Annotated in this window: 51 protein-coding genes and 5 pseudogenes (1 of these 56 cut by a window edge); 20 read left to right on the top strand and 36 right to left on the bottom strand. The window is 66.4% G+C overall.

From position 1 onward, the window contains the following. The 12 genes from eccD to K9U37_RS04210 form a co-directional block, all read right to left on the bottom strand. Positions 1-867 carry the 5' portion of a type VII secretion integral membrane protein EccD gene (gene eccD, locus K9U37_RS04270; protein WP_243070656.1) on the bottom strand. The gene continues 615 nt to the left of window position 1, outside the view, so the window shows 867 of its 1,482 coding nt (coding positions 1-867); the start codon lies at positions 865-867; the stop codon falls past the left edge of the window. Continuing rightward, a complete protein-coding gene (locus K9U37_RS04265; RefSeq protein WP_243070655.1) occupies positions 867-1,895 on the bottom strand; it encodes a MinD/ParA family ATP-binding protein in 1,029 nt (342 codons plus the stop codon). Before K9U37_RS04265 ends, eccD begins: the two co-directional genes overlap by 1 nt. Beyond that, the gene (locus K9U37_RS04260; RefSeq protein ID WP_243070654.1) at positions 1,896-2,729 is read right to left on the bottom strand and encodes an ESX secretion-associated protein EspG; all 834 of its coding nucleotides are present in this window, start codon (positions 2,727-2,729) and stop codon (positions 1,896-1,898) included. Between the two features lie 65 nt (positions 2,730-2,794). Continuing rightward, on the bottom strand, positions 2,795-3,082 hold the full coding sequence (locus K9U37_RS04255) for a WXG100 family type VII secretion target (RefSeq protein WP_243070653.1): 288 nt from the start codon (positions 3,080-3,082) through the stop codon (positions 2,795-2,797). A gap of 30 nt (positions 3,083-3,112) precedes the next feature. Beyond that, positions 3,113-3,418 (bottom strand): WXG100 family type VII secretion target, encoded by a 306-nt coding sequence (locus K9U37_RS04250; RefSeq protein ID WP_163805926.1) that lies wholly within the window; start codon positions 3,416-3,418, stop codon positions 3,113-3,115. 79 nt (positions 3,419-3,497) lie between these two features. Next, complete coding sequence (locus K9U37_RS04245) at positions 3,498-4,778, bottom strand: PPE domain-containing protein (protein ID WP_272888014.1); 1,281 nt, start codon at positions 4,776-4,778, stop codon at positions 3,498-3,500. A gap of 3 nt (positions 4,779-4,781) precedes the next feature. Further along, positions 4,782-5,084: a PE domain-containing protein gene (locus tag K9U37_RS04240; RefSeq protein ID WP_243070651.1), complete on the bottom strand. Its 303-nt coding sequence runs from the start codon at positions 5,082-5,084 to the stop codon at positions 4,782-4,784. A 117-nt stretch (positions 5,085-5,201) separates the two neighbouring features. Further along, positions 5,202-9,281, bottom strand: coding sequence for a type VII secretion protein EccCa (eccCa, locus tag K9U37_RS04235; RefSeq protein ID WP_372489385.1), 4,080 nt, complete (start codon positions 9,279-9,281; stop codon positions 5,202-5,204). A gap of 2 nt (positions 9,282-9,283) precedes the next feature. Then, positions 9,284-10,780 carry a type VII secretion protein EccB gene (eccB, locus tag K9U37_RS04230; protein ID WP_243070650.1) on the bottom strand — a complete coding sequence of 499 codons (1,497 nt, stop codon included), beginning with the start codon at positions 10,778-10,780 and terminating at the stop codon, positions 9,284-9,286. A 58-nt stretch (positions 10,781-10,838) separates the two neighbouring features. Continuing rightward, the gene (locus K9U37_RS04225; protein ID WP_243070649.1) at positions 10,839-11,156 is read right to left on the bottom strand and encodes a DUF2710 family protein; all 318 of its coding nucleotides are present in this window, start codon (positions 11,154-11,156) and stop codon (positions 10,839-10,841) included. A 103-nt stretch (positions 11,157-11,259) separates the two neighbouring features. After that, positions 11,260-12,429, bottom strand: coding sequence for a DUF5631 domain-containing protein (locus tag K9U37_RS04220; protein ID WP_243070648.1), 1,170 nt, complete (start codon positions 12,427-12,429; stop codon positions 11,260-11,262). A gap of 235 nt (positions 12,430-12,664) precedes the next feature. Continuing rightward, positions 12,665-13,672, bottom strand: a complete 1,008-nt coding sequence (locus K9U37_RS04210) for a patatin-like phospholipase family protein (protein WP_243070647.1) — start codon at positions 13,670-13,672, stop codon at positions 12,665-12,667. 193 nt (positions 13,673-13,865) lie between these two features. Here K9U37_RS04210 and K9U37_RS04205 point away from each other — a divergent pair, with 193 nt between their 5' ends. Next, positions 13,866-14,033 carry a hypothetical protein gene (locus K9U37_RS04205; RefSeq protein WP_243070646.1) on the top strand — a complete coding sequence of 56 codons (168 nt, stop codon included), beginning with the start codon at positions 13,866-13,868 and terminating at the stop codon, positions 14,031-14,033. A 126-nt stretch (positions 14,034-14,159) separates the two neighbouring features. Here K9U37_RS04205 and hrpA read toward each other — a convergent pair whose 3' ends face one another. Beyond that, a complete protein-coding gene (gene hrpA / locus K9U37_RS04200) occupies positions 14,160-18,113 on the bottom strand; it encodes an ATP-dependent RNA helicase HrpA (protein WP_243070645.1) in 3,954 nt (1,317 codons plus the stop codon). On the opposite strand from hrpA, the gene K9U37_RS04195 reads away from it, so the two are divergent. Beyond that, complete coding sequence (locus K9U37_RS04195; RefSeq protein WP_243070644.1) at positions 18,106-18,243, top strand: hypothetical protein; 138 nt, start codon at positions 18,106-18,108, stop codon at positions 18,241-18,243. The two genes, hrpA and K9U37_RS04195, sit on opposite strands and share 8 nt — an antisense overlap. 218 nt (positions 18,244-18,461) lie before the next feature. Next, complete coding sequence (locus K9U37_RS04190) at positions 18,462-19,289, top strand: DUF4344 domain-containing metallopeptidase (RefSeq protein WP_252394212.1); 828 nt, start codon at positions 18,462-18,464, stop codon at positions 19,287-19,289. 21 nt (positions 19,290-19,310) lie between these two features. Here the strand turns inward: K9U37_RS04190 and K9U37_RS04185 are convergent, their stop codons facing one another. Next, a complete protein-coding gene (locus K9U37_RS04185) occupies positions 19,311-20,021 on the bottom strand; it encodes an Rv0518 family GDSL lipase (protein ID WP_252394211.1) in 711 nt (236 codons plus the stop codon). A gap of 136 nt (positions 20,022-20,157) precedes the next feature. Further along, entirely contained in the window at positions 20,158-21,402 is a 1,245-nt protein-coding gene (locus K9U37_RS04180; RefSeq protein WP_243073214.1) for an acyltransferase family protein, read from the bottom strand. Positions 21,403-21,740: 338 nt separating this feature from the next. Here K9U37_RS04180 and nagB point away from each other — a divergent pair, with 338 nt between their 5' ends. Both nagB and K9U37_RS04165 read left to right on the top strand, forming a co-directional pair. Continuing rightward, the gene (gene nagB, locus K9U37_RS04175) at positions 21,741-22,526 is read left to right on the top strand and encodes a glucosamine-6-phosphate deaminase (RefSeq protein WP_243070642.1); all 786 of its coding nucleotides are present in this window, start codon (positions 21,741-21,743) and stop codon (positions 22,524-22,526) included. Between the two features lie 409 nt (positions 22,527-22,935). Continuing rightward, entirely contained in the window at positions 22,936-23,418 is a 483-nt protein-coding gene (locus tag K9U37_RS04165; RefSeq protein WP_243070641.1) for a DUF4262 domain-containing protein, read from the top strand. Here K9U37_RS04165 and K9U37_RS04160 read toward each other — a convergent pair. The 6 genes from K9U37_RS04160 to K9U37_RS04135 all read right to left on the bottom strand — a co-directional run bounded on the left by K9U37_RS04160 (position 23,393) and on the right by K9U37_RS04135 (position 29,199). After that, positions 23,393-23,524 (bottom strand): VOC family protein, encoded by a 132-nt coding sequence (locus tag K9U37_RS04160; protein WP_243070640.1) that lies wholly within the window; start codon positions 23,522-23,524, stop codon positions 23,393-23,395. The genes K9U37_RS04165 and K9U37_RS04160 overlap by 26 nt on opposite strands. 106 nt (positions 23,525-23,630) lie before the next feature. Next, complete coding sequence (locus K9U37_RS04155) at positions 23,631-24,401, bottom strand: hypothetical protein (protein ID WP_243070639.1); 771 nt, start codon at positions 24,399-24,401, stop codon at positions 23,631-23,633. A gap of 269 nt (positions 24,402-24,670) precedes the next feature. Continuing rightward, the gene (locus tag K9U37_RS04150) at positions 24,671-25,495 is read right to left on the bottom strand and encodes an ISL3 family transposase (RefSeq protein ID WP_243070638.1); all 825 of its coding nucleotides are present in this window, start codon (positions 25,493-25,495) and stop codon (positions 24,671-24,673) included. After that, positions 25,437-25,907, bottom strand: coding sequence for a helix-turn-helix domain-containing protein (locus K9U37_RS04145; protein WP_243070637.1), 471 nt, complete (start codon positions 25,905-25,907; stop codon positions 25,437-25,439). Before K9U37_RS04145 ends, K9U37_RS04150 begins: the two co-directional genes overlap by 59 nt. Before the next feature lie 107 nt (positions 25,908-26,014). Then, a complete protein-coding gene (locus K9U37_RS04140) occupies positions 26,015-26,260 on the bottom strand; it encodes a hypothetical protein (RefSeq protein ID WP_243070636.1) in 246 nt (81 codons plus the stop codon). Between the two features lie 44 nt (positions 26,261-26,304). Then, the gene (locus tag K9U37_RS04135) at positions 26,305-29,199 is read right to left on the bottom strand and encodes a DUF4185 domain-containing protein (protein WP_243070635.1); all 2,895 of its coding nucleotides are present in this window, start codon (positions 29,197-29,199) and stop codon (positions 26,305-26,307) included. Positions 29,200-29,550: 351 nt separating this feature from the next. Here K9U37_RS04135 and K9U37_RS04130 point away from each other — a divergent pair, with 351 nt between their 5' ends. The 4 genes and pseudogenes from K9U37_RS04130 to K9U37_RS04115 all read left to right on the top strand — a co-directional run bounded on the left by K9U37_RS04130 (position 29,551) and on the right by K9U37_RS04115 (position 35,003). Continuing rightward, positions 29,551-30,312 carry a S1 family peptidase gene (locus K9U37_RS04130; protein WP_243070634.1) on the top strand — a complete coding sequence of 254 codons (762 nt, stop codon included), beginning with the start codon at positions 29,551-29,553 and terminating at the stop codon, positions 30,310-30,312. An 81-nt stretch (positions 30,313-30,393) separates the two neighbouring features. Continuing rightward, on the top strand, positions 30,394-34,026 hold the full coding sequence (locus K9U37_RS04125) for a DUF7379 domain-containing protein (protein WP_243070633.1): 3,633 nt from the start codon (positions 30,394-30,396) through the stop codon (positions 34,024-34,026). Positions 34,027-34,090: 64 nt separating this feature from the next. Beyond that, positions 34,091-34,297 (top strand): annotated as a pseudogene (locus K9U37_RS04120) (transposase); the annotation flags it as partial. Between the two features lie 385 nt (positions 34,298-34,682). Then, on the top strand, positions 34,683-35,003 hold the full coding sequence (locus tag K9U37_RS04115; protein WP_243070632.1) for a hypothetical protein: 321 nt from the start codon (positions 34,683-34,685) through the stop codon (positions 35,001-35,003). Positions 35,004-35,133: 130 nt separating this feature from the next. Here the strand turns inward: K9U37_RS04115 and K9U37_RS04110 are convergent, their stop codons facing one another. Continuing rightward, positions 35,134-35,916 carry a maleylpyruvate isomerase family mycothiol-dependent enzyme gene (locus tag K9U37_RS04110; protein ID WP_243070631.1) on the bottom strand — a complete coding sequence of 261 codons (783 nt, stop codon included), beginning with the start codon at positions 35,914-35,916 and terminating at the stop codon, positions 35,134-35,136. A gap of 250 nt (positions 35,917-36,166) precedes the next feature. Between K9U37_RS04110 and K9U37_RS04105 the strand changes: the two genes are divergently transcribed. Further along, positions 36,167-37,078: a lytic transglycosylase domain-containing protein gene (locus K9U37_RS04105; protein ID WP_243070630.1), complete on the top strand. Its 912-nt coding sequence runs from the start codon at positions 36,167-36,169 to the stop codon at positions 37,076-37,078. 7 nt (positions 37,079-37,085) lie between these two features. Here the strand turns inward: K9U37_RS04105 and K9U37_RS04100 are convergent, their stop codons facing one another. Further along, positions 37,086-37,421, bottom strand: coding sequence for a S24/S26 family peptidase (locus K9U37_RS04100; protein WP_372489383.1), 336 nt, complete (start codon positions 37,419-37,421; stop codon positions 37,086-37,088). Positions 37,422-37,443: 22 nt separating this feature from the next. Here K9U37_RS04100 and sodN point away from each other — a divergent pair, with 22 nt between their 5' ends. After that, a complete protein-coding gene (gene sodN / locus K9U37_RS04095) occupies positions 37,444-37,866 on the top strand; it encodes a superoxide dismutase, Ni (protein ID WP_243070629.1) in 423 nt (140 codons plus the stop codon). Positions 37,867-38,057: 191 nt separating this feature from the next. Here sodN and K9U37_RS04090 read toward each other — a convergent pair whose 3' ends face one another. From K9U37_RS04090 to K9U37_RS04080, 3 genes are all read right to left on the bottom strand, one after another. Beyond that, on the bottom strand, positions 38,058-40,430 hold the full coding sequence (locus K9U37_RS04090; protein WP_243070628.1) for a putative transposase: 2,373 nt from the start codon (positions 40,428-40,430) through the stop codon (positions 38,058-38,060). Positions 40,431-40,632: 202 nt separating this feature from the next. Further along, positions 40,633-41,454, bottom strand: a complete 822-nt coding sequence (locus tag K9U37_RS04085; RefSeq protein ID WP_243070627.1) for a cutinase family protein — start codon at positions 41,452-41,454, stop codon at positions 40,633-40,635. A gap of 543 nt (positions 41,455-41,997) precedes the next feature. Continuing rightward, entirely contained in the window at positions 41,998-42,675 is a 678-nt protein-coding gene (locus tag K9U37_RS04080) for a L,D-transpeptidase family protein (protein WP_243070626.1), read from the bottom strand. 80 nt (positions 42,676-42,755) lie between these two features. Here K9U37_RS04080 and K9U37_RS04075 point away from each other — a divergent pair, with 80 nt between their 5' ends. After that, positions 42,756-42,983, top strand: coding sequence for a hypothetical protein (locus tag K9U37_RS04075; RefSeq protein ID WP_243070625.1), 228 nt, complete (start codon positions 42,756-42,758; stop codon positions 42,981-42,983). A 3-nt stretch (positions 42,984-42,986) separates the two neighbouring features. Here the strand turns inward: K9U37_RS04075 and K9U37_RS04070 are convergent, their stop codons facing one another. Both K9U37_RS04070 and K9U37_RS04065 read right to left on the bottom strand, forming a co-directional pair. Continuing rightward, positions 42,987-43,658 carry a cutinase family protein gene (locus tag K9U37_RS04070; RefSeq protein WP_372489382.1) on the bottom strand — a complete coding sequence of 224 codons (672 nt, stop codon included), beginning with the start codon at positions 43,656-43,658 and terminating at the stop codon, positions 42,987-42,989. Positions 43,659-43,685: 27 nt separating this feature from the next. Next, entirely contained in the window at positions 43,686-44,699 is a 1,014-nt protein-coding gene (locus tag K9U37_RS04065) for a glycoside hydrolase family 6 protein (RefSeq protein ID WP_243070623.1), read from the bottom strand. Positions 44,700-44,836: 137 nt separating this feature from the next. Between K9U37_RS04065 and K9U37_RS04060 the strand changes: the two genes are divergently transcribed. Beyond that, positions 44,837-45,259 (top strand): nitroreductase family deazaflavin-dependent oxidoreductase, encoded by a 423-nt coding sequence (locus K9U37_RS04060; RefSeq protein ID WP_243070622.1) that lies wholly within the window; start codon positions 44,837-44,839, stop codon positions 45,257-45,259. Between the two features lie 299 nt (positions 45,260-45,558). Further along, positions 45,559-46,587: a fused (3R)-hydroxyacyl-ACP dehydratase subunits HadA/HadB gene (locus K9U37_RS04055; RefSeq protein ID WP_243070621.1), complete on the top strand. Its 1,029-nt coding sequence runs from the start codon at positions 45,559-45,561 to the stop codon at positions 46,585-46,587. Between the two features lie 95 nt (positions 46,588-46,682). Here K9U37_RS04055 and K9U37_RS04050 read toward each other — a convergent pair whose 3' ends face one another. Beyond that, the gene (locus K9U37_RS04050; protein WP_243070620.1) at positions 46,683-47,627 is read right to left on the bottom strand and encodes a coiled-coil domain-containing protein; all 945 of its coding nucleotides are present in this window, start codon (positions 47,625-47,627) and stop codon (positions 46,683-46,685) included. A gap of 174 nt (positions 47,628-47,801) precedes the next feature. Between K9U37_RS04050 and K9U37_RS04045 the strand changes: the two are divergent. Beyond that, positions 47,802-47,912, top strand: a pseudogene (locus K9U37_RS04045) (homocysteine S-methyltransferase); the annotation flags it as partial. Positions 47,913-47,980: 68 nt separating this feature from the next. On the opposite strand, the gene K9U37_RS04040 reads toward K9U37_RS04045, so the two are convergent. The 3 genes from K9U37_RS04040 to K9U37_RS04030 all read right to left on the bottom strand — a co-directional run bounded on the left by K9U37_RS04040 (position 47,981) and on the right by K9U37_RS04030 (position 49,671). Then, the gene (locus K9U37_RS04040; protein WP_243070619.1) at positions 47,981-48,316 is read right to left on the bottom strand and encodes a hypothetical protein; all 336 of its coding nucleotides are present in this window, start codon (positions 48,314-48,316) and stop codon (positions 47,981-47,983) included. Positions 48,317-48,751: 435 nt separating this feature from the next. Then, the gene (locus tag K9U37_RS20150) at positions 48,752-49,015 is read right to left on the bottom strand and encodes an aquaporin (protein ID WP_243070618.1); all 264 of its coding nucleotides are present in this window, start codon (positions 49,013-49,015) and stop codon (positions 48,752-48,754) included. Positions 49,016-49,158: 143 nt separating this feature from the next. Next, complete coding sequence (locus K9U37_RS04030) at positions 49,159-49,671, bottom strand: DUF6448 family protein (protein ID WP_243070617.1); 513 nt, start codon at positions 49,669-49,671, stop codon at positions 49,159-49,161. 177 nt (positions 49,672-49,848) lie between these two features. On the opposite strand from K9U37_RS04030, the pseudogene K9U37_RS04025 reads away from it, so the two are divergent. Both K9U37_RS04025 and K9U37_RS04020 read left to right on the top strand, forming a co-directional pair. Further along, positions 49,849-50,873 (top strand): annotated as a pseudogene (locus K9U37_RS04025) (fused (3R)-hydroxyacyl-ACP dehydratase subunits HadA/HadB). A gap of 683 nt (positions 50,874-51,556) precedes the next feature. Next, positions 51,557-51,916 (top strand): hypothetical protein, encoded by a 360-nt coding sequence (locus K9U37_RS04020; RefSeq protein WP_243070616.1) that lies wholly within the window; start codon positions 51,557-51,559, stop codon positions 51,914-51,916. A gap of 151 nt (positions 51,917-52,067) precedes the next feature. On the opposite strand, the pseudogene K9U37_RS04015 reads toward K9U37_RS04020, so the two are convergent. The 4 genes and pseudogenes from K9U37_RS04015 to K9U37_RS04000 all read right to left on the bottom strand — a co-directional run bounded on the left by K9U37_RS04015 (position 52,068) and on the right by K9U37_RS04000 (position 55,767). Then, positions 52,068-52,870 (bottom strand): annotated as a pseudogene (locus K9U37_RS04015) (ribosome hibernation promotion factor). 57 nt (positions 52,871-52,927) lie between these two features. After that, a complete protein-coding gene (locus K9U37_RS04010) occupies positions 52,928-55,018 on the bottom strand; it encodes an adenosylcobalamin-dependent ribonucleoside-diphosphate reductase (RefSeq protein WP_243070615.1) in 2,091 nt (696 codons plus the stop codon). 20 nt (positions 55,019-55,038) lie between these two features. After that, the gene (locus K9U37_RS04005; protein WP_243070614.1) at positions 55,039-55,305 is read right to left on the bottom strand and encodes a DUF1918 domain-containing protein; all 267 of its coding nucleotides are present in this window, start codon (positions 55,303-55,305) and stop codon (positions 55,039-55,041) included. A gap of 75 nt (positions 55,306-55,380) precedes the next feature. Then, positions 55,381-55,767 (bottom strand): MBL fold metallo-hydrolase, encoded by a 387-nt coding sequence (locus K9U37_RS04000; RefSeq protein ID WP_372489557.1) that lies wholly within the window; start codon positions 55,765-55,767, stop codon positions 55,381-55,383. Between the two features lie 295 nt (positions 55,768-56,062). On the opposite strand from K9U37_RS04000, the gene K9U37_RS03995 reads away from it, so the two are divergent. From K9U37_RS03995 to K9U37_RS03985, 3 genes and pseudogenes are all read left to right on the top strand, one after another. Continuing rightward, positions 56,063-56,326 (top strand): DUF1918 domain-containing protein, encoded by a 264-nt coding sequence (locus K9U37_RS03995; RefSeq protein WP_243070613.1) that lies wholly within the window; start codon positions 56,063-56,065, stop codon positions 56,324-56,326. A 25-nt stretch (positions 56,327-56,351) separates the two neighbouring features. Then, positions 56,352-56,965, top strand: a pseudogene (locus K9U37_RS03990) (SPFH domain-containing protein); the annotation flags it as partial. Between the two features lie 190 nt (positions 56,966-57,155). Next, positions 57,156-57,467 carry a hypothetical protein gene (locus K9U37_RS03985; protein ID WP_243070612.1) on the top strand — a complete coding sequence of 104 codons (312 nt, stop codon included), beginning with the start codon at positions 57,156-57,158 and terminating at the stop codon, positions 57,465-57,467. The last annotated feature ends 10 nt before the right edge of the window (positions 57,468-57,477 follow it).

The following is a 57,477-nucleotide window of genomic DNA, read 5'->3' as shown; positions in this document are numbered from 1 at the left end:
TCGTGCCGCCCGCAGCGCGAAGGTGGGACCGAGAGTCAGCAGCAGCAACAGGCCGATCAAGGTGAGCATGCCCAGCCACTGAGCCGGCACGGGCCGCCACATGCGCGCGGCCGCCACCAGGCCCCCGATCACGCACAGCGTGACCACTGTCGCGGCGACAGCGACATGGCGTTGGGTGATCGCGACCACCCCGCAGGTGAGAACGGCGGTCGCCAATGCGGCAATGAACAGGTGTGCCGCGCCGACGCCGCCGGGCGCAGCCGCTGCGAAGGCCACTGCCAGAAGAGGGACTGTAAGCCAACCCAATCCGTTCAGCAGATCGGTCCGGCCGGGCCACCAGCGCCAGACCGCGATCGTGCCGAGCCCGAGCAGCAGCCCCCCGACACCGGTGACCACAACAGGTGCCGGTGAATCGCTGTGGAGGCGGGCGTGGACTGCGAGCCCGAGGATCGTCAGCGCCACCATCGTGAGCACGGCCATCGCGGTGTGCACGGCGGTCTGCGCGGTCACCGGCGCGAAGAGCCGCTTGCCGATCCGGGCCAGGCCGGTCGACAGGGATTCGTACTGCGGCTCGAAGGATTCACCCTCCTGGGCGGGCACCAGGACCAGCGTGGCACCGTCCTCGACGCCGAGCTCGTCCAGCGTCTTGGTGACGTCGAGCCGGGTCCCGTTGGCGCGGTTCAGTTCATAGGCGATGCCCGGGTCCAGGCCGGCCACCCCGCGTCGCTTCAGTTCCTCGTTGAGCAGCTCGACGATATTGTCGATGAACACCTCGACCGGAACCGACGCCGGATAGACCTGGGAGACAAGGTGTTCCCCACAGATCACCGCGATGGCGCAACGGGCCGGAAAGAAGACCGTCGGCATCAGCGTGGCCTGTCGGCGTCCGGAATGTACTTGTCGGCCAAGGACGCGGTGATCTCGAACAGCCGCAGCCGCGTCTTCTTCTGCAGTTCGTGCTGCGCGTCGATGATGCCGCCCTTGGCCAGATGCGGATCATAAGGCATGAATTCGACGGTGGCGCCGGACTGCCCGAACCGCTCGGTCAGATACGCCCGCGCGTCCGCGTCGTAGTTGTTGCGGCTGTCGTTGAGGATCACCATGCTCCGCGACACCAGATCGTGGTAACCCATCGACCGCAGCAGGTCGATGCCGCGGGTCACCGGCAGCGAGGTGTCCGCGGTCAGACCCGAGACGAACACCAGGGTGTCGCAGGCGTCTAAGACCGCCTTCATGACCGGGTGCTCGAGATCGTCGGCGGTGTCGACGAGGATCACGTTGTGGGTGCGCCGCAGCCGTGACAGCACCCCGGTGAACATCGCAGGCACCAGCGGCCGGGGTTGGTCGGACGCCCGGTTCCCGGCGAGCACGTCCAGCCCGATCTGGTTCTGCCCCAGGTGTTCCCGTATGTCGGCATAGCCCTGGACGTCGGTGTCGTTGAGCACCGCCGAATAGTCACCCGGCGGGGACTCGTCGATGCGGCCGGCCAGCGTCCCGAATCCCGGTGCCGCGTCGATCGCCACGACGTTCTCCGGGCGGCACTCCCGAAAGATCGCGCCGATGCTCGCGGTCATCGTCGTCTTGCCGACGCCGCCCTTACCGGAGACGAAGCCGATCACGTACTGCTTGCGGATGTGCCGGCGAATACGCTCACGCAGTTCGCGGTAGTGCCGCTCGGCCGGGGACTCTCCGAGGTTGATCGTCTTGAACGAGACGTTGTAGAGGAACTTCCGCCAGCCCGAGCCCGGCGGGATCTTGCGCGGCGCAACCATGTCGGAGATCCGCAACGTCCCCGAGACGGAGTCCTGCTGCTGGCGGTGGTGCTCGCCGAACGGATCGCGCCGGGTCTCACGGGGGTCTGCGGAATGCCCCGGCTCGTTCCAGGGATTCGTCACCTAGACAACCTTTCTGTGGGAGTACCACTCGTCCTCAGCCGGAAGGCGGCGGACCATCTTCTGCACCGCCTGAGCGATGTTGCCGGTGGACCCGGGACTGACGATCATCCACGACTTGCCGCCGCGGCTGACGTGCTCGGAGACCAGCCGGCCCTGCGGAGTGTCGATGATCGTGACCGCGCCCTGCTCGATGTGCGAACGCGCCGGCCGGTTGGCCACTCCCGACTGGATGGCCACCACCGAGGCCTGCGCTGAGTGCTCGGTGTCGGCCGCCAAGGTCAGGGTGGCGATCTGGTCGCCGTCGAGCTTCTTGTCGACCAGGAAGGTACGCAGACTGGCCCGATCACGCACGGCGCCAAGCAGTTCGGCGACGTCGAGGGTCACCGGCCGCAGCGGGGCGGGCTTCATCTCTCCGCACAGCCGCTCGATCTGGGAGTTGACCAGCATGCCGGCCGAACCCTCCGACGTCGCCGTGCCGACACCGCTGATCCGGACCATGATCCCGCTGCGCTCCAGAGCGACCCACCATTGCGCGAACCGCGCCAACAGAACTCGGTCCGGCTCGGTCTCGTGGGCCGGTGTCTGTGCGTAGACGAGCAGGGCTACATCCCGGCGCGACAGCACGGTCAGCCACTCCAGGACGGCCTCGTCGACACAGCCGCTGTCGGTGATCACCCCCACGGCGCGCAGCTCGGCGGCGATCGGGTGGGCGAGTGCCATCTGCTCAGTCTCCACACTGGGCAGATGCGGCCGCAGGCCGAGTTCGGGTGCCAATACCTCGATGCCGGACAGGACCTGTAGCACCCACAGGCCGTCCACGGTCGTCGTCAACATAGGTTTCCCAACGCAGACTGCAGGGGCGCACCGAATGTGCGCCCCCACCGGCTGAGGATGTCCGGTTAGAAGAGGTTGCCCATCATGACGTCGGTCTGATGAGCGCTGTCGTTGACACTGCTGATGGTCGAGCCGTGCTGGTTCATCGTCTCGATGAGCCCCTGCAGGCCCTGCAGCATCTGCATCTGCGCCTCGTGGAACGACGTGGCGGCCGACCCCTGGAAGAAGTCGGCGATCGCGTTGGTGCGCTGCAGGATGTCGTCGTGGATCTCCATCAGCTGAGCTGAGCGGGAGCCGACCTCGGAGGCGAAGTCAGCGACGCCGCCGTGGTTGTAGGTGATGTTGTCCGACATGACAAGTCCTTCCGTAGGTGGGTCCGGGGATCAGGCGTTGGCGGCGAAGCTGGTCAGGCTGTGCGCGGCGTCGGCCTCGTGCTGCTCCATCATCGAAGCGGCCTGGCTCAGACCGTGCGCGAGCCGAGTTCCGCCGGTGATGGTCTGCTGAAGGTCGTGGTTGATCTGCGCGGCGGTGTTGACCGACGCCAGTTGCGCCTGCCCGCCCCAAACGGCCGAGCCGATGCCCTCATGGCTGCTGAGGTAGCCGTTGGCGATGGCCGTCGCGTGCTCGAGCGCAGACTCGATGGCCTGCTGGGTGCTGCGCAGCACCTCCGGTGTGACGACGAGTGTCATGTCTTCTTCCTTTGCTGTGTTCGATCCCCGGGCTGGGGACATGTGGACGAGTATCGGGCGCTGCAGCGCAGCTGTCACTTCACCCTCTGGCAAACGTTGACGGAAGCACCCCCTTGGACCAGAGCCTTAGCTGAGCCTCGGGTCCCGCTGGGGACCCTGGTCCGCGACGATGCGGGCGTGCGCCACCTCGTCTTTGCCGTTCCCCCCCTTGCCGTGGGCCAGCATGCCGGCGTGCGCGGGCGAGACCGGCATTCCGCCGCCGGCCGTCCCGGGGGTTGTGGGGCCGCCGAGGTCGGTGGCGCTCAACAGCCCGGCCTTCAGCGAGGTCGGGCGCCCCGAGTTCTCCGGAGCAAAGCTGCTCGTCGGCCGGGTGTAGCTGGTCAGCCCGGCGCCGGGGAAACCACCGGCTCCCCCGCCGCCACCACCGCCGGCCACACCGCCGCCGAGCCCCCCGAGCGCTGACTTTGACGAGTTCGGCCGCGGGCATCGCCGCGTCGCCGGCCTTCGTCCCGTTGAACATGCCGCCGAGTGAGCCCATCATCGACTGGGGCAGGCCGGACAGCCCCTGGAAGGCCTGCACAGGGGCCTGGAACATGCCCATCAGCGGCTGCATCGCACCCATCGCAGCCTGCATCGGCTGCATCATCATCGAGCTCATCTCGCCGGCCCCGCCCGCCGCTTTGGCAGGAGCCGCGGCCGTCTGACCCGCCATCTGGGTGACCTGGCCGGACTCCTTCATCGCCTCGCCGGCCGCGGTCACCCCGGCCGTCTGCGCGACCGCCGCCGCGGCAGTGGCCGGCGCCGCGGGCGAGGCGCCCAGGGGCGATATCGGCGGCGGAACCGTCAAGGCGGCCACGAGCGCGGCCAGCGCGGCGCCGTAGGCGGCACCCGCGCCTGCGTTGTGCGGCCAGTGTTCGCCGAAATACTCCGTGTCCAGGGCGACTATCGCCGGTGTGAGCGCACCAAGCACCGCCGGATTGATCGCGACGTCGGCGGCCTGCTCGGTGCGGTTGGCGATGGAGACCTCGGCCGGGATCATCGAGGACACCGCGGTCTCGTACGCCGACACCGCGCTCGCAGCGATCGGCGGCTTCTCCTGCGCCCAGCCAGCCAGCAGCTGCAGCGCGGTGTTCAGCCCGGTCACGGCGGTGGCGGAGCTGAGACCGCCGACGCCCTCGAAATTCAAGGAGGTGACCGCGGTGTTCAGCGTCGAGAGCGAGAATGCCAGTTCATTGCTGCCCATCAACGCCTGCCACGCCGCCCCGTTGGCCATGGTCGAAGCCGTGCCAGCTGCCCCTGGCCCGACCAGCCGGAGGTAGTTGGTTTCAGGCGACGAGCACGGCCAGGCCGGATCGGGCATGGGTCAGGCGAGTCCGAGCGCGGCGTTGTTGATGACGTCGGTGGCGGTGTAGGTCGCCGCCGCCAGGTCCTGAGCGCCGGCGAACATGCCGCGGTTGGCCAGGTGCTCGATGGCGGTCCCGATGTAGGACGCACCTGCGGCGTTCAGGGCCGCAGCGAACTCGGCGGAATCCAGGTCCGCACCCATCGGCATGACGCCGACCAACGCCGCGGACGCCGCGGCCGTGGCCGAGCCCATCTCCGCGCTGATCCCGGTCTCGGTGGCCGCAGAGGTACCGATCGCGGCGGCGTTGACGTTCATAACCATGTTGCTCTCCCTCTGTGATTACAGGGCGTACCTGCAATATCGTCGTATTGTAAAGTGTGCTGGCGACATATGTCGACTTATGCTTTCGAGTCCTTCAGCAAACCCGAAGGTCGCCGCTCAGTCCGGTGTTCCGACGAGCACTCCTTCCATCGCGCCGTCCGTGGTCACCAGCAGACCGCGACCGGGCGGCAATTGCTGAGCGCTGGTGCGGCCGAAGACCTTCACGGTCTGGGGGTCGTTGTCCATGAACAGAGTCGGGGCGCGCGAACCCGTCAGCTTCTGCAGGAACGGACTCATTGCCGAGACACCGGCCCAGTTGCCCGGCAGACGGGTGGCGATGACGTGCAGCCCGATCTCCCGGCTGCGCTCGATCAACGGCCACAGCGGGGCGGTCGCAGCCGGCTTGGTGACGACACCGGTGGTTCGCAGTTCCTGCTCGTCGTCGATGAGCAAGAAATGGTGCGGACCGCTCCACGGCGAACGGGTGAGCAGTTCTTCCTGACTCAGGCCCGACGGCGGCAGGCGGTACCCCATCATCTCGGCCAATTCGGCGAGCACACGGTCGATGTCATCGGGCGTGTAGGCATAGGCACGGACGTGTTCGCCCTGGATCTTGCCGATCAGGCTGGTCTTGGGATCGACGATGGTGATCTGTGCCTGTTCGGGCGACAACCGGGCGGCGATGGACTGCCCGAACGCCGCCAGGGTGCTGGTCTTGCCGCAGCCTTGCCGGCCCACCACGAGCAGGTTCGGCATCTGCCTGCTGGGCAGCGCAACCGCCTGCAGTGCGCTCTCGCCCATGGCGAACGGAATGTCGAGGGCATCGCTCTCAGCGTCCGCTGCATAGGCCGCGACGACGTCACGCAAGGCGACGCGCTGCGGAAGGCGAGCCAATGTCTCGACCTTACCCGCGCCGGTCTGAGCGGCGATCGCCGCGCCGATCTGCCGGGTCGTCACCCGCTCTCCATTCGGCCCGACGATCTCGGGGACACCGATCAGCAGTTCCTGTCCCAGCCGGGTCACGCCGAACCCCGGACGGTCCAGGGTGTGCCGCGCGGCCCTGCGGTGCTCCATACCCGAGCCCATCTGGGTTTCGTCAGGATTGCTCAGCCGCAATTGAATTCGGGCGTTGGACACATTGAGCAGCGCCTGCTTCTGCCCGACGAGCCAGCCACTGGCGCTGGTCGCCACATGCACGCCGTACGACAAGCCCTGCCGGGCGATCGCGATGGCGCGATCACCCATGCCGTTGTCCTTGTCGTAGAGATCGCCGAAGTTGTCGATGACGAGGAAGACGTCACCGAACTTGTCGTCGGGGTCGGTACCGCCCCCTCCACCCGGTCCGAACCGCCGCTCTCGGAATTCCGAGATGTCCATCTGGTAGCGCTTGAACGAGGCTTCCCGCACCCGGATGATAGCCTCGACGGTGGCGAGGGTGCGCGAGACACCCTCGATGTCGGTGAGGCTGACGACGCCGGCCACGTGGGGCAGATCTTCCACCGGGTAGAGCGAGGCACCCACGCAGAAGAACGTGACCCGCTCGGGACGGTACATCAGCGCCGCGGAGGTCATCAACGTCATCAACGTCGTCGACTTACCCCGTTGCGCGGTCGCGACCACCATGATGTTGTCCATCTCGGCATCGACGATGTGCACCCGCTGGGCATGCTCTTGGGGGAAGTCTTCGATTCCAACGGGAAACACCAGGCCCGGGTTCTGGCCGTAGTCGGTCCACCACGGCTTGCCGCGCCACCTCCGGACCAGCGCGTCGGCGGTCTCACTGACCTCCAGTGGGGGAAGCCAGATCTGGTGCGGCGCCCGGGCGGGGTGCGACACCAGCGACTCGCGGATGACGTCGAGCAGCTTCTTCTTCTTGAAACCGTCTGGGTGGTAAAGGAATTCGTCGGGCTCATCCGGCGCGTCCGCCACTGCAAGGGCCGCACTGTCCTCGTTGGACAACGGTTGGTACTCCCAGGTCAGCGGACGGGGCTGGGTGAAGCTGACGTCGACGGTCTTGTCGGTCGTTGCCGTCTTCTTCGGCACGACGAACGGCGCCGAGACGTAGAAGCAACGGAACTGCTCGAGGTCGCGTGGGCCAACCTTCAACAGCGCGTACCCGTTTTCCTTGGACGGCAGGTGTAGCGCGGCGTCACTGCCGATCACGTCACGCGAGTCCTCCGCGGTCTCCGCCCGCAGGGCCACGCGGAATGCGATGTTGCTCTTGGCCTTGCTGAGCGAGGACAGGTCGAGCCGCTGTCCGCCGAGGGTGAAGAACACATTGCAGCCGCGTCCCTCCTGCCCGATATGGATCACCAGATCGATCCACTCCGGATGATGATGGAACAGCTCGAGGTACTCGTCGATGATGACCAGCAGAATCGGCACGGGTTCCAGATCCCGGCCGGCCAGCCGCATCTCCTCGTACTCGTTGGCATCGCGGGCGCCGGCATCTTTGAACAGCCGGTAGCGACGCGCGATTTCACCGTCGATGGCCTTGCGCATCCGCTCGGCGAGATGGCGGTCGTCCTTGCCCAGATTGGACAGCGAGCCCACCACGTGCGGCAGGCCCTCGAGGTCCTGGGCCGCCGACTCGAACTTCATGTCGACGAAGATCACGATGAAGGTCTCCGGCGAGTGAGTCAGCGCGATTCCGTTGCACAGCGATAGGAAGTACTCCGACTTGCCGGAACCCGACGTGCCGATCACCACCGAGTGGAAGCCGAAGCCGCCGAAGTCCTTGGCCCGCAAGATGACGTACTGCAGTTCGCCGCCGGGCTTCACCCCGACCGGAACCATGGCCCAGCGGGGATCGCCGCGGCCGCGACTGTCCGCCCACAGACGATCGACGTCGAGCACTCTGGGATCGCTGATTCCCAAGGCGCGCAGCAGCTCTCCGCCCTGGCTGTCGGTCTCCGAGAGCTCGCCGGCAGTCATCGGCGACCAGCGGGCCAAGGCACGTGCGTATCGGTCGGATGTGCTCTCGGCGAGCATGTCGGCGACGGCATAGAAGGCGCCGCGGTGGCAGAGCCGGCCCTCGCGCAGCTCGAAGCGCTCGTCGCCGTCGGCGAACCCGACGCCGACTCCGGGCCGAGTGGCCAAGCGTAACACGGTGATTCCGGCCATACCCTTCTGACCGGTGACACCCTCCCACTGCTCGGGTGTGCCGACGTTGTCGTCGACGATCACCCAGTGCGGGCCCAGCGCCGAGCCGGCGATCGCGGACTCCATCGGGGAGAGCATGGTCGTCGGGCTCGAACCGCTGGGCGGTGCCCACGGGCCGCGCCCCTTGCGGTGAAGCTCGGAATCCAGGGCGTCTTCCAGCTCTGTCGGTGATCCGAAGACCAACCTCCGCATACCGCAGGCGTCGAACATCTCGTCGTGCTGGTTGTGCGGCAGCCACACCAACCACGACCACAGCTCGGGGTGGCGGGTGACGACCATCAGCTTGATGTCGCTCGGGCTGTGGCAGACGGCAAGCGAACACAGCACCGCGCGCATGAACGCGTGCAGCTGCGCCGGGTCCTCACCGATGAAGCTGAAGCCGGGCTTGGAGCGCAGGCTCAGGACCTTGCCGATGCCCCGGATCTTGCTCTGCTCGAGGATGAAGTCGCGCAGTGCGCGACCGGTCACCGGCTCGAGCTCCTCGCCGACGGGCACCTCCGGCCATTGCAGGGATACCGCGGAGTCGGCGGTCGACTGCACGCCGATGCCCAGGCGCACGTCGAGGAAGTCCGGGTCCGTCGGCCGTCGCTCCCACATCCGGGGGCCGCCGATCACGGTGTCCAGCCCCTGCGGGTCGCCGTGCACGAACAACTGGCTTCGGCGTTGTTCCTGTGCCGCGCGCTGGACCTCGTCGCGGTCCTCGTCGAGTTGGCGCAGATAGATTCGGCGCTGCTTCTCCTGCTCACCCCAGCTGATCCGCCGACCGCGCCCGAAGCGGCCGCTGAACATCAGGGCGCCGAAACCGACCAGGCCGATCATCGGGAAGAAGCCGGACTGCAGGGAGCGGACGCCGGAGGTGTACATCACCACGAGGGTCCCGATGATGCCGACCAGGAGCGCGGGCAGCGCGATCATCAGCAGGATGTTTCGGGGCTCGCGCTCCGGAAGCGCCAGCGGCGGCGCCACGACGACACGCGCGGGCGGAACCGTCGGCGCCGGCGTACGCGCGCCGCGAACGAATCCCCTCTTCGACACCGCTAACCTCCCGCGTTCGGTTGGTTGCCGGCCGCCACCGGGGCGACGGCACCGCCGGCGTCGATGGTGTCGCGGGCCAGCAGCGCCGTCGCTCGATTGATCGCCGGGCCGGTCGCGAAGGTCCGCAGGATCGGCCACGGCGCCTGGTCGGCCCTGCCGGGATCGATGCCGAGCGCCTGCAGGGTGCTCTGGTCCCATTCGATGCCGTACCGAACGCCTTGCGGCGAAACCCAATACAGGCTTTCGCGGGTGTCGGCGGTGATGACCCCGGACGTGGATGCGACGAAGTTGGCTGCTCCGGGCAGCATCAGGGTCTGGTTGGCCTCCACCGAGTCCGGGTCCCGGCTGTCTCGGACCAGCCGCACGATGTGGGAGTCCCTACTCTCCGGCGTGGGCAGACCGCGCCCACTGAAGAACGTCACCGACGCCTGCCGGTCGGTGGTCTGCTTCTTCCAGCCTACGCAGGTCACCGGATTGGCGTCGGTGTCGACGAAGTCCAGCCTGCCGGTCGGATAGAAGTCCACGTCGAGGACGGAGACCTCGGGGATGTCGACGAGCTTGTCGGGTGAAACCAATTGCGGCGTAGTCGATCCCTGGCTGTCGGCGGTGCGCAGCAGGTCGGCGACGAAGCCGGTGATCTTCTGCACGCCGTTGGGTAGCAGCGCATAAAAGCCGCTGACTGCGCCGCCGGCATCCTTGGTCTCCAGCACGCGGCCGACTACCGAATCGGGTAGCCATCGTGACGGAGCGCCTGCCTCCGGGATGGCCGGTACGACAAGCGGTTCGGTGGCGGGCATGGCGTCGAACAAGGCGTTGGAGATCTGGATCGGCCGGGTGACACCGGGATCGAGTCCGAGGTTGAAGGTGACCGACCGGTCGGCCGGATCGATCTGGGTGCGTTGGCCGTTCCAGATCAGATAGGTACCGTCCTTGTGGGTGGCCAGCACGGCCTGGTTGGGCTTCATCGCCGCGGCGCGCCCGCCTGTCGAAAGTTCACCGGCGATGGCGGTCACCACGGGCGGCTCGCCGCTGCCGCGGGTGGCCGCGGTGTCGCACAGCGACCATGCCGATACGGGGTTGGCCGCAATGGTGAGGTCGTCCGGGATACCCGCAATCCCGATCATCGGACCGGTCGGGTACTTGCTGATCTCCTTGGCGTTGACCCAGGTGGGGACGGCCGAGTTTCCGGTCGCCAGGCGCGCCGAAGTGAGGTTGAGGGCCGGATAGAGGCGGCCGTCGATCTTGGCGTACAGGGCGCCGGTGTCCCGGTTGCCGATAATGGACGACTGCCCGACCAGCCCCGCCGGCTTCATGAAGTGCAACAGGGCCATCCAGCCGCAGCCGATGAGGACGAACACGAGCGAGAGCACCACCGCCGCCTGCTGCTTGCGGTCGTCGTGTTTCATCCGCACCGAGAAGCGGGTGATCGCGGCGCGCAGTCGGCGGTTGTAGAAGAGGTGACCGGAGTTCTGGTCTCTGTTGGCCAGGTTCAGCGGCACGGACGACGCCCTTTCGCCAGCAACTCGACACCGGGCCCGGCCAACGGGGTGGGCAATGTCATCGCAGGCCGCCTCCGTACCGGGCCTCGTTGTCGGATTCGGCCTCGTGACGCAGCGCACCGAACGCCAGGTTCAGCCGATCGCTGAGCTCTGCGTGGGTGTACTCGGTGGTGACGGCGGGGTGCAGAGTCAGCCCGATGAGTTTGCCGTCGGAGTTCACGACAGCCTGCACTTCGCCGAGATCGACGCTGTAGGTGACAGTCTCGGCCTGCGCGACGAGCGCCTCCCACCGGTCGGCTGCCTCGCTCAGCTCGCGCAGGACCGCGTCGACGAGATCTTTCTCGCTAAGCTGGTCACCGCTCCCGGGCCGGGTCACGTTCCAAGTATGTCGAGCGTCACCACCTGCGTCAATTCACCCCTGTGAAGACCGGACGGGCAGCCACCGAAATCACCCCAGCAACCTCAGTGTGTCTCTCCCGTCACGCCTGCTCGCTCCACTGGCTGGCCGTTGGCGCGCTGAGGGCCTCGAACCAGGCGAAGTGATAGTTGGCCGAAAGCTCGTCACCGGTCGCGATCGCCTCGGTGGCGGCCAAAAGTAAGCAGTTGCTCAGCATGGCCGCATCGACGTCCGGATACTGGGCCAGCAACTGGTAGCGGGCGGTGTCGGAGTGCACCCGCAGGACGTCGATCTCTGCGTCGACCACGCCGGTGCCCGCGGCCCCGGCCTTCGCCAGGGTGTGCACGATGCGTGGCAAACCGTCCCGCCAGTGCGTCGCCTCGCCGAGCTTCCAGCCGAGGTCGTCGACGGCGGGTAGTTGACGAGCCGTGGGCGAGGACACCGTGGCATCGTAGGCAGTTCCGCCGAACGGGTCGCCGGGGTGGTATACCGCCGTTCGCACCACGTCACCGAGGAGTTCACCGACCCGTCCGCCGCGCCTTCCCGGTACAGGCAGTTCGACGCCGGCGGGCAGCTTCACGCCGGGCGGAATCCAGCCGTGGGCGAGGTCGGTGACCAGCACCGTCGCTCCGTCAGGCCGGTCGCCCACGGCCCAGCGCAGACCGGGCTCCTGGCGGGCCACATACTCGAGTAGTCGGGCGAGACGTTCATCGTCGGGTTCCGGTTCGACGGCAGCGGCCCGCTCTATCGAGGTGACCGGCTGCATCGCCTCCGGCTGCACAGGTTCGGGCGCCACCGCGTCGTCGCTGAACTCGATGAACTGGGTCGCGTCGAAAAGCGCCGGCGGCGACGGGGACTTGGGCGCGGCGGTCAGGCTCGCGTACTCCGTGCCGATAGTCAGTGACTCGTTGCGCAATTGGCGGACAGTGGATTCCACCCGCAACACCGCAAAAGCCCGGGCCACATTGATGATGCGGGCTTCCTCGGCTCGGGTGGCCTCCTCACCGAGGCTGGCGTGCCGCAGACCGCGGATGCGTTCGTTGGCCGAGTTCGCGATGCTCTGCAGGTCGTTCTTGAGGTATTCGGCGATCATCGCGGTCTGCAGTGTGACGGCCTCCAGTTCGGCGGGCCACAACCCGCCGATCACCCACGGTGTGCAGTCGGTGGGGGTGTCGAACGTCGGCGCGGAGAGCGCTCGGCGGGTCGCCCTGCGCAGGCGCTGACGCGCCGAGTTCCGACCGAATCTCGCCACGCGGCAAGCGTACCGTCAATTGTTCGGCAGTCAGTTCGGACGAGATGGGCTTGCCCTCGAACGTATTTGGCTCGGCCCGGGCGCGGGCCGAGGCCCGAAGGGCGTCGGTGACCGCGACCCAGCGCCAGTCCTCCCGTTCGACCGGCCGATTCAGGTCGAGCCGCCCGCGCACCGCGCGGGTGGTCGACAGCAGTTCGTCCACCGTTGAGATGCCCATCGGCCGTGTCTACCTCGGTCAGCGGAATCGCTTGAGATAGGCCTGCTCGTTCCAGGTCGACAGGAATGACGCGGCCGACTCGTAACCACGGGCGTACAGCGCGTCGATCTCGGTGCGAGAGATGCCGAAGTCGAGCACACCGACCTCCGTGGCGTCCACCCGGATGGTCCTGGCACTGACCCACGGCAGGCCGAGGTAGGCCTGGTCGCGGCCGACGAGGACCGTGGTGATGACATCCTCCAGCAGGCTCGGACCGCCGAACAACTGCAACGGTGCGAGCGCGGGGATCACCGTGTCGTTGTGCTCGGGCAGGTTGGGCAGAAGCGTCACCCCGAAAGTGGGCCACCGCGGCTTCTTGCCGTCCAGGCGGTCCAGCGAGTCGATCGGATAGTTGGACAGCAGGCCGCCGTCGACCAGCGTCGATTTGCGGCCCGCCGCACTGGTCAGGGTGACCGGGCGGAAGACGAACGGGATCGACATCGACGCCCGCACTGCGTCGGCCACCAGTTGCTCGTCGGGATCCAGGTCGTACACCCGGCGGTAGTCCCACGGCAGCCGCACCAGCTGGCCGGTGGTCACGTCGGCGGTCGTCACCACCAGCCGGTAGCGGCGCTCCTCGGGCAACTCGTCGTCGTCGAGCTTCAGGTCGCCGAAGGTGCGCACGCCGAGTTGCTCCAGCTGGTCGGCAACGAAGGTGCGCACGTAATCGCCTCGGTAGATACCGCTGCCCTGCAGGATGGCCCACGACGGGCCGAGCAGCGGGATGCGCTCGACGGGTCCGCGGTCGGTGAACTTGCGGTAGTCGATGCTCAGCGCGAGGTCGCGGACCTCCTGCGGCGTCATCTGGTCGTTCCTGGCCGCGGCTGCCACCAGTGCGCCCACGATCGAGCCTGCCGAGGATCCGGCCACCCGGTACGCGCGATACCCGGCCTCCATGAGCTTGACGACGGCGCCGACCAGGCCGATGCCCTTGACCCCGCCGCCGGCGAGGACTAGATCGACCGGTCGTGTGGTGACGTTGGGCATCGGGTTCCCCTCTGTACGGCAATCGCTTTCGCTGTGTCCCCGGTCCTACCGACAGGGTAGGGAAGGCGGCGATCAATTGCTGCCAAATCGCGTTCAACTGCTGCCATCGGAACTAAACCGCTCACCGCGCGGCGTTGTCACGGTCAGGCCGGCAGGAAGACACTCACCGGCCGAACGGGAAGAAGGAAAGAAAGTGAAGAAGTTCGGAATCGCCACCGCCATCGCCAGCGGACTGACCGCAGCCGTCCTGAGCATTGCCGCGCCGGCACAGGCCGATCTGGGCCACAACACCTGGGTCCATCAGATCGGGCCGACCGCGACCGCGCCTCAGGTCGACACGAGTGTGCACGGGAGCCGTTGATCGGCCGCACCGACACGGCGAGGGGCACCCGATCGGGTGCCCCTCTTTCGTTCGTGCAGTGGTGATCAGCCGCGGTGCCACTGGTGTGGTGCTGGGTGCGGCTGCCCAATCGGGGGACAGATGAGCTCAGGCCAGGATGGCGTCGATCGCGCGGTAGATCCGCTGCTCGCTGACTGGGCGCGGCGTGCCCAGCTGCTGTGCCCAGAGGCTGACCCTCAGCTCCTCGATCATCCTCGCGATGTCGCGGACATCGTCCCCGGCCGCCCGGGCCGGTGAAAGTGCTTGCCGCAGTTCGTCGTATGCACCCTGAACCGAGTGCACCCGGTCCATCCGCTCGCGGTCGGCACCCAGAGCGTGCGGCAGCCGTTCGAGCCGGCGTCCTACCGCTGTCAGGTAACGGGTGAGATCCGACAGGTGGGCCGCACCGGTAGCCGTGACGAACCGTTTGGGCAGCAGCCTATGCAGCTGACCGCGGATGTCGGCGATCGCGTCGGCCTGCGCGGCGGAGGGCTGAGCCGGCAGCGCCACCTGTACCTCCTGCAGCGCACTGAGCACCTTGCCGACTCGGACCATGATGTCGCGGGTGGTCGCGACCAGCCCGGCGGCCACCCGCTCGCGCAGAGCATCGAACTCGGCTTTCGTCCACGCCGGCTTCTGCGCCAGCACGTCCACCGCGGCATCGGTGCAGTCGTCCACCAAGGCGGTCAGCGGCCCGTCCGGGTTGGCGCCGAGCATCAGCCGGGTGCGCGGGTCCATGCCCTTCTCCAATGACTTGACCGGCGAGGGCACCGAGAGCCTCAGCAGCCGGCGGGTGCCCGCGGCCATCGCCGGATCGCGCTCGGCCTCGGTGGCGAACACCGTGATGTCCACGGCGGTTCCTGCGTCGACCAACGCCGGGTAGCCCCGCACGACGTGCCCACCCACAGTGCGCTGCATAGTGCGCGGCAACTCGGTGAGGTCCTCGGGCCATCCGCGCAACCCGGTGCGTTCGACCTCGCCGCCGACGGTCGCCGCAACGGCACGCCGGGCCGAGCCGGCAAGCCGGTTCTGCAGGGCTTCGATGTCCTTACCCCTGGCCACCTCGGTTCCGTCGGGCGCCTCGACGGCGAAGGTGACCCGCAGATGGGCGGGCAGCTTATCCAGGTCGAAAGCGGTGATCGGCACCAGAATGCCGGTGCGACGGTGCAATTCACGCTGCAGCACCTCCAACAGCGGCTCGTGTCCGGGTTCGATCGACGCGAGGACCGCACGAGCGGTGTCTGGCGCGGGAACGAAGTTGCGCCGCAAGTCTTTTGGTAGTGAGCGGATCAAGGCGGTCAGGAGTTCCTCGCGCAGCGCGGGCACCTGCCAGCCGAACTGGTCACCGCCGAGTCGGGCCAGCACTTCGACGGGAATGTGTACCGTCACTCCGTCGTCGGCCGCGCCCGGCTCGAACCGGTAGGTCAGCGGCAGTGACAGGTCCTCGGCCTGCCAGGTGTCCGGCCGCTGCGCATCGGCATCGTCGGTTCTCAGCAGGTCGTCTCGGGTGAAGGTCAGCAGATCAGGTGACTTGTGGCGCTGCTTCTTCCACCACCCGTCGAAGTGGCGGGCCGAGACCACATGCGCTGGAACCCGGGCATCGTAGAGCGCATAGATCTCGTCGTCGGTGACCAGCAGGTCGCGGCGCCGGGCCCGTTCCTCGAGTTCGGCCAATTCCGCACGCAGCGCGGCATTGTCGCGGAAGAAGTGGTGGTGGGTCTCCCAGTCGCCGTCGACCAGGGCATGGCGGATGAACAGCTCCCGGGACAGCGCGGGATCGACCTGCCCGTAGCCCACGCGCCGGCGCGCAACGAGCGGCAGTCCGTAGAGCGTCACCCGCTCGTACGCCATCACCGCGCCGCGCTTGGCGTCCCAGTGCGGCTCACTGTAGCTGCGCTGCACCAGGTTTCCTGCGACGTGTTCGACCACTTCCGGTTCGATGCGCGCGGCGATCCGGCCAAAGAGCCGACTGGTCTCCACCAGGTCGGCGACGACGATCCACGGCGGTGGCCGTTTGGTGAGCACCGAGCCGGGCGCGAGCACGAACTTGGAGTTGCGCGCACCGGTGTAGTCGCGCGAATCCCCCTCGCGCAGACCGATGTGTGACAGCAGACCGGCCACCAGCGCCGCGTGCACGCGGGCCGGGTCAGCCGGTTCGGGGTCGCCGGATTCGCGGATTCCGATGTCGCGGGCGATGCTGCGCAGCTGGCCGGTCAGGTCCTGCCACTCGCGGATCCTCAGGTAGTGCAGGAACTCCTCGCGGCACATCCGGCGAAAGGCACTGCCGGAACGCGCCTTTCGCTGCTCACCCAGATAGCGCCACAGATTGAGGTAGGAAACGAAATCGGAGTGCTCGTCGGCGAATCGGGCGTGCTTCTGCCGAGCCGCCTCCTCACGGTCGGCCGGGCGTTCGCGCGGGTCGGGAATCGACAGCGCCGCGGCGAGCACCAGCACCTCACGGACGCAACCTTCGAGGTCGGCCTGCAGGATCATCCGACCCAACCGCGGGTCGACGGGCAGCTGCGCCAGGCGGCCGCCGACGTCGGTGATCGCACCGGCGGAGTCGAACGCGCCGAGCTCCTGGAGCAATTGAACACCGTCGCGGATGCTGCGCTGCTCCGGCGGGTCCAGGAAAGGGAAGTTCTCGATGTCGCCCAGTTGCAGCGCCGCCATCTGCAGGATCACCGCGGCGAGGTTGGTACGCAGGATCTCCGGATCGGTGTAGCGCGGGCGCGCCTCGAAGTCCGCCTCGGAGTACAACCGGATGCAGACGCCGGGCGCGGTGCGTCCCGAGCGGCCAGCCCGCTGCGCGGCGGATGCCTGCGAGATGGGTTCGATCGGAAGCCGCTGCACCTTGGTGCGGCGGCTGTAGCGGGAGATACGTGCAGCGCCGGGGTCGACGACATAGCGGATGCCCGGCACGGTCAGCGACGTCTCGGCGACGTTGGTGGCCAGCACCACCCGGCGCCCGGTGTGCGGTTGGAACACCCGCTGCTGCTCAGCGGTCGGGAGCCGCGCATACAAGGGCAGAACTTCAGTGTTCTTCAAGTGCCGCAACGCTTCTGCGGTGTCACGGATCTCCCGCTCCCCGGACAGGAACACCAGCACGTCGCCCGGCGGTTCGGCTTCCAGCTCCGCTACGGCGTCGACGATCGCCTCGGTCTGGTCGCGCATCTCGGTGCGCACGATCTCGTGGTCGGGGTCGTCGGGATCGTCGGCGTCATCAGAGGACACCGCGACTTCCAGAGGGCGGTAACGTATTTCGACCGGATAGGTTCGCCCAGAGACCTCGACGATGGGCGCTCCGCCGAAGTGCGCGGCGAACCGCTCGGGTTCGATGGTGGCCGAGGTGACGATCACCTTGAGGTCTGGGCGGCGCGGCAGCAGCTCGCGCAGGTAACCGAGCAGGAAGTCGATGTTGAGACTGCGTTCGTGTGCTTCGTCGAGAATCAGCGTGTCGTAACGGAGCAGCCGTCGGTCACGCTGGATCTCGGCCAACAGGATTCCGTCGGTCATCAACTTGACCAGGGTACGGTCGCCGGCCTGGTCGGTGAACCGCACCGTGTATCCCACGGCCTCGCCCAGCGGGGTGGCGAGCTCGTCGGCGATCCGCTGGGCGACGGTGCGCGCAGCCAGCCGACGCGGCTGGGTGTGGCCGATGGTCCCGCGAATGCCGCGGCCGAGTTCCAGGCAGATCTTGGGCAACTGAGTGGTCTTGCCTGAGCCCGTCGCCCCGGCGACCACCACCACCTGGTTCCCGGCGATGGCGCTCGCCAGTTCGTCACGGTGCTGGCTGACCGGCAGATCCGGATAGGTGATCGCCGGTACGGCCGCCACGCGGGCAGCGACCAACCCCTCACCCGCGGTGATCTGCTCGGCGATCTCGCGCAGCGCATCCGGGTTGGATGCGCGCAGCGACTTGAGCCGGCGGCCCAGCCGGGCGGCGTCCCGGATGGTCAGCCCGTCCAGGCGAGCGCGCAGCTCGCGCACCTGGCGCGCTTCGTCGCTGGACGGTGGGGACACTCGCGCCAGGATATGCGTAGGCTCGGTCGCAATGACCATAGCCATCGTCGTGGGCCTGCTGGTGGTGGGCATCGGCATCGTGCTCAGCCAGCTGTTCCGGCTCAAGGACTGGCTGAACCGCCAGCCGCCGCCCCCACCCGCCGAGCACCCGGACGACCCCGAGCGTTAACCGAACTTCCCGCCGCGGTTGTCAAGGCGGTTCAGGACCGAGTTCGGCGCGGTTGTCGCCGGTAGGCGGCGATTAGCGCGCCGAAATCGCTTGGGGCCTCAGCGGGGCGTGAGAACAAGTCGACGAACCGCAAGTCCCCTAGTGTGATGCGTTGTCGGCAGAAGATTCGGGCGGAGGAGTTCGCTGTGGTGCGCATACCAACGGTCTGGGCGGTGGTGATGGTCGGAATCCTCGCGACGGGATGCGGCGGCACAACGGCGCCCGCCCCGTCCTCGACCACCCAAGCGGAGTCGCCGACCTCGAAGACCCCTCGCCCCGCCACCAAGGTCGACGACGCGGGGGGCCGGATGGTCGTCACCTACGAGGACGCGACCACCCCCGAGGCGAAGAAGGGGCGGAACCTGATGGAGCGAACGCACTTTCTCGACGAGATCACCCAGGCTGTCACCGACTCCTTCCGCCTGCCCTTCGACGTTCCGGTGGTCGCCTCTGAGTGCGGCGAGGCCAACGACTACTGGGACGGCGAGGAGAAGAAGCTGGTGATGTGCTACGAGGACGTCGATGAAAGCATTCGCGTCTTCACCGAGTCCGGGGACCCCGATCCCGAGGACACCGCACGGCGCATCGGTATCGCGTCGTTCTACCACGAGCTCGGCCACATGGCGATCGACATTTACGACCTGCCGGTGACCGGACGCGAAGAGGATGTGGCCGACCAGCTTTCGGCCTACGAGCTACTTGCGCCCGACGACAAGGGCGACGTCGATGCGGACTACGTGCGGGCCGCCCGCGACATCGCCAGGGAGTACACCGTGCTCAGCGACGCGGGCGGTGAACTGGAGAAAGAGGCGTTCGCCGACGTGCACACCCTCGACCAGGCTCGTGCCTACAACTTCACGTGCTGGATTTACGGGTCGGACCCGGAGACCAACGCCGACATCGTCAAGAACGGGCTGCTGCCCGAGGACCGCGCCGACGGCTGCGAGGGCGAGTGGGACCAGCTGACCCGAGGCTGGAGCACCCTGCTGGAACCACACCTGCGTTAACTCAGGTGTGCGCCCTGACACTCAAACCGGAATGGTGAGCTGGTTGCGGATCAGCGGTGCGATCTTCTCGGCCAGGTAGGCGTGGCCGGCATCGTTGGGGTGCACGCCGTCGCTGCCGATGAGGTCAGGTCGCCCGACGAACCAGCCCTCGGCGAGCGGATCGACGAAGACCGCGCCGACCGCCCGGGCCTGGTTGCGCAGGCTGTCGCGGATCGCCAGCACGTCGGCGGGCGGGTCGGCCGTGGGCCACGGCGGGCCGATCACCAGGAACCTGGCCGACGGCGCCACGCGCCGGGCGATCTGGAAGGTCTCACCGACCATGACCGGGAACTTCCGCTGGTCGACGGGCTGGTCGTTGCGGGATCCGAAGAACACCACCAGCACGTCGTCGCGCTTGACGGCCTTGACCGTCAGGTCTTCGAAGACGCTGCCGCGGTTGCCGCGCACGCTGTAACCCGCGCCACCTTCTGCCACGACGTCGGCGTCGACCTTCAGGCCTTCGGAGGCCAGCAGCTGCCATGCCTGGGCGGTCCATGAATGCGGCCCCCGGCCACCCTCGTCGGTGCCGGTGGTGTACGAGTCGCCGACCACCGCGACACGGTTCTCCACCGTGCCGCGGTGGACCAGTTCGTATGGGTCCGGTGTGCGGGCGTACCCGATGATGGCCGCGATCACGACTGCGGCCGAGACGACCGCCGCGCCTGTCCGCGCAAGTGCGTCGCTCAGCGTCAATGACACCTCACTGATTCGTGCCCGACGCTGCAGCCTAACGCCGGCCGGTGACGGTTGCGTGTCGACGCGCCGTCGGGAAGTCGTATGAGGTCGGAAGCCTTTGGCGCGCAGCACCGCTGGGGTCGGGTGGGATGCGTCACCCGGCGCGCGCGGAGTGCGGCGGGCGGTTCTCCCGGGCGCCGTCGATGGAGGCCAGCTTGCCTGCGGCGGGATCGGCCGGCAGCTCGGCGCGGATGGTCTTGACGTCACGGAAGTCCACCATCCGGCGCATCCAGCGGCGGGCCGGTTCCTCCACGGTGCGGAACAACAGCATCGCTGCGCCCAGGGCCGCTGCGATCAAGCCGACCACCACGAATTTCTGCGCGGCCTTGGAGATGTCGAGGTGGTATTCGGCCACCGCCCAGTTCCACGAGGTGTGGACCAGTTCGTGAACCATGTAGAGGCTGAAGGAAATCTGGCCGCCGTAAACCATCAGCCGGGTCGACAGCAGCGCCGGCAGACTCCCCACTCCGATCGCCAGCATCACCACCAGCGGCATGAACAGCACGTCCACCACGCCACCGGGGTCGATCATGCCGTTCACCGGGTGCGCCTCGTAGAAGTAGAGAATCGCCACGATCACCGCGATGATCAGGATCGCGCAGTAGCCGGCGATGCGCCGGCTACGATCGCTCAGGCGCAGCCGCCGGACCGCAGCACACGCCAGCGCGCCGGCCAGGAACTGGGCCCCGATGCGCGGCAGCCAGCTCCACGGGGTGTAGAAGTGCCCGCTGGCCAGCAGCAGGACGGTCGGCGGCAGCGAGGCGACGAACGCCAGCATCAACAGGGTGCGCGCCCGGGTCACCGTGGCCATCCGGAAGATCACCAGGATCATCAGGCCGAACAGCAGATAGGCCAGCCACTCGGCGCTGATCGACCAGGCCGGCCCGTCCCAGCTGGTGCCGTCGAAGAACGGTGCGAACCACAGCTGGACCATGAACAGCTGGCGGACATAGCTGATGGCGGTCAGCTTCTCGACGTCCGGGGACGGTGTGGTGCCGACGTGCAGTGTGAAGATGATCCACAGCGCGGCGATGTGCATGGTGACCAGATAGATCGGCCAGACCCGAGAGAGCCGCAGCCACAGGAAGTGCAGCGTGGGCCGCAACGCGAAGGACGGCCCCATCCGCTCGAGATAGTTCCACGTGAGCACGAAGCCGCTGAGGACGAAGAAGAGGTCGACGCCCTGGGCGCCGGCGTTGAACAGCGGCGCCAGGTCGTCTTTCAGGCGCGGTGAGGCTTCCCAGATGAGCGGCCGGAAGTGGAACAGCACGACCCACATCGCGGCGACGATGCGAAGACCGGTCAGCGCCTTGATCTCTCCGGTTCGCACGACACCCATTTCCGACACTTGCTAAATTCTCGACGCCGACACCGGCTCGACTGCCGGGCACCCGCTCCCCGCGATAACCTCACCGGCGACCCTGGCAGCCTATCAGCGCGGCGGTCCTGACCTCGGCTTCGCCATGCTGTGCGGTCGTTGAAAATGTGGCGCTTCCGGGTTTTCTCTGGGTCCGATGTGGGCGTGATGGGCGCCGGCGGCAGGGCTCACCCATCGTGCCGGTCGTCGCGATGGACGAACGCGAGCCGGGTAACGTCGTACCCGGGGACGCTGTCGGCACTGGAGCCGGATCACCTCGGGCGCAGCGTTTTTCACCGCCAACAGATTGGAGTTGCCCGGTGGAGGTCATCATCGCCGAGGACGCCGCGCAGATCGGCGGAATCGCAGCCGACGCCATCGAGGCCCTGCTCACCCGCAAGCCGGCGGCGGTGCTGGGGCTGGCGACCGGTTCCTCGCCGCTGGTGATCTACGACGAGCTCGCCGCCCGGTGCGCGGCAGGCCGGATCTCGTTCGGCCGGGCCCGTGGGTTCACCCTCGACGAGTACGTCGGCCTGCCCGCCGACCATCCGGAGCGCTACCGCAACGTCATCGACACGGTGTTCGTATCGCGGGTGGACTTCGCCCCCGGGGCGGTCGCCGGCCCCGACGGTCTGGCCGCCGACATCCCGGCCGCATGTGCGGCCTACGAGGCGGCGATCGCCGAGGCCGGCGGCGTCGACCTGCAGATCCTCGGGATCGGGACCGACGGCCACATCGGCTTCAACGAGCCCGGTTCCTCCCTGGTCTCCCGGACCCGGATCAAGACGCTGACCCGCCAGACGAGGGTCGACAATGCCCGCTTCTTCGACGGCGACGTCCACCGGGTGCCCACCCACTGCCTGACGCAGGGCCTCGGCACGATCATGGACGCCCGGCACGTGATCCTGGTTGCCACCGGACGCACCAAGGCCGAGGCGGTGCACCAGCTGGTCGAGGGACCGGTCAGCGCGATGTGGCCCGGGACGATCCTTCAGCACCATCCGCATGTGACGGTGCTCCTCGACGGCAGCGCGGCCCGCCGACTGCGGCTGGCCGACTACTACCGGGGGGCCTACCGGTCCAAGCCCGATTGGCAGGGCATCTGAGTGCTGCTGACCGCTGAGACGGTCCTGATCGGCCGGGAACTGTTGCGGCCGGGCTGGATCGAGGTCGTCGGCGAAAGCGTGGCGGCAACGGACTCGGGTGTTCCGCCGCGGCCACCCGACCGCGATCTGGGCGCGGTGACGGTGGTTCCCGACTTCGTCGACGCCCACGTGCACGGGGGTGGCGGTGCGGAGTCCTCGGCCGCCGATCCCGCCTCGAGCGCCTTGGACTTCCATCACCGGAACTGGTCGCCGGCGCGCGCGCCGACCTGGTGGTGCTCGATACGGAATTCACCGCGGTGGGCGTTCTGCAGGCGGGTTCCTGGGCCTGACCAGGCACTCGAACGTGTGTTCGGATTTCTGTCGGACCCCTGGTGCATGGTGTCGGTACCCCGACAGAGAGGACCAACCCATGTGCTGGATGTGCGACCACCCCGGCAGCACCGTTGCCGACTTCCTCGACGTGATTCGCGCCAAGATCGCCAAGCGGGGTTGGGCCGTGCAGTACGTCGAAGACCCGAGGATGCCGTTCGCCTACACCGCCGGTATGACCGGGTTGCTGTTGCCGGAACTGTTGATGACGAACGTATCCCCCGCTCGGGCGGCTCGGGTGCTGAACGGTGTGGCCGGGCTGCTCGTGGACGGGCTGGAGTTGTGGCCGGGGCGCCAAGTCAGCCTTCCCGGTGGCCCGCTGGTCGAGGTCGTGGAGGTCGACCAGCCCGATGTGCATCTGCCTGCAGCGGTGGCGCTCCACGGGCCCATCCGCGCATTCCAGCTGGTCTGGGCCGACGGTCGCGGTCGCTGGCCGTGGGCGGCGGACTTCTGCGATCAGGAGAGCCGCCAGCCGGTGCTCGGCATGCGGACGACCGCTAGTCCCGGTGCTCAACGACGTTGAGCACGTCGCCATCACAGAAGCGCATCACCTCGTCGGCGCAGCCTTCGAACATCAGAAAGGTGGTGATCTTCTGCAGTTCCAGCCAATGATTGGTCGTCGACCGCACGTTGGGTCCATGCCGACAAGTCCTTTGCAGAGCGGCGACAAGAACCAACGGCGGCCCTACCCCTTAGGACCGCCGTGGATCGACATCGGAGAGTCAACAAGGCAAATCAACCACAAGAGCCGTTGCTCGTGGCGGTTTGCCCCTCACCGGCGGCCGTGGCTGAACCTCCGCAGGTTGCCGTAGCGGAATTGTTATTGCCGATAGCTATCGCAAGGCTCAGGTCAGTAGGGTAGCCGTTAGTCGCCGTCGCGGTGTTATTGTCGCCTCCACCGGCGATAGCTGAACCGTAATTGGTTGCCGTCGCGGTGTTGTGGTCCCCGTAGTATGCCGTCGCCCCACTGCCGCTTAATGCCGTCGCGGTGTTGTAATTTCCGGCGTAGGCCTCGGCGATGCTAGGACGATCGAGCACGGAACTGCCGTCGCTAGCCGTGGCGGTGTTGTAGCTTCCGTCGTACGCCGTCGCCGTGGCCGTGTTCGTTGCAGCAGCAGTGTTGTAGTCACCGTTATAGGCCGTCGCGATGCTGTTGTTCGTGGCGGTGGCGGTGTTGTTATTCCCGTTGATGGCCCAGACCTTGCTGTGGTCGGTGGCCCTCGCAGTGTTGTTGTCGCCGTAGGCGGCGACCGCCGTGCCGCTGTTCGTGGCCCTCGCAGTGTTGTTGTTGCCGTATATCGCTACGGCAAGGCTGTCGTTGGTCGCGGTCGCCCGATTACCCGAGCAGTTGCAGAAGGAACCGTTTGGATCGCCACCGGCGTACGCCTGGCTGTTGTCTCGGGCGATGGCGACGTTGGCACCTCCTCCGGCGCTCGGTTGGGAGTAAGCGATGGTGTTTGTATTGCTGCTCGTCTTTACATCGCGCCCGTTGATCGATATCGACATGTCGGGACCATGTGAAGAGGGGGCAGCTTGTGATGATGCTGCCCCGCGTGACGGCGCGCTGTCTGTGCCGGTTGACGGCTGAGCCGATGCTAGGCCGGCAAGCGGGACAGATATGGCACCGGCAGCGAACGCGCCGACAAATATTCTAGTGAGCAATTTTCCCCCTCGGAATTTTGCAGGTCCTCTCCGACCCACACATTCCAACGCTGCCCGACCAGTGAAATCACGGATAGGGTCTTTTGGCTCTATTGCCATGAATGTGGATGACCTCATGTGCGGTAAGGGAGTTCGAGGGTGACCGGCCCGCAGACGAGCATGATCATGGCGAGTGCGTGCTCGGCGTTGTGGTAGCCGTAGGCCCTGCGGATGATCAGCCGGACCTTGTTGTTGAGCCCTTCGTGGTGGCCGTTGGCCAGGCCGCGCTCCACTGCGGCTTGGATGCCATCGAAGTGTTTCTTGATGGCTCGGCCGACCTTGACGAACTGCGGGATCCGGCACCGTTGCGCCCATGAGCACCATTTCCCGAGCATGTCGGTGACGGTGTCGGCGTCGAGGTCTCCGGCGAACACCGCCCGCAGCGATTCCTTGAGCTCGTAGGCGCGGACCAGTGCGCCGCCCTCGCGTTTGAGCTGGGCGAGGGTGGCTTTCTGTGTGTCGGTGAGGGATTCGGGGTTCTTCAGCAGCGCCCAGCGGGCTCCCTTGTAGGTTTTGGCGACCTGCTTGTTCGAGAGCTTGCGCGCGGACTGCCATACCTGACGGCGAACGTCGTCGAGGGCGTCGGTGGCTAGTTTGACGACATGGAACGGATCGAAGCAGATCACCGCCTGCGGGGCATGTGCGCGAACGGATTTCGCGAATGCCGGCCCGAGGTCCATCGACACGGCCTCGATCTTCTTCGCACCGCCCTCGGGCAGGGCCGCGGTGAAGAACGCGTCGAGAGTGGCTGCCTTCTTGCCCGGCGCACCCCACACGATTGTGCCGGTGTCGTGGTCGGAGACCAGCGTCAGATACTTGTGGTGCTTGCGCCAGGAGATCTCATCGACGCCGATGTCGACCAGCCCGGCCAGCCGGTCGGGGTCCAGTTTCTCGGCCACTACGCGCGCACATCGCCCCGACGGTGCGCCACGTGACGCGGCAGAACCTCGACACCGTCTTCTTGTCACACTTGCCGGCCAGCCAGACCGCAAGGTCCTCGAAGTCGCGGGTGAACCCCGATCCCGGCCGCGCGAACGGCACTGACTCGGCCAAGACACCGTGCTCGGGGCAGCGCAACCGACGTCGCCGCAGTTTGAGCACACATACCCGCCCACTTAGGTCCAGGTGCCGCCACGCCGAATCCACCATCCGTGTGTCGTAGCGGTGCCGGGTACGGAAGTCGCAATGCGGACAGGACATCACCCGCTGTTGCGGGCGCACCCACACCGTCACCTTGTCGCCGAACTCGACGTCGCGGACCGTGGTCTTCGGCAGGTCGAGGACACGGTTGAGTAAAGTGGTCGCGCGCACGGGCAAGCTCCTTGGTACGAGGTGTAGGAGCTTTCGAACCTATGAGCTACCCGTGCGCCCAGACCGCTCCGCCACGCGAGACATAGCACACCCCACCCGACCCACATTCATGGCAATAGAGCCAAAACAACCCCCCAACCGGTCTCTTCAAGATTGGTCGGGTCGACGTCCTCTATCGGCCCCAACGACTTGTAGAGGCTGCGTTCGTAACGCCGCTTGAGTTCCAGCAGATGTACCGGGTCAAGCTGCTCGCCGAGCGCAACCTTGGTAATATCCCCACTCGACAACTTCGGGAAGAAGTAGTCTCCCGTGAGCGCATTGACGCCATTGAATACAAATAGTTCGGAGACCATACAATGTCGTCCCATTCGAATAGATTTTCGGCGGCTACAGGAACTTAAGAATCGCCGGTCGCCCTTCGCGGCGACCTCTCGGCAGGAGCTTTCCGTACTGGCGCCTTCTTCGCTGGCTCCTTTTTCGCAGGAACCTTCTTGGCCGGAACCTTCTTCACGAGCGGGGTCTTCCGTGGCGCGGTCTTCGTCGGAGCCTTCCGCGGTGCGGTCCCGCCCGTCGGCTCCAGATCCCGCGGCCCTCCGGCGCCTGGCATCGGGATCTTGAATTGCATGACGTGGTAGGGCCACGATCCCGGGTTACGCCATTGGCTCAGGAAGATGTGGAAACCGCTACCGGGTCGCGATCCAGGGATGATCGATGGGCCGTACAACTGCGCCACGGAATCGCCGCGTTCCTGGCCCCAGTCGCCACCCACGATAGGGCTGGTCGTCGGCCAAGTGTTGAGATCGCTGTTCTCGAAGTCGGGGAAGACTTTCACGTCGAGTCGGTAGTCGCGGGCGTTGAACGCCACCAACACCCATTGACCGTCGATGCGGCGCAGGCACAACTCGCCGTATCCGCCGTCCAGCACGGGCGTGGGCTCATGGCCCCATGCCCATCCAAACTGACCGAACTCATCCGGACCCCACCCCCATCCCTGATACGCCCCTGGGTCGTCGATCCGGTCGGCGGGCACGCGCCGCAGAATGATCGGCTGATCCCGTTCCCTGCGGAAGCCGGTCGACATGATGTACACGAACCCGTCGTCGCCGCGATCCCACGTCCACAACTGAGCCAGCCCGCCATGCAGGAATGGGTCTTCCCATCGAGGGCCGTGTCTTTGCCATGTCCGACCGTCGTCCACCGACTTCCAAATCTCGGTGAATCCGACATAGCCGAACGGGAAGTGCGCGCTGGTGTGCAGGTAGATCGTGTTGCCGATGGTCATCACGTCCGACGGCAGGACGGTCGAAAACTCCCCAGGAATAGGAGTTGGGATGTGCGGGTAATCCCACAGCTGCCTCGCGTTGTTTGGATTTGGGCCGGCGGCCTCGGTCCAGACGATGCCCCCGTCGAGATTCTTGGTGTCCGAAATCAGGCCGACGGTGGCACGCCAGTCGTCACTGGGCACCCACGGATCGCGGAAGGTGTCCCCGAAGACCGCCAGGATCCGGCCCGACGGCGTCTGGGTCAGGACGCCGAGATCGGTTGCGGCCATCCCGAAGCGGTCGGTCAGCCCCGGACCCGTCACGTCGCCGATCTTCATGGCGTGATCTACGGGCCGCCCCGGGTCGATCGGCTCGAAGGCACGCAAGGCCCCGGGACCGACGTCGATCCCGCGTGTTCGGGGGAGATCCCTTGCCGTCGGTAACGGGGTACGTCGCCCAGTGACATACCTGCCGCGCTGGTTGTGGATGGTTTGCGGGTCGATCCACTGGGGCTGGTCGAGGCTTCGGGTGATGCCGAATTCTCCGAAATGGCCCAGATTCCAGTAGTCGCTCCTTCCTGGGCCGGCGCTCGGCGCCGGTTGCCCGCCGTCCAAGGATCTGGTGCCGATGCCACCGCCGCCGTCCTCGCTACTACGAGCGAGCAGTTCTTCGAGGCGCTGGGTCAGCGGCCCGAGATCGCGAAGAAGCTGGAGCAGTTCCCCTTGTTCTGAAGCGTCGAGCGACATGTCGATTCCTTCTGTGGTTGTGGTATCGAGGGACCGCCGACCCGGAACGAGGATGCGGTCGATGGGGAATGCAATACGTTCGCGGACCATCTCCCGGAGCGGTGGAACTCCGATGAGTTCCGGATCGCGGCCGCAGAGTCGGATGAGATCGTGAAGGGTGCCGTCGAACTTGTTGACGTCGCACCTCGACTGCAAGCCCACGTGGCCGTCTTCGGTGAACTGAAGAATCCGCGGTTTGCGACCCGACATCACGTTCCAGCCGGGCGCGGTATCCGTCACGCCCTCGTACTGCTGCCGGAAGGGCCGGGGGTCTCCCGACCCGTTGTAGTTGGCGTTCCAGATGTCGAAGCCGGGCGGCAAGCCGTTGCCGTACTTGGAGAATGGCGCGTAGGCGATGACGTATCCGAAGTTGCCCCGCCTGGCCAGGCGATCCCGCACCGCAGCCACGGCCCGCGCGACCTCATCTGCGCTGGGCGGCGGAGTATCCTTGGATCCCTCGGCGTCGATCTGCCAGATCCATGGGACGTCCTTCCACCACGGTGTGCGCCGCTCGACGTAGTCCAGCCAGAAATCCACTTGGCCCTCGATGTTGCCGGGCCACAGGAAGTGGTAGGCGCCCAACACCGGAATTCCAGCCGCCCGCGCACGCTCGAGCGCGGTCTGGAAGTTCACGGCCTGCCAGTCTCCGCCCTCGGTCGTCTTGTGGATGAAGAACGAGATCCCGTCACGCTGCGCAGCTACCAAATCCATCGGACCGCGGTTATCGGACCAGTCGTAATCCGAAGCGTCCCAACCCCATACCGGTTTGGTACACGGTATCGCAAGTCGCTGCAGTGGCGACGGGCCCGCCCCCTGCTCCATGGCCGTCATCAGGGCGGCAGAGGTGCCCCAATGCACGTGGTTGCGGTGTTCACTCTTGGTGGCTTCGCCGTAAACGGCACCGCCCGGATAGCGTTTTTGGTTCTTGACGTAGAACCCGTTGTCGTCTTGAAAGGGCGTCGTGTGAATGAGCTCGACGGTGTAGTCGGCGAAATTGTCGTACAGCCAGCGGGCGATATCGCGCATCTTCGCCGAACCTGCGGGAAAGCCACCGGCGCCGATGTCGATCGCCACCGTCCGCGATCCCTTGTACCACCATCCGTAATGGTGCGAAACTTCGCCGTGGTCCCCGTCCATGGCGCTGGTGATGTATATCTCGTCGGCCTTCGGATAACGCTCCAGGAATCTGATCATCCGCTCGCCGAGCAGACCCGTCCTGACTTCGTCCCACCGCGCAATAGCCATGGCTCCCCCACCTCACGATGCGTGATGCCCGGTCAGTCCAGTATGGCGCCCATGGGCGCCATACCTTCGGTGAACCGCGCCGCCCGCCCCGTCGTCGAATCCAGTCGATTCCGAACGGCGCTCCAGGCCCCATCCGCCGTACCGGACAGCGCTCATGATGTCCCCTGAAATATGTTCGTATTCCGGTATTCGGAAAATTGACGCCTTCGCGTACTAAATTCGTCATTCGAACGGCGACTTCGAACCTTCGTTGAATGCCGCAAGGGGGTGGGTAGCCCGCGACGTCCTGTCCGTGGTGGGTAGTCGAGTGTTGGTCGTTCGCGGCAGTGTCACGCCGAACCTGGGGGATTGATGAGTGCAGAGCAGTCGACACCGAGCATCTTCGACGACAAGACCTTCAAGCAGAATCACCGTTGCTTCGACCCAACCGATACCCGGATCATCGGTGGCGTCCCCACCACTGAGTTTCCCGAGTGTGTCGCCGTCGGCGGGCTAGATCGATATTGCTGCACCGGCACGCTCATCGCGCAGCAGGCGGTACTTACAGCCGGGCATTGCGCGGCCCACGGGTGCCGTGAGCGGATCTTCATCGGCAACAATGTGGAGCAGCAAGGGACCGAGATCCGCGTACAGGACGCCATCATGCAGCCGGACTATGTTCCGAACTCGAGGGTGCAGCCGTTCGACGACATCGCCGTGCTCATTCTGGTCGAGCCGGTCCAGACAGTCGAGCCCGTGCAGATCTGTTCGTTGGATGCGATCGCCGCGGCGCGCTCCGTGAGGCTTGTTGGCTTCGGCAATACCGACCCCGGCTCGACTACCGGCTACGGGATCAAACGGATGGTAGACGTCGGAGTTGCCTCCGAGAATGCGGGTTTCGGCGCGCGCTTTGAGACCGAATTCGTCGCCGGAGCCCCAAATCTCGACCACGACACGTGCAACGGCGACAGTGGCGGGCCCGCGTACGTCCTGGTGGATGGGCGGTTCGAACTCGCGGGCGCCACCTCACGCGGAACTCGGGGAGCCCAGCGGAATTGCGGAGACGGTGGGGTGTACACCCGAGTTCCCGCCTATCGGAACTGGCTCGTGGCCACCGTGGGGCCGCTCGGCTAGACCGACCCTTTCAGGCCGGACCATCGGTATGAAAGTGGTTGATCTTCAAAAAACGATCTTGACCGAGTACGAGGGGGAGAGATGGAAACTCAGTCCTTCGCCGACGGGACGTTGCGCGTCACCTATCCGGATGCGTTCGACCCACCGACCGAACTGCGCGAGGCCGTGCCGGGCCTCAGGGATGCGGATCCATTGACCCTCGCCGTTGACGACCCCACTGCCCTCATCGTGGGCGCATTGGGCGAACAGCAGTTCACCCTGGTTCGGCCCCTCGAGCTAGCGCCGACGCCTGGGCTCGGCGGTGCGCGGATGGCTTCGCCCGAATCAGCCACGTGGACAGTCAATCTCGACGTCGCGGCCGACGAGAATGCCGTGATCCTGCTCGATCACGACGGCGTGGTGTCTTGGCAACTGCCCGACAGGCGCACCGAATCCAAAGCCCCGCCCACACGCGGCCGAGCGGACGTCGCACGCTCGACCGTGACCTTCGAGCTCACGGTCGGTGACGACACGTCCGCTGGCGGAGGACTTAGGGATGCGACTGGCGGGCTCCTTCCCGCCATCGGGCGCCTGCGCGCCCATGTCCTGAAGTTCGTCGCCAAGGCGGTCGCCGGGCAGGCGATGACCTTTCTCGAGCGAGACGTGCAGCGCGGTCTCGTCGTCATCAAATCGCACAACCCGGTGCAGTGGGAGTTGGTGTCGACGCTCGCCGACGTGAACCTCCCGTGCGACCGGCCCGCGCGAATCCTGCTCTTGGTGCACGGTACGTTCTCGTCGACACTGGGCAGTTTCGCGGGACTTGCGGCAACCCCCGAGGGGCGCGACTTCCTCGAAGGAGCGATCAGTTCCCACGACGCGGTTATTGGATTCGACCATCCGACGCTCAGCCGTGACCCGATGGAGAACGCGACCGATCTGCTTACCCGATTACAGGCCGCGCAGCTTCCCGTGCCTCCCACCATCGACGTGGTGTGCTACAGCCGTGGCGGGCTCGTCGCGCGGAGCCTCATCGAGTACCTGTTGCCGTCGTCGACGTGGCGTGCGAACGCCGGCCGGGTGGTCTTCATCGGCGCCACCAATGGCGGTACCTCCATGGTGGAACCCGAAAACTGGCGCGAGTTCATCGACCTCTATACCAATCTGGCGATGGCCTCGACCCGCGCCATCGGGCTCATCTGGGGAAGCTTGCCGATCGCCGAGATCGCCCGCGGCGTGATCGACGGCGTCGGGGCGCTCGTGAAGTATCTGGTCGCGTACTCCATCGACGGTGGAGGAGTTCCCGGCTTGGCCGCGATGAAGCCCGATGGTGACTTCGTGCGACAGATCAACCAGAGCCAGCCGGGTCAACCTGGCTCTGGCACACCATGGTTCGTCATTTCGTCCGACTTCGAGCCACGTCTGGTCAGCGATGACGACAGATTGCGAGAGCTCCCCGCCCGCCTGATCAAGAAACTCGTCGACGGACTCGCTGATCAACTGTTCGGGACCCCGAACGACTTGGTCGTTGACACGAAGTCGATGAGTTCGATCGACGCCGAAACCGGCGGCTTCGTGGCCGACAGCCTGGCCTTCGGCGCCAACGGCCGCGTCTACCACCTGGCCTACTTCATCCAGCCCGAGGTTGCCCGAGCGCTGACGGACTGGTTGGTAGGCCAGCGCGGCTCGGGCGTCGTTCCCCCGGGGAGTGTGGTCCAGGCAAACCTGCCACGGGCGGCGCAACGCGACATCGCGGTGGTTGACATCGACACCCCCGTGTCCGACGTACGGCGAAGGCTCAACAGCAATACCACCTGGTTGGTGGTGCGGAACACCGGCGGTTCAATTTCTCGAGGAGGCGGCGGCTTCGACCGCTCGTCCGGCAGCTTCATCAACTATCCCTTTGATCGAGAGATGATCTCGACGCACATCCAGGGAGTGCCGGGCACGCGCTCCTTGAATGACGCCATCAATTTCGACGATCTGCCGGGCTCACCAATCATCGACATCGGCGAGGTGACGCCTCAGCCGGCCATAGCCGCTGACGACAGACCCCCACCGGACACCGTCGTCGTCGACGGCGGCCGTCCAATCGCGGTCATACCCCAGCCACTGCCGCCGATGTCCCTCGACGAAATGGTGGAACGCCCGCAGCCTCCCGGAAGGCCTGGCCCAGCGCAAGCCGACCGTGCCGAGGACGCGGGGGACCGGGCGCACCTGACCGCGCAGATGCCGGACCGGGTCAAGCTCGGTGGAACGGTAACCGTTACCTGCACGCTGTCCCACGAAGGCGTCATCGTGAACGCCGGTGAAACATTCGGTGAAATAGAAGGCTTCTTCCCGCGGGATCCCAATCGTGCTGTTGTCATTCAACTGATTCCGATGATCAATGCGGAAATCGTTGGAGAGGGCCGAGTTTCGATTGCCATGCCCAAATCGGGTCACGTCGCGCCCTTGTTCTTCGACTTCATACCCACGCAACTGGGTTCATGCGAGGTGTGGGTCGTGGCTCGACAAGGGGAACTGCCACTGCTGTCCTTGAGCCTGAAGGCAGTTGTCGAGCAGGAACTCTCGGGCGAACCGACCACGCGGCCCGCGGAGGCGGGTGTTCCCGTCGCGCCCCCCGCCGAAGCGGAGCGGGCTCAAGTGCTGACCATCTTCGAGACCGTTGACGGCAACAAGGTTCGGTACGAGTACGACATGTTCGACGAATCGCTCGACATCTCGACCCACGGGGTGTCGCCGGATCTTGGCGATCGGGAGCAGTACGTCAAGGGTCTCTTCGCAGAGATCGAAGCAACGCGGCTCAACAGCCAAGAGGACGCGAACAACTTCCTGGAGAATCTTCAAGACATCGGCAGCAATCTGTTCACCCAGATCTTCCCCGAGAATCTGCAGAGGGAACTCTGGAAGCACCGAGACGATCTGAAACGACTGGTCGTACGCTCTAGCGAACCGTTCATCCCCTGGGAACTCATACATCTCAAGGATCCCGACGCGGCAGCGCGGCCCCAAGCTGCGCTCTTCCTCGGCCAGCTGGGTCTGGTGCGCTGGCTGAACCTGCCGAAGGTCGGGTACCTGCCGAGGACGTTGCGGCGACGTCACGGCCGCGTCCGATCACTGTGCGCCAAATATGGGAACCGGTATACGTCGACGCTGGCGCAGATCGAGGAAGAGGAAAAATTCCTGAAGGACAAACTGGACGCCACACCGGTCGACCCAACCGCGGGCGCTCTTCGAAAGATGCTGAACGAAGGCGACTTCGACATCTTTCACTTCGCAGGGCACGGACTCGCGAAGCAGGACGGGTCGAAACAAACCGTGATCCAGCTCGGCGATGTGAAGCAAGCGGACGGGAACTTCAAGGGCATCTTCTTCAGCGACGACAACGTCCGGGCGAACGCGGAGCTTAACAAGGACGGCAGCGGCGGCCCCTTGGTCTTTCTCAATGCCTGCCAGGTGGGTCAGCAAAACATCGAGCTCGGAAGCATGGGTGGTTTCGCGCACGCCTTCCTCGGCGGCGGTGCGGGCGCCTTCGTCAGCACGCTGTGGTCCGTGGGCGACAAGCTTGCGCGGACCTTCGGTGAAGAGTTCTATAAACAGCTTCTGGCTGGCGAAACGGTTTCAGCCGCGGTGCGGCTCGCGCGCGAAGCGGGGCGGCAATCACCGGACATCAGTTGGCTCGCGTACGTCGTCTACGCGAATCCGTCAGCCAAGCTGGTAGCTCCGCCGGAGTGAAGGCGGGAAGCCTTGAACCGTCCCCGGTTTTATGCGCACTTCCTTTGTTGGGAAGGATGGCGCGATGCCGAGCAAGTACGACGAGAACACCAAGGCCAGGGCGGTGCGGTTGGTCCGCGAACACCGTGACGACTACGACAGCGAGTGGGCGGCGATAAAGGCCATCTCTGGCCGGCTGGGGATGAACCCGGAGACGCTACGCAAGTGGGTGCGCCAGGCCGAGGTCGATGCCGGTGAAGTCGCCGAACAGGCACCCGACCTGCACGAACTCGCACCTGTCGAGCACGCGCCGTTACCAGTTAACCAATGCGAGTTAGCTTGTGCAACAACAACATTCACTACTAGGTGAACGTTCAAGATCTGTGGATCGGGTGAACACGTGGGGTCCTCTTGCAGCGGAACGGCTTTCTTGGTCGAAACCGATCCTTGAGCAGGGACCCCACGTCTTGCTCTCACGACACGCCGGAACTCCAGTCACACCCCAACCTCACACGCCCCAAGTAAGAAAACCTCAGTATCGGCATCGATAGACAGCGTAACCCGGCCGGCCCGAACACTCGAATATTGGTTTGCGTCAATTTGCTTCAGCTGTCGGACCGCCTGCAGGGCCGGCCGTGAGAAGATGCTTCCTTCACGACCTGGTGGGGAGGCGGGCCTTGGCTGGACGGATCGTTCTGGTGGACAGCTCCACCGCGATGACGCTCGCGCAGATCCTTCCGATCCTGCTCTTGACTTTCGCTGTGGAGTTGCGGCGCACACGGCGACATCGGAGTCTGTCGCGCATCCGGCAAGCGGTGTTCTTGGTGCTGTTCGGGTTGGTCGAGACGACTCTCGTGCTCTCGATCGACGGCGCGTTGTACCCGTTCCAGTGGTTCGACATCTTCTCGGCGTTCATCATCTCCGCCCTGCTCGGGCTCATCTTCCTGATGTCGTTGTCGGATCCCGCGCTCGAACCCGACGATGATGACGATGCGTAAACCTCCGACGCGCGCTCGCCGAAGTTGATGACCTCACCGCGGTTGATCGACACAGGCAGTGGCCGTCGGGGAAGAACGCGTACGGGCAACATGACGTCGAAGTGGAAGTCCCCCGACTCCGGGCGCCCGGTCACATCGTGAACCTCAGGTTGCGGGCGGCGCGATCGCCGATCTCGTCGTCGCCGCTCCAACTGACTGCGCCGGAGTCGATCTGGGCCTGCGGATCGATTCGGCCGCAAGCGAGTTGGATGAAGGTGGTGGAGTCCGTGGCCAACGTCGCGTCCGGGTGCTCCAGGTGCTCGACGCGCTGGGCGCGGCCGTCGACACGCACGTCGATCTCCCGGACGATCGGCCCAGTCAGCCGGATGGCCAAGCTCTTGCCGTCGGGCAGACCGACCTTCTTGCCAACGATGTAACCGATGGAGCCCTCCACCTCGGCCAGCGCGATCTCGGCGGCCAGACCTGAGTCGTCGGTCTTGCGGCCGAGCGGGGTGCTGATGTCGCGCTCGTGCACCCAGAAGTCGAACACCCGGATCTCCAGGAATCGTCCGTAGGTGCCCCGGCCGGTGGGCATCCACGACGGGCGCTGCAGATCCTCGGTGGTCAGCTTGCCCAAGTCAGCGCGCCTGCTGTCGTAGACTCCGCGGACCTTCTCGACGAGCACCGCGGGGCCGTCGGTGCCCTCCAGGAACTTGGCGGCCTTCTCGAACGGCGGCGGTGTGGCGTCGTCCTGCGGCAGCCAGCCGGCCATCACAGCCTCGATGCTGGTGACGTGCTGGACGACCTCGTGGACGTTCCAGTCCGGGCACAGCGACCGGGTCTGCCACTCGGCGTCACCGAGGTCGGCGCACAGCGCCTCGAACTGCGCGTAGCAACTCTCCAATGCGGCACGGATCTCCGGAAGGCTCCTCATTTCGAAGACCCTATCGGTCGGCGCCGGTCCCGCCGAGGTCCACCGCCTCGCCGATCACGTGCTTGGAACCACCGGGCGTCTGCACGCACTGCCGGGCCGCGACGATGGGGTCATCGTCCCGAACCGCACCGGCAGCAGACACCCGGGGCCAAAGCAGCGATCCCGGATTCACCCTGCCGGAACCGCCGGTGATCCCCTTCCCGTGAGAATTCGATGCGGTGGACCGCCCGGATAGGAAAGACTCGACGTGATGAGTCCTTTCCGGGTGGTCGCGCCGCTGGCCGCGGCCGCGCTCACATTGACCCTGGCCGGCTGTGGCCACCCCGCGACGGCGCCCGTCGCGCTGGTATCGACCACCGCGGTCGCGGCGGCCGAGCCGGCTGCCCCGGTCACCTCGCCTCGGCTGGCATCGGATCCCGCCCGGATCGGCGACGACCTGGTCGCCGACGAACTGGCGCTGCGCGACCCGTCGACACCGGAGGACGCCCTGGTCGCCGCCGCGCATCGCCAGCAGGTGGCCTACCGTGCCATCGGCCGTCACCCGGACTGGGACGGGATCATCCGGCCCAAGATCCCGCCGGAACTGCTCGGCTTCTATGACCGCAACATCGAAGCCCGCCGTCAACTGGCGGCGATGGCCGTCCCGAGCGACACTCTGCCGGCCTGGCGGATCGAACCGCCGCCTCCCGCCGACGAGCTGCTCGGCTACTACCGCGAGGCCGAAGCGGCCACCGGCGTCGGGTGGAACTACCTGGCCGCGATCAACTTCATCGAGACCCGGTTCGGCAGCATCCACGGGGTCAGCACCGCCGGGGCAGAGGGCCCGATGCAGTTCCTGCCGTCGACCTTCGCCGCGTTCGGCGAGGGCGGTGACGTCCGCAATCCGCGCGACGCCATCATGGCAGCCGGGCGCTACCTGGCCGCCAACGGTTTCGCCACCGACCCCGATCGCGCGATCTTCCGGTACAACAACGCCAGCCAGTACGTGGCGGCCGTCAGCCAGTACGCCGCGGCGATGGCCGCCGACCCCGCCGCCTTCGGCGACTACTACCGCTGGGACGTCTACTACTTCTCCACTGCCGGAGACATCCTGCTGCCCATCGGTTTTGCCGAGACCGAACGCATTCCCGTCCAGGACTACCTGGCCACCCATCCGCAGTGAGTCCCCACTACCGGCGGCCGCGCACCGTCCACACCACCCGATAGGAACCGGCCGCGGGCACCCACCCGAAGCGCCGCGAGTCGACCACACCCGGCGCGCCCGGATTGTCCGAGCACGCCTCGAACGCTGCGCCACGTCCACTGCCCCGCACCTCGCCGACGCGTTTGACCAGCCAGCGCGACGGCAATCGGGGGTCGGGGAACACCCGCAACTGGCCCTGCCGCGGCCTGCCGCCGCGCACCGAGAGCAGCCCGTCGCCGGGGTGCAGCGTCGGCCGCATCGAGTCCTCGACCACGACAAACCGGCGCACGGGCCAATACCCAAGCCCATGGTTATGACGCATGATCAAAGGGTAAGTTAGGCGCATGCTGCAACGACTTTTCGCCGACGCCACCGAAGCCCATGCCCACTGCGATCTGTACTGCGGCGTCTATGACCCCGCGCAGGCCAAGATCGAGGCACTCTCGTGCCTGAAGACGCTCCAGAAGTACCACGACTCCGACGACGAGCACTTCAAGACCCGCGCCATCATCATCAAGGAGCAGCGGGCCGAGGAGGTCAAGCATCACCTGATGGTGCTGTGGGCCGACTTCTTCGCCAAGGAGCACTTCGAGCAGTTCCCCAACCTGCACCAGCTGTTCTGGGACGGCGTGCACGGCGCGGGTGACGTGAAGAAGTCGCTCGACGTCGCCGTCGCCGAGAAGCTGCTGGCGACCATCGACAAGATCTCCGACATCTTCTGGCAGACCGAGAAGGCCAAGGGTATGGGCGTCTACCCGCCCGCCTGATCCCGGCAACCCATTCGTCGACGAGGCCATGTCGACACACCGACGTAGCAGCGCTCCAAGCGCGCTCGCCGCGTGGGTCGATCACCTGGTTGGTGATGCGGTGCAGCGTGTGCGCGGCCCGGCATGCGCGAGGTCCATGAACACCGTGGCGGCGTCGATACCGTCCCAGACACCAGGACTCCTGACGTAGCTCAAGAATTGGTGTGCGGTCGTCGGTGGGATTTGATGCTGTAGCGCAGGGTCAGGTCGGTGCCGGGGTAGACGGTGTTGGTGTCGTTGAGTGCTTGGCAGAGTTCGTCGATGGCGGCGGTGTGGCGGGGCGCTGGTAGCGGGTCGAGGCGGATGTGCAGGGTGTTGGTGTCGTGGTCGGGGATGATGTCGCCGGAGCCGGCCAGTGCGGTGCGGATCAGGGTGTGGGCTTCGTCGTCGCCGCGGGTGTAGCCGGTGTCGGTGAGGATCGCCCGCGCCAGCGATTGTGCGGTGTTGAACGCGGCGATGCGGATGGCGTGGTGGATCAGCTTGGTTTCGGTGTCGAGGACCTGCTGGCCGGGGTGGACCTGGGCGAGCGGCAACCGGGCGGGGATCGCGTGGTGGGCGGCCTGTGCCGCCTGGAGCGCGGCGTGGGCGGTGTGGGCGTCGGCGGTGATGGTGTTGATCATCGCGTTGGTGAGCACGGTGGTGGTTCCCGGCGGCGGCGTCGACGCGGTCAACAGTTCACGATCCCGGGTGGTTTCGGCCGAATGCAGTGCCCGCCTGGCTTTTTCGACCTGTTGGTAGGCGAGCTTCTTGGCCGGGTTGGGCACCATCCGGTCCGGGTCGTCCTGGGCGGCGCGGTAGCTGTCGTGGGAGTCGAGGTCGAAATGCATGCGGGCGTAGCGGTAGTGGTTCTCCTGACGCCAGCGCGATCCCATCTGGTAGCGGATCTGCGCGGCGGGCAGGTCGCGCCGGGTGGTCAGGATGTGCATCTGCCGGCTGCGGGCGCGATCGTGGAGGCTGATCTGTCGCATCGCGAACACCTCACCGGCGCGGGACCCGTCGGTGATGGGCAACTCGACGGGGGTGTCGGCCAGTGCCCAGGTGTGGGTGCGGCCGTGTTCGTCGATGTGGGTGTGTTCGGTGAACTGGTGCTCGTCGAGGTCGGCGATGCTGCCTTTGCGCCAGGTCAAGGTGTCGAACCCGGCCGCGTGCAGGTCGGCGAACAGGATCGGTGACCAGCCGCCGCGGTCGAACCCGACCAGCACCCGGCGCTCGTCGCCGACCATGGCGCGCAGCTGCGGGATCAACCGGCGCAGCTCGGCGGCCAGCGAGGCGCCCGGTTCGGCCATCACCACCAGCAGCGGATCCCCCGCGGCGTCGGCGACCCAGGTTTCCACCGTCGCGGGGGCGGGGAACTTCAACCGCGGCACATGGGTTTTGGCGATCTTGCGGGTGCCCTGATAGGCGCGGACATGCCCGTCGACATACAGCACCGCCGCCTGCTCGGGCCGGTCCTCGACATGCCGGGCGGCCATCGCGGCGATCCAGTCGCCGGCCCGACCCGCTTCGGCGAGCAGCCCGATCTTGCGGCGGATCGTCTTGACCTCCGGGGCCCGGTCCAAACCCAGCACCCGCCCCAGCGCGGGCGGGTCGATCCGGGCGGCGCCCTCGGCGCGAGCCTCGCCCAGCAGGGCGCGGAACACGCTCTCGCACAACATCGTATCCAGCGAATAAAACCCGTTGGGCAACCCGCCGTAGACGGTGTGCGCGCACTCGAGCAGCCCGGTCGCGGCCAGCGCGGGCAGCGCCAGCAACACCCCGGCCAGCGGGGCCCGCCCGCACGGCGTGAACACCGGTGGCGCGGACGGGATCAACCCGAACCGCGCCAACGCGCGCTCCCCGCCGCGGTCGACCGGATCAGCCAACACCGGCACCTCGGTGTTGGCAGCAGCAGCGCCAGTGTCGGTGACCGGCACATCGGACATCGTTGCCGGGCAATCCTGCTCGGCTTCCACCTCGATCTCGACCTCGGGTTCGACCGCGATCTGCGGTTCCGACAGCAGGTGAGCATCCGAACCCGTTGGGGCGCCAGGATCTTCGGTGTCGGTGTCGGTGTCGGTGTCGGTGTCGGTGTCGGTGTCGGTGTCGGTGAGCGCGTTGCGGACGCTACCCGCCGACACCCCGGTCGCCGCGGCGATGGCGCGGTAGGACGCCCCACCGTCGCGTAACCGGCGGATCGCGGCGACGGTGTCGGCGGTCAGTTTCGACTTGCGTTTGGGGCCCTTGCGTTCGCCGAGCAGCCCGGCCATACCGCCGTCGGTGAGCCGGGCCTCCCAGCGCCGCACCGTGGCCGGTGTCACCGCGAACGCCTCGGCGACCTGCAGCTGGGTGGCCGCCTTGATCCGTATCAGCGACACCGCCGCGAACCGGCGCCCCGCGGTGTCACCGGCGTCCCACGCGTAGGCCAGATTGCCGTGCACGAACACCCGGCCACCGTCGTCGTCCTCGACGATCGCTGCGGCCGTGCCGACCGGGCGCGCATCCTCGGGCACCAGCGGCAGGGGCGGCTGCACGGTCATCACGGTCATCGTCCACCACCCCCCGTAATCGTGCGAAATAGCTATTTCTATTATTAATCATAGAAGCCAAAGTCGTGCGCCGACACACCGAGAAATCCGCAGATCAGAGCACTAAATTACCGACCGGACACAGGCCCTATGTCAGGAGTCCTGGACACCGATCTGTCCGCAGTAGCGGCGGCGCCGCGGTGGCCAAAGCCGCGACCGCGCCTCAGCCGGCGCTCAGCGCGAGCGTAGACGCCGGTGTCCCGGACACATTCGTCACGAGCTTGTACAAGGGTGCTACCCAGCCGTGCCCACCACTGGCGGCCGGGAAGTACGACGTGTGGATGGCGATCGCTGCGTCGGTGACTTTGGTATCCGGGTCGTAGTCGCACACCGGATCGCCGGCGTCGCAAACGCTGACGGTGCGCGCGCCGATCGCCGGGGGCAACATCGCGGTGTTCGTCGACGCGAGGAGCGAGTGCTCCTGGGCGACGCCCTTGCCGCGAGCCTGTGCGCCGGCGGCGGACCCCAGATCGATGGTGTTGTCGGCGGGCAGGCGGTCACCGTCGGCGATCAGCAGCGCGGCGGCGACGTGTGGGTCGTCGGCGAGCTTGAAGAGGTTGCGGTGCACGACCATCGCGCCCTGCGAGTAGCCGGCGAGGACGACCTTGGTGTCGGGGCAGCGCTCGGCGAAGGTGTTGAACTGCTGGGCCACCGCGTCGGTGCCGTCGCCGACGCTGCCGAGGAACTCCAGCCAGCCACTCAGTCCGCCCTTAAGCGGAACGGGAGCAGCGGGGTACTGGACGGCCTCCGCGTCGATGGTGTGTCCACTGGCCGCCAGGTCATCCCGCAACTGTTGGTAGGACTGATACACCACGTCGCCCATACCGCCGTTGGCTGTCAGCCCCGCCCCGTCGCGCTGTCCCGAGCCGGCCGCGCCGATCCAGTGGTAGTCGGCACACGACGGTGCGGCGGCGGCGGTACCGGTGGCCAGACCGGTGACGGCGATCCCGGCCAGTAGCGCAGCCGAACCCAAACGGCGAAACACGACGAAACCCTCCAATGTGATCAGCAGGTTGATCGTCGCCCGGCAGCCTACCGTTACCCCGATCCGAACCACCTGGTGAGCGCCGTATCGAGCCGACCGCCGGTCCGGCTCCCAGCCAGGCGACGTGTCCGTCGGGCCGGATCACCGCCATGGTCGGTTCAGTAACCTCATCGAACACGGAAGTTCCCATTTACCGACGTAGTTGGCGTCGACCTGTCGGATTCGGCTGCCCGGAGCCACGAGTACCCGGAGCACCGAGGTTGAGCAGCACCGGGGGCGTCGTAGACACGTCCGATGGGCCCGCTGCGGCTCTACTCGCTGCTCCGTCCACATCGGAGGTGATGGCCAGGCCCAACATCATCGCAGCAATCCGCTTGCGGGGTTCGTCCGCGCCGTCGGGTGAGGTCCGGCGGATCACCTGAGCCAGCCTGTGTGGTGTCGCGATCAGCTACCCTGACCCGGAATTCGCCGCCAACTCCCTCGACGTGCCGCGTAACCGGCTGGACCAGAACTTCGTCTTCAAGGACAGCTGACGCCTGGCGGTCAGGACTTGGTCGCCACCAACGACGGTTGTCCGACACCGATGCTGATTCGGGGATCCTGCGCCGGGTCGAGCCAGTTGAGTACCGACTTCATCTCGTCGCGGCCGATCGCGACGCATCCCCACGTGGGATTGCCGTCGGTCACGTGCAGGAAAATTCCGGCCACGTTGCCCGGGATGCGCTGCGGATTGGACGCGATGTTGACGGCGTAGTCATACACTGGCCCGGAGTCATACAGGTTCTCGACGACGGAGGAGGGCTGGTCTGCACTGCGCACGTGTGTGTTGTACGTCGGCGACTTGGGGTCCTCGTCCCACCAATCCTGCTTTGTGGCTTGGAAATATGGCATCTTCGTGCCGGGATTGGGTTGTCGGCCGAAGGATTGGTCGAAGGCGAAGGTGCCCTCGGGGGTGCGGTAGACACCGTCGGCGGGAGCTCCGACACCCAGCTCACCCACGTGGGCCGGAGTCGGACCGAGGACAGCTTTCCACTGCTGGCCGTCACGTTGGTACGCGATCAGCGTGCCCGTCGTCGCATTCGCCGCGGGCACGCCGACGACGATCCACTGCGCGGGCTGGGCTGCGGCGGGTTCGGCGGATGCGGGCGCGGCGAGGGGAAGACTCAGCGCTACCAAGCCAATTCGCCCGACGACGGTCGCGACGGTCTTGGGAAGCTTCACAGTGGATTCATGCTATCGGCCTGCCGTAACGGAATTGGCTCGCTCAAGACTCTGCCGAATAACGAATATGGCTCGACTTGGTGTGCACTCCGTTACAGAGTGGGCGCCGAGGTCAGCTACGCCCGCGACGTCGTCGCATCGCGATCACCGACACCCTCGCCAAGTCACCGGAGTTCCCGCAGCGCCCCGAACGCTTGCAGGTCCAGGGCGCACTGGAACCGGTCGCCCGCGGCGTGCTGCTCGATCGCGACGACGTCAGCGGCCATGTGACCCGGCCGGTGAAACTCGGTGCGGCCACGCGGCGCTGACGATTAGTGCTGATCGATCTTCGTCACCGCGAAGGTCGCAGCCTGGTCGGTCATTCCCGACTGGGCGTAGGAGACGTGCGCCAGGATGTTGCCGCCCGGGGAGCAGATCGGGTCACCATCGGCACACAGGTCGATGGTCTTGGCGGCATATGCCGGATTGGTCGTGGGCAGCAGTTCACCGCCGGCCAGCATGCTCGCGAAGGAGCTCGACGGGGTGCCGAACAGCGCGACAGCTGCGACATGGTCTGTGGTCTTCGGCGGCAACGCGGCGGTGGCCAGATCGGTCACTGCCGCGCCCTGCGAGTACCCGCCCACGACCACCTTGGTAGCCGGGCAGCTGGCAACGATGTCCTGGATGTGCGTGCGAGCGTCGTCGGAGCCGTCCGCGGCGCCGCTGATGTAGTTGTCGCTGGCGGGGTAGTTGACCGCATATACCCCGACCGAGCGCCCACCGACCTGTGAGCTCAGCGAGTCGATGAAGGCCTGCCCCACCATGCCGACGCCGGGGGGCTCGTTCGTGCCGCGGGCGAACACCACCTCGACGTCAGAGCAGGGTTGCGCGGCGGCCGGCACGGCGGCGGGCAGGCTGACGAACACCGGCGCCGGCAGGAACAACACCGCCGCGAGGCGGGCAACACGAGGTGAACTCACCACCACATGCTGACACAGCGGCATGGCCGGTCGTCCGCTGACCTTGGTCGCCTAATGCCCGGCGTTTCCGGCCAGGCTGATGGCGTACTGGCTCACGAAGCGCCCCACAGGCGGTTCACCGCGATCGCACGACCCATCGGATTCACCGGGGCGCTTGATCCACAGATAGGCATCCGCATGTTCTTCCGCGGTGACCGTGCTGGGCGGGGCGCCCAGCGCCCGGCCGCTCGGATTACACCAGCTGAGCGGGGAGTCGAGGGGCGGTCCGGCGCCGTTGCGGCCGGTGTCGATGACGTAGTGGGCGCCGTTGGTCGCGCCGGAGATGGCCTCGCCATAGCCGATCTCCTCGTCGGTGGTGAAGAAGTTGGAGGTGTTGAGGCTGAACCCGCGCACGCGCTGCACACCGACCTCGTTGAGGCGGGCCGCCATCGCGTCGGCACTGACCCAGCGGGAGTGGCCGGCGTCGACGTACACGGCGGCGGCTGGGTCGCGGGTCAGTGTGTCGACGGCGTAGCGGATCAGGTCGAAGCGCTCCTGGCGCTGGTCGGATGACAGGCAATCGGCCATGGCCAGCGCATCGGGTTCGACGACGACCGCGGCCGGCGAGGAACCCAGGCCTGCGGCGATCCCGTCGATCCACTGGCGGTAGGCCGCCCCCGACCCGAACCCACCGGCGGCGAAGCTGCCGCAGTCGCGATGCGGGATCGCGTAGAGGGCGAAGATCGGCATCGCGCCGGCAGCCTGCGCAGCACCGGTGTACTTCCCGACCGTGGCTGCGACCGTTGCAGGAGAGAACGCCTGGTCGAGCCAGTACGCCGTCGGAGTGTTGGCGATGGCGGTCAGCTCCGCGCTGGGCGGGTTGGCGTTACGCGCGGCGACCGCGGCGGCCGAAATGGGGTCGACGTAGAAGGGCTGTGCGGCTAGTGGGTTGGCCTCGTCGGCCAGCAGTGCCACACCGCCGAGCTCGGCGTGGATGGGGTTGGCGGCGAGGCTCATGACCGCAATGGTGGCGACCGCCAGGAACGGGGCGACCAACCGCGCGACGGAACCGGCAGCTGAAGACATCACTCCAGAAAAATAGTGGTGCATGTCAATATGCACCAATCCTGGTTTCGCACAACATGCTTCGTAGTCGCATCTGCCACATTGGTCACATTGGCGGATTGCGGAATACCCGGCCGCCCGGCAGCGTTGCGGGCGACGTGACTGAGCATGCAGAGTTGAGCCCCACCGATTGGGTCCGCGAGCAGACCGAGCGCATTATCGAGCAGGGAACGACTGACGGGATCAAGATCCTCGACCGTCCCGTCGTCCTGTTCACCACCACGGGCGCAAAGTCCGGCAAGAAGCGCTACGTGCCGCTGATGCGCGTCGAAGAGAACGGCCGCTACGCCATGGTGGCCTCCAAGGGCGGCGACCCCCAGCACCCGTCCTGGTACCACAATGTCAAGGCCAACCCGCGGGTGACGGTGCAAGACGGCGACAAGGTCACCGAGCTGACCGCGCGCGAACTCGAGGGCGCCGAACGTGAGCATTGGTGGAACCTCGCGGTGCAGGCCTACCCGCCCTATGCCGAGTACCAGACCAAGACCAGCCGGCTGATTCCGGTTTTCGTCGTCGAGTAGCGGCGGTCAACACAGGCCCACCGGTCGATGCCTCCCAGATCGGCGGCATCACAGCGATGGGCGAGGCGAAGACGCAGCCGACGCCGACCGGGTCGCTGGTTGGCATGGCGCGCTCCATCCTGGCTCGCGCTATCGGGCGGCACGAAGCTGCGGAGATCGTAGGCTGACCGGGGGGACGGCGGGCTGAAATCCAACGGGCGCTCGCCGCGGCTCGGACGCAAATTCGGGATGCCGTCGAAGCGCGTTAGTGTGCTTTGGTCGGCTTCAGCGATCAAGCCGATAGAAAAGATGAGCAATTCATGACTGCACCAGCTGACACGTCGCCTCTCGAATTGCGGGTCGGCCACTACTACCAGATGGACGGCACCTACCTGGTCGGCCGCGAGAAGGTACGTGAGTACGCCCGCGCCGTGCAGGACTACCACCCCGCGCACTGGGACCTCGCCGCTGCCGCCGAGCTGGGTTACTCCGGTCTGGTGGCGCCGCTGACCTTCACGTCGACTCCCGGCATGGCCTGCAATCGCCGCATGTTCGAATCGATCGTCGTCGGCTACGACACCTATCTGCAGACCGAGGAAGTCTTCGAGCAGCACCGCCCGATCGTCGCCGGCGACGAACTGCACATCGACGTCGAGCTGACCTCGGTTCGCAGGACCGCCGGCCGAGACTTCATCACTGTCGCCAACACCTTCACCGACTCTGCCGGCGAGCGGGTGCACACCCTGCACACCACGGTCGTGGGCGTGACTGCCGACGACCTCAACCCGGCGGTCAAGCAAGCCGTGCAGAACGCGATGATGCACGACGTCAACATCCTCGACATCGACGGATCCGACGCCAGCTACCACAAAACGGTGCGCCCAGAGGGCGAGGTCCGCATCGCCGACGGCTCGACCGGCACACCGGGGACGGCGTCGTTCGATGATCTGAAGGTCGGCGACGAGCTTCCCGTGCACCACACCCGGCTGTCCCGAGGCGATTTGGTGAACTATGCCGGAGTTGCCGGTGACGCCAACCCGATTCACTGGGACGAGGACATCGCGAAGCTGGCCGGGCTACCCGATGTGATCGCCCACGGAATGCTCACGATGGGGCTAGGTGCTGGATTCGTCTCGTCGTGGTCGGGTGATCCCGGTGCGGTGACGCGCTATTCGGTGCGGCTGTCTCAGCCGGCGATCGTGTCGGCCAAGGAGGGCGCGGACATCGAGTTCAGCGGGCGGATCAAATCGCTGGATCCCCAGACCCGCACCGGTGTCGTGATTGTCGGCGCAAAGTCCAGTGGCCGCAAGATCTTTGGGCTGGCGACCATGGACATCCGCTTCCGCTGACCCCGCAGATATCCGCGCGGTATCGATGTCCTCGCATGACGGCACGATGCTGAGGATGCTACTACCGGCCTCCACCTGAAAAGGTGCGCGCCGGGTCAGGACACCGTGATGTGCACGTGGTTGAAGTGGTCGGCCACCCGCCACATCGTGTACTTCACACCGAAGCGTTCCGCCTGGCTTTGAACGTCGGCGTTGATGACATCGCCGAGAGCCATGTCTGAGCCGATCATGATGTCGATGGCGTGGCCGCTCGGGTGGTCAGGAAGCGGATCCGAACGCACACCGCCGATGGTCTGCACCCCGGGGTAGGTGGCAATGATGTACGCCGCGAGGACACGGGCGTTGGGGACCAGACCGCCCATCCCGACCCTGGGGACCGCTCCGCCAGGGCCCAACAACGCCTGCTGTGCGGCGGGCAGCGTGTAATAGGTCGCCTTGACCAATCTGACCTGGGTGTCCAGCTGCGATTGGACGCTCTGCAGGTCCGTCCGCAGGGCAGCAGCAGCGTCGGCGGCCGCTTCGGCGGCGGCCGCGGACTCCGCCGAGACTGCCTCGATGATCCCAGCCTGCCGCTGGGCCTCGCGGAAACCACGCAGCTTTACGGCCATCTGGTCGGCCACCGTCCTCTGGAAGGCTAGCTCGTCGATCAGGCTCTTCGGCGAGTGGGCAGTCAGGAATGCACTCACGCTGTCGGTGCGTCCGCCTACGTAGACCGCAGCGGCTGCGTTGTCGACGATCTCCTGGTAGGCGGCCAGCTGCGCCTTGGTGGCTTCGAGTTCAGCCAGATCGTCGGCGTGCCTGTTCTCCGCCTCGTGTTGGAGCCGCTGCTTCCTGTCGAGGTCTTGCTCGGCGGCCTGGACGGACTCGATTAGCTGCTGGGCCTGTTTGGTCAGCTCGTTCAGCTTCGCCAGTTCGTCCTGCGCCGGGTCGGCGTGGGCGGCACCCGCCCACACCATGCAGAGGGCGGTCAGGATCGCGATTGCGGCGGCCGCCGTCCGGCTCGGGCCCGATTTCGCCGCGAAGGGCGGTTGGAACGTCACGACTGCGCATCCTTTGACTGCCGTCGACATCATTCTTCGTCAAACTGCGGACTCATTGTGCCTTGAGTCTCGGAAAGGTTACGAAAAGGCATCGACCTTGTCCAACCGCAGGCCACCTGTCCGGCACGCGGGTCGCTGGCATCGGCACCGGAGCCCCTAGAGTGCCGATGAATACTCGGCGTCAACTGCCGCGCGCCCGGCGATGTTAAAGCTGCGGTCGCTCCCGCGCGCCGGGTGACCGGTAAGCCGGTGATCATCTACCCCAACAGCGGGGAGGTGTGGGAAGTGGCTAGCGTCCGATGAGGTCCGGAGGCCGGCGCCATCGACAAGCCCGTCATGAACGGGGCTATCAACTAGGGGACGTAGCAGGGGGCGTCGCCGGGGGTGTAGTAAGGCAGGCCGGTCGGAGAGATGCACGGCGCCTCTCCGGGGAATGACGGGACCAGCGCATACGCGTAGCTCGCCGGGAAGCCGTAGCGAGCCCAATCATTCGCCACTGCGTCAGCCGCCCCGGCCGCCACGGCCGCGTCCACGGCGTCGTCGGCGAAGCCCGGGGTGCAACCGCCGATGGCCACGTGCCGACCGCCGAAGTCGCCGCACACGTCGGCCTGGGCCACCGGGGCGATCGCTGCGGGGATTGCCGACAGGGCAGCCAGGCTCAGCAGGATCGCTGCAGTTTTCTTAGACATGCCGTCAGTATCGCCGATTCACAGACGCGCGTTACAACTAGGGCGGCGACGACCCTGCCTGTCCGGCTGCTCATGTCCGGACCGCGACGGATCTCGCAGTCTGACCCACAGCATCGGCTCCCTCGAAGGTCACGGATGTAGGTTTCACTGGCCGCAATCTGGGGCCCAGGCCGCGATGCGCAAAACGCCGGCCCCCGTCTTGGCCTGCGCTGCAGCCAGATCGGCGTCCTCGACCGGTCCCTCCCGCACCACCGTGGCTCCGTCGGCGGACCAGCTCTCCAGCACGGCCGAACGAATTACCGTCTGTGTCCGCGGCGGTCGCCACGTTGAGCACGACCCACACCAACGCAAAGGTGAAGACGAACTCGCCCACCAACGCCGGGCCCACCGCGGGCAGCAGGGGCGCTTGGGCGGGAGCAGCGACCAGCACACGGGTCACAGCAGCGCCCAGCAGACCGCCAGCGGTTTGCGCTCCCCAGTAGGGCAGCAGGTCGCGAGCGGCCAGCTTCCGCGCAGGAAGACACCCAGAGACACAGCCGGGTTGAAATGCCCGCCCGAGACGTGCCCCCCAGCGAAGATCATCGCCATCAAGACGGCCCCGATAGCCAGCGGTGCGACCGCCAAACCTGCACTGACCGTCGTCCCGACAGTGAGCACCAGAAAGAACGTTCCGATCAGGTCAACGACGTATTTGCGCACGATTCCTCAGCTCCTCTTGCGAACGGCCGGTGGTGGTCCACCGCGAATCGCAGCCATGTCGGCACGGGCCTGAAGGAACGCTGAACGAGACCAGCCCCCGCGGTTGTGGTGATGGATCACACAGATTCCTCACCCTGCGCCGGTCAATCTCCGTGTTGGTCGCCCCGCATCATGGTGTAGAGGTGATGGCTATACACCTGCAGACCGAGAGTCGCCTCGACGTACGCACGCCGCTCGGCCGTCGTGACCCCGCCAGTGAGGGCGGTGAGGCGGTCGAGACGCGTTTGCAGCTGCCGTCGCAGTTCAGCGGACAGGAACTCGTAAAGCTTGTCAATCGACTGGGTATCGATCGCCTCTTCTGCTAGTGGGATCACCGGCCCCACGTCCAAGCCGGCGGGCTTGAGTCCGGTGAACGGCGCACCCTCACCCGCTCGATGCAGCCGCACCACGGTGTCGAAGAAATACAAGTCCGCCACCTCGTGCGTAAAGTGCCCACCCTCCGCCTGAGCGGCCCTGGTGCGGTCGAACGCAGCCCTTACTTGGTCTTCGGCGGACTCGGGCACGAACGGCAGAATCAACTCCGCGTTGTCCTCGGTCAAAGCTGCCTTGGCCGCCGTGACGACGGGGCCGTCGAGGGAATCGCAGTGTGGAGGCATACTTCAACCTTGCCCGGTTCACCATCGTGGGGTGTAGGGGCGAAGGGCCCAATCCTGAGCGGACACGTTGCGAGGCGGGCGCCCCCGGCGCGACACCCACCTCGGTGACCAGAGCACGCGGGTTAGTGTGATTGGTCGGCCTCAGTGGACAGGCTGGTAGAAACGTAGAGCACGTTCATGACCGAACCAGCAGAAACGTCGGCGCTCGAATCGCGGGTCGGCCACTACCACCAGATGGACGACACCTAACCTGGTCGGCCACGAAAAGGTGCGGGAGTGCGCCCGTGCTGTCCAGGACTATCACCCCGCACATTGGGATGTCGCCGCCGCCGCGGAGCTGGGCTATTCGGGCCTGGTGGCGCCGCTGACGTTCACGTCGGTCCCCGGCATGACCTGCAATCGCCGGATGTTCGAATCCGTGGTCGTCGGTTATGACACCTACCTGCAGACCGAAGAGGTCTTCGAGCAACACCACCTAATCGTGGCCGGCGACGAACTGCACATCGACGTCGAACTGACGTCGGTGCGCAGGACCGCCGGCAGAGATTTCATCACCGTCACCAACACCTTCACCGATGCTGCCGGCGAGCGGGCGCACACCCTGCACACCACCGTCGTCGGCGTCACCGCCGAGGATGTCGATCCGGCGATTAAGACCGCCGTGGCCAACGCGATGGTGCACGACGTGAACATCCTCGAAATCGGCGAACACGACGCCGCCTACCGCAAGACGGTGCGCCCCGAGGGCGAGGTTCGGATCGCCGACGCAGGCATGACCCGCACGCCGGGAACACCGTCCTTTGACGCCGTGAAGGTTGGCGACGAGCTAGTGCACCACGCCCGCTTGTCCCGCGGTGACCTGGTGAACTACGCCGGCGTGGCCGGCGATGCCAACCCCATTCACTGGGATGAGGGCATCGCCAAGCTGGCCGGGCTGCCCGACGTGATCGCACACGGGATACTCACCATGGGTCTGGGTGCGGGGTTCGTCTCCGCATGGTCGGGCGACCCCGGTGCGGTCACCCGCTATGCGGTGCGTCTCTCCCCGGCCCGCGATCGTGTCGGCCACCGAGGGTGCAGACATCGAGTTCAGCGGCCGGATCAAGTCGCTGGACCCGCAGACCCGCTCCGGGGTCGTCGCCGCGAAGTCCGCCGGTCGGAAGATCTTCGTTCTGGCGACATTAAACGTCCGCTTCCGCTGAGCTGACCGCCCTTTATCGACACAAGCCGCCTGCATCGTCAAGACGGCGGCGGCGACCAGAGCTGCCAGTGCGCCCAGTGCGCCCAGTGCGCCCAGTGCGATGCCGATGCGGGCCCAGTGAAACCGGCACCAGGTGATCCGTAGCCGTTCGACTCGATCGGGCGCCTGGCCTTCGGGAAGCCGCCGACCCACCGCGTAGATGAGGATGGCCCCGCTGTAAAGCCCGCCGAACGCGAGCATCACCCACGCCGCCGGTTGCGTGACCGTCATCGCGGCGCACTCCCGACGTCGCCACGAGAGTGCGTCGCGCCGCGGCGTTCGGTTCGCCAAAGCGACGGTGCCGCAACATTTTTGCGTGACAATGCGGGGGCACCGATAGCGCCGAACTTCATGTTGTTGTCCTCCACGCCGGCTGTGCCTCATCCTGCGGGCCCGCCCACGCCGCCGTTACCCCTCGCCGTGAGGGATTTCCGTTGAGGGCGTGACGGTTAGCCTGGTCGTCATGGGGACAGACGCCCTGCACCGCGCGGCCCGCAACGCGCTCGGGCGGCTGGCCCGTGCCCAGATCGACAACGACGTCTTCCGCTGGGTGGCCGCCGAGGTCCTGCGGCGCGCGATCGGGCGGGAGATGCTCGGCCCCGGCGGCCTTGGCGACCAGCTTGGCGCCCCCTTGCCGCTGACGGTGTGTGCTGGGCCTACCTCAGCCTGTATCGCGACGCAGGCCGCGCCTGGTTCGACGCCGACGACGCCGCCTTCGTCGCCAGCGTGGCACCGATGCTGGCGGCCCGGCTGCGAGCCGGGCTGCGCCACATCACCCCTGGCGGCACCGATCCGGGCGAGCCGGGCACCGTCATCGTCGACTGTGACCTGAAGTTGGTCGCCGCCACCAGCGACGCCTGGCGCTGGATCGCCCGGCTGGGGCTGGAAAAGCCCAGTGAAATACGCCATCAACCTCCAGGCCGCGACCGCTGCCGAGCTCACCCACGTGCTGATTCCCGCGTGGAATCTCACCTGACGAAAACGCTTCGGTGCCCGGGTCATTAGTGATGGCCTGAGAGCGCCGGAAACGTGATCCGGCCGATTTTGGAACGGCCGGACCGAGGCAGCCGGGTGAGGTTTGGCTCGGTGGCGCGTCGTCTTCCAAGTGACCGACACACTCTTGCCTGAGCAAGAAGTCGCCACGTACTAGCCGCAGCTAGCCCGCCGGGGTGATCAACCCGTAATGCCCGTCGTAGCGGTGATGCAACACGCTGGCGCGGCCCTCGGCGGCATCGATGTAGAACAGGAACGGCAGGCCGAGTAGGCCGAGCCGCTCGGCGGCTTCCTTCTCGGTGAGGCATGGCGCCGGCTGGGGGCTGATCGTCACGGGCAGCTCGAACGGGCTCAGCCGATCCGCAGGCGCCGGTGCTACCAGCGCCAGGCGATAGCCCGTCGGGCCGCCCCGATAGAGGACACCGGCGCTGACGGTGCCTTTCTCGGTGAACAGGTGGAAGTCATAGTCGAGCAAGTCCATTCGAGCGCCGCCTCGTCGACCGTGCAGGGCGCCATGGCGAAGGACTTGCGGCGGATGACACGGCGTTCATCGGCCGGCCGGACAAAGTATCTCGGTCGGTGTGTGGGCTCGGAGTCGTGCCGCCACTCATGCGGACCGGCCGCGGCTAGCTCACCACGCCGCGCTTCCCAGTGTTCGGCGGCCCGTTCAAGCAGGTGCCGCAACCTGGCCTCGAGTCGATCAATCGCTTCGTGCGCGGTCGCGGCCTCAACTTGAGCATGGACCAGTCGGCCTTGCACGTCCAGATTGGCCTGCGCGACCACGGGTCGCTGCACCGCCGGATCGTGATGCGCGGTTAGTTTGACATGGGCGTGCAGCACCGGTCGGTGGGTGAGCCGCCCGAGCTCACCGATCTTGCTGCGCGCGTAGTCGGCCGCACCGGGCAGTTCGCCGTGCGTTGTCACATCGATCTCGATGACCGGAGGCAATTGTGTTCTGTGGCACACGCTCTCGTTGGTACGCCGCGAACCTGCATGCTGACGAGAGTCAAAAGTCACCGCCGGTCAGAACTCGCATGTCCGCCCGACGCATCCGCCGCTGAATTCCGTGTCTGCCTGGGCCAGCACCGGTTCGGGTGCCGCGTAGGACAGCACCTGGCCTTCACGACTGCCGTAGCGATACACCGTGATGCCCTTGACCTTCGCCCTCCACGCGGCCAAATAGATCGCGCGGACATCGTCGACGGTAGCAGTGGCGGGCAGATTGACCGTCTTGGACACCGCGGCATCGACATGGCGCTGCACGGCCGCCTGCATCCGCAAGTGCCACTGCGGCGCGATCTCGGCTGCGATCGGGAAGGCCGCACGTACCTCGGCCGGCAACTGTGGATAGCCTCGCACTCCCCCTCGCTGCGCGATCTCAGCGATCAGCTCATCGCGATAAAACCCCCGATCGCGGGCCAGCCGGTCGAAGCACGGGTTGACCTCCAACAGGTGCCTGCCGACGACCGCCCGGGTGAAGGCGATGGCGAACATCGGCTCGATCCCCGCAGTAGTGCCCGCGATCAGTGAGATGGTGCCGGTCGGGGCGACGGAGGTGACCTGCGCGTTGCGCCGCGGTCCTGAACCCGCGAACCGGCTGTCGGCGAATACGGGAAACGAGCCCCGTTCTTCGGCCAACCGCCTCGACACAGCGTGCGCCGCCTGCTGAATGCGGCGCATCACCTGGCCGGCTAACCGCACGCCGTCTTCGCTATCGTACGGAATGCCCAGTGTGGCAAGTAGTTCCGCCAAACCCATCACACCGAGCCCGATCTTGCGGGTCGCCCGGGTGGCCTCGCCCAGCTCCCGGAACGGGTACCGGCTGACGTCGATGACATCGTCGAGAAACCGCACCGCCACCGCGGCAACGTCGGCAAGCCGGTCGAAGTCGACGCGACCATCGGTGACCATGCGAGCCAGGTTGATCGAGCCGAGATTGCACGACTCGTACGGCAGCAGCGGAACCTCCCCGCACGGGTTGGTCGCCTCGATGCGGCCCCTCCCCGGCACCGGGTTAGCCCGATTGATCGTGTCCAAGAACACCAGCCCGGGATCGCCGCAGGCATGTGCAGCTTCACAGATCGCATCAAAGAGCTCTGCAGCCGGTATCCGTGCGACGGTCTTGCCGGTTCGCGGGTTGACCAGGCGGTGCGCGTCCTTGCGTTCGACGGCGCGCAGGAACGCGTCGGTGACGCCTACGGACAGGTTGAAATGCGTTAGATTGCTGGGCGATTCGGCCTTGGTGGTGACGAAGTCATAGATGTCCGGGTGTGACGCGTCCAGCACCGCCATGCAGGCACCGCGCCGACGTCCGCCCATGGAGACGACACCCGCAGCTGTGTCATACAGCCGCAGAAAGGACACCGGTCCGCTGGCCGTGCCGCCCGTGCTGGCCACCCGATCCCCGGCGGGTCGCAGGTGGCTGAACGAATAGCCGGTGCCGCCGCCGCTCCGCTGAATCTCAGCGGCCTGTCCCAAAGTGGTGAAGATCGAGTGTAGCGAATCCTCAACCGGCAGAACGAAACAGCCAGAAAGCAGGCCAAGTTCAGTGCCGGCGTTCATCAGCGTGGGCGAATTCGGCAGAAACTCAAGCTTGCGCAGCAGCGCCGAAAACTCTTCGGCCCGCCGCGTCGAGGAGCCGGGCAGGTAGTCGTCCTCGGCCGCTGCGACGAAGCGCGCCGCCCGATCCATCATCTCGCCAGTTGACTCGCTCGGCATACCTTTCTCGTCGCGCAGCAGATAGCGTTCGCGTAGCACCGTCACGGCAGCCAAGCTCAGCTTCAAGTCGTCACGGACCCCGAGCAACGCTTTCGCTGCACGCAGCTCGGCGCGCTGCTGCCGGTAGATGATGTAGGCGCGTGCGACGTCATCGAGACCGGTTTCGCCCAGCCGCGCCTCGACGAAATCCTGGATCTCCTCGACGGGCGCAATCCTGGGCCCTAGTGCATCGGCAACGGCCCTCGCAACGGTGACCGGCATATCGGGGCCGTCATATGCCACCTCGCGGGCCGCCCGCGCGATCGCGGTCTCGATCCGGGCGACGTCGAACGGGACGAGTGTCCCGTCCCGCCGCCGGACCTTCGCGGGCCACCCGGCCGTCGTCGCCGACTTCATCGCCCGACCCCCGCAGCCGCCTATTTGCTCTTGCCGAGGAGAATCTCCGACTGCACCGCCCCGAATCGGTGTTGCGCGCGCTCGTCGGCTTCTTCCTGCTCTTCCGCAGTGACGACGACCGCGTCCGGCCCCGGGAACACCGTGGCCACGTGCTCCGTTTCCAGCCACCGCACCAGATACGGTGGTGAACCATCGGACGAGTGAACCTCGGTGATTAGTCCACGCTGGTCCGGTAGATCGATCGTCGTGCCCTTGATCACCAGCCAGTCTCCGATTTTTGCCTTCATGAGCATCCCCTTCCCTCGGGTGTTCGATCGTGCACGCCGCCACTGCGCTGGCGGGAGGGCAGCAGGCCACCCGTCCTATGTCCAAAGGTCCCTTCGGTTGCGACCCAGGACATTCATCCGGTTTCGGCCCCTACCCCGATGGGGTGGTCCAGGCGCCGCGCCTTTAGGGTCCCGAACATGCCCCCGGCGATCGGCCCATCCCCGCAACCGGCTGCTCGCGCAGGCCGACGACGTCGTGGAACAACACAGGCGTGCCGCAGCCGGGCGAAATACTCCTGGCCCAACGCGGGGAAGTACGCCCGTACTGGGTTCAGCTGATCTACTGACAGGCGCTTGCAAGATGCCCGGCACACCGAGGCCGTGGTCACCGTGGAAATGGCTCAGGCATAGTCGAGTCACACTACTTGCCGCGACGCCGGCCAGCGTCAGTTGCCGCTGGGTCCCCTCCCCTGGGTCGAACAACAGCCCCTCGCCGTCCCAGCGCAGCAAGGACCCGTTGTGGTTGCGATGACGGGTGGGGCACCTGACTGGCGGTACCGAGCACGGTCAACTGCCGGATCGACACAGGTCGAGCCTACGGCCGGTCGTTGCGCGTTGGGGCTAGCGGATCCGGGCGGCCAGATTCACTCTGCGCGGACCGGTATCGGCTGCCCGGCACCCATGTGACTTTGGTCCACCCGGACTGTGACCTGCGGCTCTGCCAGGCCGATGCGCGACCTGCGCATGATCACACCGGCGTGACCGAGAGGAGCAGGCGATGAAAGCTAAGGCGGGCGACTGGTTGGTGATCAAGGGCACCCATGTTGATCAGGCGGATCAGCGTGGGCTGATTACCGAAGTGCATGGCGCGGACGGCGCGCCACCCTACGTGGTGCGCTGGCTGGCCACCGACCACGTGGCCACGGTGGTTCCTGGCCCTGACGCCGTCGTCGTCACCGCTGCTGAGCAGCAAGGCGCCGATCAACAGGCGCGGTCGCGGTTTGCGCGGACGCAGATCACGCACCACACTCCGACCGACTAGTAGTCATGGCTGCCGATGTAACGGCCTGGTGGTCGTCGTAGCTGTCGCAGCGGCGTTGCTGCTGCTGGCCCTATCGGTCCGAGTGGTCAAACAATACGAACGCGGTGTGCACTTTCGTCTGGGCCGGGTCATCGCCGTCCGCGAACCCGGACTGCGGCTGATCATCCCGGTCATCGACCGACTGTGGCGGGTATCCATGCGTATCGTGACCATGCCGGTCCAGTCGCAGGGAATCATCACCCGCGACAACGTCAGCGTCGATATCGCCGCGGTTGCCTACTTCCGGGATGTCGATGCGCGAAAGTCAGTGGTTGTCATCGAAACGTGGCCGCTGCGATCGATCAGATCGCTCAAACCACCCTGCGCAACGTCGTCGGACAGCATTCCCTTGACGAGACCCTTTCGGAGACGTCGGTCATCAACGCCAGCATCCGTCAAATCCTCGACACCACCACCCTGGAGTGGGGCGTTGAGGTCACCCTGGTGGAACTCAAAGACATCCGCTTGCCCGACACCATGAAGCGCGCGATGGCCCGCGAGGCTGAGGCCGAACGCGAAAAGCGGGCCAAAATCATTGCCGCAGAAGGAGAAGCACGAGCGGCCGCCGCACTCGGCGAAGCATCCGACACCATGATGGCCCAAGTCAGCCGCGACCAAGCCCACACAATTCGCCGGATAAGGGCGTCCCTACCGCCATCACCGAGCGGTGATCTTAGCAATACGCACAGAGGCCGATGTGCAGCCGTATCCTGTTCGCCCCCGCGGTCAGCGACCGACGAACACAGCGGGCTCGAAGACTGAGCTGCTGCGCGGTATTAACGTGACGTATATGACCATGCTCAAGCTGGCTGTGCCAGCCACCGTCGACATCGGAGAGCTGGAACACGAAATCGTCACCGCTGTGGCGGACAGGCTCAGGGATGACTACGGATACGAGTTGATGGCACGGTCGCGTCCGCGCGCCTCGGCGACGGCAAACACGTACCGGCTACATCCAACCGGCAGCATTGTGGTCGACAAGGAGCACGACGTGCTCAAGGTGAAGCTGCACGGCATCAACGTCGATGCGGATGATCTGTTCACTGCGGTGAGCAGCGAACTGGAGCAGCGCCACGACGGTCTCACCGTTGAGATTGGTTGATGGTGACGAT

The organism is Candidatus Mycolicibacterium alkanivorans (assembly GCF_022760805.1).
Taxonomy (GTDB): domain Bacteria; phylum Actinomycetota; class Actinomycetes; order Mycobacteriales; family Mycobacteriaceae; genus Mycobacterium; species Mycobacterium alkanivorans.
Note: the sequence above shows the minus strand (reverse complement) of the source record. Positions and strands in the feature narration are given on the sequence as shown.

What these genes read in the sequence shown, in the direction of transcription:
- K9U37_RS04100 (WP_372489383.1), bottom strand. Translation starts at nt 37,421, where the DNA reads ATGCGTCATAACCATGGGCTTGGGTATTGGCCCGTGCGCCGGTTTGTC.
- K9U37_RS04090 (WP_243070628.1), bottom strand. Translation starts at nt 40,430, where the DNA reads ATGACCGTGATGACCGTGCAGCCGCCCCTGCCGCTGGTGCCCGAGGAT.
- K9U37_RS04255 (WP_243070653.1), bottom strand. Translation starts at nt 3,082, where the DNA reads ATGTCGGACAACATCACCTACAACCACGGCGGCGTCGCTGACTTCGCC.
- K9U37_RS04155 (WP_243070639.1), bottom strand. Translation starts at nt 24,401, where the DNA reads ATGTCGATATCGATCAACGGGCGCGATGTAAAGACGAGCAGCAATACA.
- K9U37_RS04180 (WP_243073214.1), bottom strand. Translation starts at nt 21,402, where the DNA reads ATGGGTGTCGTGCGAACCGGAGAGATCAAGGCGCTGACCGGTCTTCGC.
- K9U37_RS04250 (WP_163805926.1), bottom strand. Translation starts at nt 3,418, where the DNA reads ATGACACTCGTCGTCACACCGGAGGTGCTGCGCAGCACCCAGCAGGCC.
- K9U37_RS04105 (WP_243070630.1), top strand. Translation starts at nt 36,167, where the DNA reads ATGAGTCCTTTCCGGGTGGTCGCGCCGCTGGCCGCGGCCGCGCTCACA.
- K9U37_RS04010 (WP_243070615.1), bottom strand. Translation starts at nt 55,018, where the DNA reads ATGAAGTCGGCGACGACGGCCGGGTGGCCCGCGAAGGTCCGGCGGCGG.
- K9U37_RS04125 (WP_243070633.1), top strand. Translation starts at nt 30,394, where the DNA reads ATGGAAACTCAGTCCTTCGCCGACGGGACGTTGCGCGTCACCTATCCG.
- K9U37_RS04055 (WP_243070621.1), top strand. Translation starts at nt 45,559, where the DNA reads ATGACTGCACCAGCTGACACGTCGCCTCTCGAATTGCGGGTCGGCCAC.
- K9U37_RS04165 (WP_243070641.1), top strand. Translation starts at nt 22,936, where the DNA reads ATGTGCTGGATGTGCGACCACCCCGGCAGCACCGTTGCCGACTTCCTC.
- K9U37_RS04195 (WP_243070644.1), top strand. Translation starts at nt 18,106, where the DNA reads ATGACCATAGCCATCGTCGTGGGCCTGCTGGTGGTGGGCATCGGCATC.
- K9U37_RS04135 (WP_243070635.1), bottom strand. Translation starts at nt 29,199, where the DNA reads ATGGCTATTGCGCGGTGGGACGAAGTCAGGACGGGTCTGCTCGGCGAG.
- hrpA (WP_243070645.1), bottom strand. Translation starts at nt 18,113, where the DNA reads ATGGTCATTGCGACCGAGCCTACGCATATCCTGGCGCGAGTGTCCCCA.
- K9U37_RS04190 (WP_252394212.1), top strand. Translation starts at nt 18,462, where the DNA reads ATGGTCGGAATCCTCGCGACGGGATGCGGCGGCACAACGGCGCCCGCC.
- K9U37_RS04110 (WP_243070631.1), bottom strand. Translation starts at nt 35,916, where the DNA reads ATGAGGAGCCTTCCGGAGATCCGTGCCGCATTGGAGAGTTGCTACGCG.
- K9U37_RS04210 (WP_243070647.1), bottom strand. Translation starts at nt 13,672, where the DNA reads ATGCCCAACGTCACCACACGACCGGTCGATCTAGTCCTCGCCGGCGGC.
- K9U37_RS04240 (WP_243070651.1), bottom strand. Translation starts at nt 5,084, where the DNA reads ATGGTTATGAACGTCAACGCCGCCGCGATCGGTACCTCTGCGGCCACC.
- K9U37_RS03985 (WP_243070612.1), top strand. Translation starts at nt 57,156, where the DNA reads ATGACCATGCTCAAGCTGGCTGTGCCAGCCACCGTCGACATCGGAGAG.
- K9U37_RS04040 (WP_243070619.1), bottom strand. Translation starts at nt 48,316, where the DNA reads ATGTCTAAGAAAACTGCAGCGATCCTGCTGAGCCTGGCTGCCCTGTCG.
- K9U37_RS04070 (WP_372489382.1), bottom strand. Translation starts at nt 43,658, where the DNA reads ATGCCGCTGTGTCAGCATGTGGTGGTGAGTTCACCTCGTGTTGCCCGC.
- K9U37_RS03995 (WP_243070613.1), top strand. Translation starts at nt 56,063, where the DNA reads ATGAAAGCTAAGGCGGGCGACTGGTTGGTGATCAAGGGCACCCATGTT.
- K9U37_RS04245 (WP_272888014.1), bottom strand. Translation starts at nt 4,778, where the DNA reads ATGCCCGATCCGGCCTGGCCGTGCTCGTCGCCTGAAACCAACTACCTC.
- K9U37_RS04005 (WP_243070614.1), bottom strand. Translation starts at nt 55,305, where the DNA reads ATGAAGGCAAAAATCGGAGACTGGCTGGTGATCAAGGGCACGACGATC.
- K9U37_RS04030 (WP_243070617.1), bottom strand. Translation starts at nt 49,671, where the DNA reads ATGCCTCCACACTGCGATTCCCTCGACGGCCCCGTCGTCACGGCGGCC.
- sodN (WP_243070629.1), top strand. Translation starts at nt 37,444, where the DNA reads ATGCTGCAACGACTTTTCGCCGACGCCACCGAAGCCCATGCCCACTGC.
- K9U37_RS04260 (WP_243070654.1), bottom strand. Translation starts at nt 2,729, where the DNA reads ATGTTGACGACGACCGTGGACGGCCTGTGGGTGCTACAGGTCCTGTCC.
- K9U37_RS04065 (WP_243070623.1), bottom strand. Translation starts at nt 44,699, where the DNA reads ATGTCTTCAGCTGCCGGTTCCGTCGCGCGGTTGGTCGCCCCGTTCCTG.
- K9U37_RS04130 (WP_243070634.1), top strand. Translation starts at nt 29,551, where the DNA reads ATGAGTGCAGAGCAGTCGACACCGAGCATCTTCGACGACAAGACCTTC.
- K9U37_RS04140 (WP_243070636.1), bottom strand. Translation starts at nt 26,260, where the DNA reads ATGGTCTCCGAACTATTTGTATTCAATGGCGTCAATGCGCTCACGGGA.